This window comes from Paenibacillus sp. FSL M7-1414, assembly GCF_038003195.1.
Classification (GTDB): Bacteria; Bacillota; Bacilli; order Paenibacillales; family Paenibacillaceae; genus Paenibacillus; species Paenibacillus amylolyticus.
Genome location: NZ_JBBOOS010000001.1, coordinates 6,228,518 through 6,286,188 on the forward strand (window position 1 = coordinate 6,228,518; position 57,671 = coordinate 6,286,188).

General features: G+C 45.2%; 41 protein-coding genes (2 of these 41 running past the window's edge). 1 reads left to right on the plus strand and 40 read right to left on the minus strand.

The features are described 5' to 3' along the window. From MHH92_RS27300 to MHH92_RS27430, 27 genes are all read right to left on the minus strand, one after another. Positions 1-854 carry the 5' portion of a flagellin N-terminal helical domain-containing protein gene (locus MHH92_RS27300; protein WP_445744722.1) on the minus strand. The gene continues 814 nt to the left of window position 1, outside the view, so only the first 854 of its 1,668 coding nucleotides appear in the window; its start codon is at positions 852-854; its stop codon lies off the left edge, out of view. A gap of 145 nt (positions 855-999) precedes the next feature. Then, positions 1,000-1,245 carry a carbon storage regulator CsrA gene (csrA, locus tag MHH92_RS27305; protein ID WP_340907207.1) on the minus strand — a complete coding sequence of 82 codons (246 nt, stop codon included), beginning with the start codon at positions 1,243-1,245 and terminating at the stop codon, positions 1,000-1,002. Between the two features lies 1 nt (position 1,246). After that, on the minus strand, positions 1,247-1,729 hold the full coding sequence (gene fliW / locus MHH92_RS27310) for a flagellar assembly protein FliW (protein WP_340907208.1): 483 nt from the start codon (positions 1,727-1,729) through the stop codon (positions 1,247-1,249). Between the two features lie 51 nt (positions 1,730-1,780). Further along, complete coding sequence (locus MHH92_RS27315; RefSeq protein ID WP_076254060.1) at positions 1,781-2,350, minus strand: DUF6470 family protein; 570 nt, start codon at positions 2,348-2,350, stop codon at positions 1,781-1,783. A gap of 19 nt (positions 2,351-2,369) precedes the next feature. Continuing rightward, positions 2,370-3,290 carry a flagellar hook-associated protein FlgL gene (gene flgL, locus MHH92_RS27320; protein ID WP_340028259.1) on the minus strand — a complete coding sequence of 307 codons (921 nt, stop codon included), beginning with the start codon at positions 3,288-3,290 and terminating at the stop codon, positions 2,370-2,372. A gap of 22 nt (positions 3,291-3,312) precedes the next feature. Then, positions 3,313-4,866 carry a flagellar hook-associated protein FlgK gene (flgK, locus tag MHH92_RS27325; protein ID WP_340907209.1) on the minus strand — a complete coding sequence of 518 codons (1,554 nt, stop codon included), beginning with the start codon at positions 4,864-4,866 and terminating at the stop codon, positions 3,313-3,315. 19 nt (positions 4,867-4,885) lie between these two features. Further along, the gene (locus tag MHH92_RS27330) at positions 4,886-5,389 is read right to left on the minus strand and encodes a flagellar protein FlgN (RefSeq protein ID WP_340907210.1); all 504 of its coding nucleotides are present in this window, start codon (positions 5,387-5,389) and stop codon (positions 4,886-4,888) included. A gap of 11 nt (positions 5,390-5,400) precedes the next feature. Continuing rightward, a complete protein-coding gene (flgM, locus tag MHH92_RS27335) occupies positions 5,401-5,685 on the minus strand; it encodes a flagellar biosynthesis anti-sigma factor FlgM (protein WP_047840678.1) in 285 nt (94 codons plus the stop codon). Between the two features lie 175 nt (positions 5,686-5,860). Beyond that, on the minus strand, positions 5,861-6,268 hold the full coding sequence (locus MHH92_RS27340) for a TIGR03826 family flagellar region protein (RefSeq protein ID WP_017691972.1): 408 nt from the start codon (positions 6,266-6,268) through the stop codon (positions 5,861-5,863). Positions 6,269-6,417: 149 nt separating this feature from the next. Next, the gene (locus MHH92_RS27345) at positions 6,418-11,895 is read right to left on the minus strand and encodes a fibronectin type III domain-containing protein (protein ID WP_340907212.1); all 5,478 of its coding nucleotides are present in this window, start codon (positions 11,893-11,895) and stop codon (positions 6,418-6,420) included. Between the two features lie 316 nt (positions 11,896-12,211). Next, a complete protein-coding gene (locus tag MHH92_RS27350; protein ID WP_340907213.1) occupies positions 12,212-13,108 on the minus strand; it encodes a ComF family protein in 897 nt (298 codons plus the stop codon). A gap of 63 nt (positions 13,109-13,171) precedes the next feature. Next, positions 13,172-15,052, minus strand: a complete 1,881-nt coding sequence (locus tag MHH92_RS30665) for a helicase-related protein (RefSeq protein WP_445744689.1) — start codon at positions 15,050-15,052, stop codon at positions 13,172-13,174. A 319-nt stretch (positions 15,053-15,371) separates the two neighbouring features. Continuing rightward, positions 15,372-15,548: an aspartyl-phosphate phosphatase Spo0E family protein gene (locus MHH92_RS27360; protein ID WP_340907215.1), complete on the minus strand. Its 177-nt coding sequence runs from the start codon at positions 15,546-15,548 to the stop codon at positions 15,372-15,374. A 160-nt stretch (positions 15,549-15,708) separates the two neighbouring features. Beyond that, complete coding sequence (locus MHH92_RS27365) at positions 15,709-17,022, minus strand: helix-turn-helix domain-containing protein (RefSeq protein ID WP_340907216.1); 1,314 nt, start codon at positions 17,020-17,022, stop codon at positions 15,709-15,711. Between the two features lie 424 nt (positions 17,023-17,446). Further along, the gene (locus MHH92_RS27370) at positions 17,447-17,824 is read right to left on the minus strand and encodes a hypothetical protein (RefSeq protein ID WP_340907217.1); all 378 of its coding nucleotides are present in this window, start codon (positions 17,822-17,824) and stop codon (positions 17,447-17,449) included. Between the two features lie 357 nt (positions 17,825-18,181). After that, a complete protein-coding gene (locus MHH92_RS27375; protein WP_026081439.1) occupies positions 18,182-18,904 on the minus strand; it encodes a response regulator transcription factor in 723 nt (240 codons plus the stop codon). 7 nt (positions 18,905-18,911) lie between these two features. Then, positions 18,912-20,072, minus strand: coding sequence for a sensor histidine kinase (locus MHH92_RS27380; protein WP_074092506.1), 1,161 nt, complete (start codon positions 20,070-20,072; stop codon positions 18,912-18,914). 47 nt (positions 20,073-20,119) lie between these two features. After that, positions 20,120-22,843: a stalk domain-containing protein gene (locus MHH92_RS27385; protein WP_340907218.1), complete on the minus strand. Its 2,724-nt coding sequence runs from the start codon at positions 22,841-22,843 to the stop codon at positions 20,120-20,122. Between the two features lie 231 nt (positions 22,844-23,074). Beyond that, on the minus strand, positions 23,075-24,301 hold the full coding sequence (locus MHH92_RS27390) for a stalk domain-containing protein (RefSeq protein WP_340907219.1): 1,227 nt from the start codon (positions 24,299-24,301) through the stop codon (positions 23,075-23,077). Positions 24,302-24,417: 116 nt separating this feature from the next. After that, the gene (locus tag MHH92_RS27395; RefSeq protein ID WP_340907220.1) at positions 24,418-28,206 is read right to left on the minus strand and encodes an S-layer homology domain-containing protein; all 3,789 of its coding nucleotides are present in this window, start codon (positions 28,204-28,206) and stop codon (positions 24,418-24,420) included. A gap of 208 nt (positions 28,207-28,414) precedes the next feature. Next, the gene (gene metK, locus MHH92_RS27400; protein WP_105600112.1) at positions 28,415-29,617 is read right to left on the minus strand and encodes a methionine adenosyltransferase; all 1,203 of its coding nucleotides are present in this window, start codon (positions 29,615-29,617) and stop codon (positions 28,415-28,417) included. A gap of 255 nt (positions 29,618-29,872) precedes the next feature. Further along, a complete protein-coding gene (locus MHH92_RS27405; protein WP_091036337.1) occupies positions 29,873-30,145 on the minus strand; it encodes an alpha/beta-type small acid-soluble spore protein in 273 nt (90 codons plus the stop codon). 148 nt (positions 30,146-30,293) lie between these two features. Then, positions 30,294-30,887, minus strand: a complete 594-nt coding sequence (locus MHH92_RS27410) for a hypothetical protein (RefSeq protein WP_340907223.1) — start codon at positions 30,885-30,887, stop codon at positions 30,294-30,296. Positions 30,888-31,022: 135 nt separating this feature from the next. Next, on the minus strand, positions 31,023-33,671 hold the full coding sequence (locus MHH92_RS27415; protein ID WP_340907224.1) for a hypothetical protein: 2,649 nt from the start codon (positions 33,669-33,671) through the stop codon (positions 31,023-31,025). A 138-nt stretch (positions 33,672-33,809) separates the two neighbouring features. Beyond that, the gene (locus MHH92_RS27420) at positions 33,810-37,352 is read right to left on the minus strand and encodes an S-layer homology domain-containing protein (protein ID WP_340907225.1); all 3,543 of its coding nucleotides are present in this window, start codon (positions 37,350-37,352) and stop codon (positions 33,810-33,812) included. A 519-nt stretch (positions 37,353-37,871) separates the two neighbouring features. Next, positions 37,872-38,213, minus strand: a complete 342-nt coding sequence (locus tag MHH92_RS27425) for a hypothetical protein (RefSeq protein WP_036612519.1) — start codon at positions 38,211-38,213, stop codon at positions 37,872-37,874. 206 nt (positions 38,214-38,419) lie between these two features. Continuing rightward, on the minus strand, positions 38,420-42,133 hold the full coding sequence (locus tag MHH92_RS27430; protein WP_340907226.1) for an S-layer homology domain-containing protein: 3,714 nt from the start codon (positions 42,131-42,133) through the stop codon (positions 38,420-38,422). 16 nt (positions 42,134-42,149) lie between these two features. On the opposite strand from MHH92_RS27430, the gene MHH92_RS27435 reads away from it, so the two are divergent. After that, positions 42,150-42,398: a hypothetical protein gene (locus MHH92_RS27435; protein ID WP_340907227.1), complete on the plus strand. Its 249-nt coding sequence runs from the start codon at positions 42,150-42,152 to the stop codon at positions 42,396-42,398. 140 nt (positions 42,399-42,538) lie between these two features. Here the strand turns inward: MHH92_RS27435 and MHH92_RS27440 are convergent, their stop codons facing one another. The 13 genes from MHH92_RS27440 to spoIID all read right to left on the minus strand — a co-directional run. Next, positions 42,539-43,666, minus strand: a complete 1,128-nt coding sequence (locus tag MHH92_RS27440) for a glycosyltransferase family 4 protein (RefSeq protein WP_036667762.1) — start codon at positions 43,664-43,666, stop codon at positions 42,539-42,541. 370 nt (positions 43,667-44,036) lie between these two features. Continuing rightward, positions 44,037-44,798, minus strand: coding sequence for a WecB/TagA/CpsF family glycosyltransferase (locus MHH92_RS27445; RefSeq protein WP_076254027.1), 762 nt, complete (start codon positions 44,796-44,798; stop codon positions 44,037-44,039). Between the two features lie 7 nt (positions 44,799-44,805). After that, on the minus strand, positions 44,806-45,987 hold the full coding sequence (gene csaB, locus MHH92_RS27450; RefSeq protein WP_340907229.1) for a polysaccharide pyruvyl transferase CsaB: 1,182 nt from the start codon (positions 45,985-45,987) through the stop codon (positions 44,806-44,808). After that, entirely contained in the window at positions 45,963-47,984 is a 2,022-nt protein-coding gene (locus MHH92_RS27455; RefSeq protein WP_340907230.1) for a DUF5693 family protein, read from the minus strand. Before MHH92_RS27455 ends, csaB begins: the two co-directional genes overlap by 25 nt. 217 nt (positions 47,985-48,201) lie before the next feature. Beyond that, complete coding sequence (locus MHH92_RS27460; RefSeq protein WP_340907231.1) at positions 48,202-49,923, minus strand: phospho-sugar mutase; 1,722 nt, start codon at positions 49,921-49,923, stop codon at positions 48,202-48,204. Positions 49,924-50,034: 111 nt separating this feature from the next. After that, positions 50,035-50,466: a 3-hydroxyacyl-ACP dehydratase FabZ gene (gene fabZ, locus MHH92_RS27465; protein WP_036613058.1), complete on the minus strand. Its 432-nt coding sequence runs from the start codon at positions 50,464-50,466 to the stop codon at positions 50,035-50,037. A gap of 487 nt (positions 50,467-50,953) precedes the next feature. After that, positions 50,954-51,178, minus strand: a complete 225-nt coding sequence (locus tag MHH92_RS27470; RefSeq protein WP_017691949.1) for a DNA-directed RNA polymerase subunit beta — start codon at positions 51,176-51,178, stop codon at positions 50,954-50,956. Between the two features lie 12 nt (positions 51,179-51,190). Next, positions 51,191-52,030 carry a flagellar hook-basal body protein gene (locus tag MHH92_RS27475; protein ID WP_076319216.1) on the minus strand — a complete coding sequence of 280 codons (840 nt, stop codon included), beginning with the start codon at positions 52,028-52,030 and terminating at the stop codon, positions 51,191-51,193. 644 nt (positions 52,031-52,674) lie between these two features. Beyond that, positions 52,675-53,559 (minus strand): flagellar hook-basal body protein, encoded by an 885-nt coding sequence (locus MHH92_RS27480; RefSeq protein WP_105600129.1) that lies wholly within the window; start codon positions 53,557-53,559, stop codon positions 52,675-52,677. 102 nt (positions 53,560-53,661) lie between these two features. After that, positions 53,662-54,660, minus strand: a complete 999-nt coding sequence (locus MHH92_RS27485; RefSeq protein WP_036612542.1) for a rod shape-determining protein — start codon at positions 54,658-54,660, stop codon at positions 53,662-53,664. Between the two features lie 219 nt (positions 54,661-54,879). After that, positions 54,880-55,167: a sporulation transcriptional regulator SpoIIID gene (gene spoIIID / locus MHH92_RS27490; protein ID WP_024632710.1), complete on the minus strand. Its 288-nt coding sequence runs from the start codon at positions 55,165-55,167 to the stop codon at positions 54,880-54,882. A 170-nt stretch (positions 55,168-55,337) separates the two neighbouring features. Then, positions 55,338-56,078 carry a M23 family metallopeptidase gene (locus MHH92_RS27495; RefSeq protein ID WP_340907236.1) on the minus strand — a complete coding sequence of 247 codons (741 nt, stop codon included), beginning with the start codon at positions 56,076-56,078 and terminating at the stop codon, positions 55,338-55,340. A 1,014-nt stretch (positions 56,079-57,092) separates the two neighbouring features. Beyond that, positions 57,093-57,671, minus strand: partial view of a stage II sporulation protein D gene (gene spoIID, locus MHH92_RS27500; protein WP_340907237.1) — the end only. 762 nt of this gene lie beyond the right edge of the window; 579 of the gene's 1,341 nt are visible here — the last part of the coding sequence; the start codon falls outside the window, past its right edge — the gene reads right to left on this strand; the stop codon is at positions 57,093-57,095.

Below are 57,671 nucleotides of genomic sequence, written 5' to 3' on the forward strand. Positions count from 1 at the left end.
GCAAAGTTTGCTGCTCCTGCTGTAAGTGAATTACCACCCTCAATTCCAGCACGCTCTACCGTTGATGGATCACCTGTATCAGTAGCAGCCGCAGCTACACCAAGAGCTGCTGCACCAGCAAACTCTATTTTACTTGTGGAACCTGAAGACTTAGCAGTAAATTCAAGTACATTGCCCGTCCCTACTTTGATGTCTACCAATTCAGACAATTTAACTCCACCAGAAGTCACATCATCCAAAGCTGTTTTCAAAGCTTTAGCATTGTCTCCTGCTGCAGCACCTGCAGAACCAACGGCTACATCTGAAAGATCAAATGTAATGTCGTCAACAGTAATCTTTGCTCCGGTAAGAGTAATCGCACCCCCGGCATTTGCTACAGAAGCTGTAATTTTAGCGCTTGTGGCTTGTGTCAACTTACCACTGTCTCCAGAACCAATACCACCGTTAAGCAATTTTTGAGTATTGAACTCAGTAGTGTTACCGATACGGTTGATCTCGGAAGTCAGTTGGTTCATTTCGTCTTGCAGAGCTTGACGATCGGAATCTGTGTTTGTTCCGTTCGCGGATTGGTTAGCAATCTCGCGTTGACGTTGCAGAATGGAGTGAGTTTCGTTCAAAGCACCCTCAGCTGTTTGGATCAAAGAGATACCATCTTGAGCGTTACGGGAAGCTTGGTCCAAACCACGGATTTGACCGCGCATTTTTTCGGAAATTGCCAGACCTGCAGCATCGTCACCTGCACGGTTGATACGAAGACCGGAAGACAATTTTTCGATGTTTTTATTAGTGTTACCTGTGTTGATGGACAATTGGCGGTGAGTGTTCAACGCTGGTACGTTATGGTTGATAATCATTAGAGTATTTCCTCCCTGAAAATAAATTAGTTCCACATCCATGTGGTAAACGCCGCGACATTAAGGTCGGCCGCCCTGCCGAAGCAGCGTCTAAATTATATATCGACGGAAGGTGAGCAACTGTTTATAGCAAAATGGAATATTTTTAATCTTTTTTATTTTCTGTTTTTCTTAAACGTTCCATAAACGCTTCAATATTGGCTGCGAGAGGTGTGGCAGACTCCCGATTCGCTTCCTGAATGGATGCGTAGATCTCCTGCCGAAAGATATCAATATGCTTAGGAGCAGAAATACCGATTCGTACGGTATCCCCTTCAACTGCTAGTACCGTTACTTCGATGTGATCCTGAATGATAATAGACTCGCCCTTTTTTCGCGATAATACCAGCATCTCACACCCCACCCTTCACAGATTTAGCTTCTTCGTCTTCTGACCAGATCAGATGGCGCGTCTCGTAGATCGACTGATGGAGTATAACTTGCTTACCTAGACGCTTTTCGGGATTGAGCACAACAGGTGCAAGAAGGTTCATTGTGGACTTATTCGTCTGAGAATGAATTGTGACCAGAGAGTATACAGATACTTGCTCTGCAATCTCCAATTCTTCTTTATCCACTTCGCTTAACTCAAAACTATATTCCGTAACAAACGTAAATGGACTTACCAATAAGAAAGACAAATCCTTTTCTCGAACAGATTGTAAATAACTAAAAGGCGTGTCTTCCCATGGGATTAGCGCGAACTCAGTCTCCTCTTCAAATCCAGGTAACCCTTTTGGAAATTGGTATATATCTTTCTCCTGAACCTCTACTTCTCCCCACATGCTTGTCTGAATATGAATAATAAACGCCTCCTTGGCGATGAATTTATACAAAAAGAGCCATAGAGGGCTGCGTCCGAGACCGTCTATAGCTCACATTATAACTTATAACTCCATATCTATGGCTGGTGGAGTGTATTGCACTGATGCGTACTGTTTTACATAAATGTCCAGCTTGCCTCTCTGATACTCAATCTCTGGCTTATTCACGATAACGTTCATCTCAGAGACCGCGGGATCATAGCTGATATCTGGAGGTCTTGTGTTGATACGAATATCCACGTTATCAAAAGAAGCAGGGGTTCTCGTCTCCGGAAAAGGTTGCGGCTTCCAGTCGGTACCCACAATATTAGCAATCGTATTTCCCGGTTTATGAATAGCCGCTAACTGATTACCCTGCTCCACACGCGAAGCTATGTTTTGCAGAAATTTCTGTTGGATCCCCGAATAAATACGAGCGTTCATATCAATCATGTTGCCACCAGTATATGCAGAGAATGCCCTGCTTTGATCAACATTCAGCTCAATTGGATGGCTTTGTACAGTCAGTTTTGCAGGTTTGGTATGAAGTTGAACCTCTGCCTTAGGCTGACGAATGGAGTACTGCCCAGGGTCAGCATCCATGTTTAATATAGACGGTGTAGTTCGAATCTGAACAACAGGAAGAGTGTTCATAACATAACTCCTCCTTATATTATCTCAGGAAGTCCACCAGAGATGGCGAGATGATTTTGGCACCTGCTGAAAGAGAAGCATTATAGATATTTTCTTGAATTTTAGATTGCAAGGATAGTTCTGCGTAATCCGCATCTTCCACCTTGGATTGCAGATCTGTCAGGTTAATACCGAGATCCTCCAAACGACCCATCATCAGGTCAACACGGTTAGTCTTTGCGCCGATTTCAGATCGAATCGACAACATTTTACCCATTCGACTATCGATGTTGTCCAGCTGATCAGATAGCTCTTTCTGATCACCTTCCGTCAAAGCTTGCATGATCGTATTCATGATGACAAAAAGATTATCTTCTTCCGTCTCTGTTCCAAATACTTCATTACCACTCACATTAATAGGCAATTGAACACTTTCACCTACAATGAAGTTAATTTTTCCTTTATCAGTAACAACAGAAGCAGCATTCGTTGTATCCAAAGTACCATCTGGATTTGCAGGGAAATCATATGGCTTCACATCATAGGTCTCACCATTGAATACATATTTGCCGTTAAGCTTACTATTGGAAATATCAATCAACTGTTCATTAAGCTGTTTTACCTCTTCATTGATACTGTCCAGCGCGGACTGAGGATTCGTTCCTGTCGAAGCTTGTACCGTCAACTCACGTAGACGCTGCACGACATTCCCCGCCTGATTCATAACAGTATCGTTAAACTCAAGCCAGGAAACTGCACTATCTACGTTTTTCTGATACTGCTCATTGGATGAAAGTTCTGCCCGATAACGAAGGGAGTATGTGATCCCTACCGGATCATCGGAAGGTTTGTTAATTTTACGACCTGTTGCCAGTTGAGTCTGAGTATTGTTCATCTGCTGTGCATTCCGGTTCAAGTTCAAAAGCAACTGTGAACTAAGCATGTTATTTGTTATTCTCATGGTTGTTAGTCACTCCCTTCTATTATCTGCCTACCATGCCGGTAGAGTTAATCAATTTATCCAGAAGTTGATCATATGTGGTCATGAAACGCGCCGATGCACTGTATGCATGTTGAAACTTGATCATGTTCGCCATTTCTTCATCCAGTGATACACCACTCACAGATTGACGACGGGTATCCACTTGCTCCACCAAGAACTCCGAGTTGGATGTCTGACGAGCTGCCTCCTGGGACTGCACCCCCAGTTGTCCCACAATCGCACTGAATTGCGCACCAATCGTGGCATTACGTAAACCGTCCGCTGATTTCATCGGCGTATCTTTCAGATTCGCAAGTAAAATGGCAAGTGTATTGTTACCTTTTATTACAGTTTCAGTGCCAGAAGCATCCGTTGTGCGGAGCGAAGTAGCAATCTTATTTGGATCAGCCAAAATCTCTGCGTTTAATGAGATATTGCCAGCTGTAATAGCTGTCCCGCCATCCGCTGCTGTAAAGAACGGTAATCCTCCCGTATTTGTCCCATCCATGCTGTATCCAAGCTGATGTAGTCCGTTCAGACCTTTGACCGTAACCTTGAGATCTGTAGCTAGTGTCCGTGCTGCACCCGTGTATGTAACACCATCCAGGATAGTATTATCCGGCAAGACAGAACCCGCAGGAAGAGTAATCTCAATATCACCGTTGGCAAGCGTATTAGCTAAGTCATCCATTTGTTTCTGGTAATCACTTACCAACGTGTCTCTGGACTTAATCATGCCGTGGACTTCACCATTAGTGAGCGTGCCTGCTGTATACGCGGCATTCAGAAAAGCAGGATCTACTGCAACCTGCACTGCTCCGCCTGTAACAAGTGCTTGTCCATTCATTTGAATCTGATATCCTTGTGGAGAATCCGTAACAGTAACATTCATGATTTTAGACAGCTTGTCCGTCATCAGATCACGTTGGTCACGCAAATCGTTGGCATTGTCGCCAAGAGACTCTACTTTCACAATAGCACTGTTAAGGTTCGCAATGTTACCCAGGTAACCTTGGATCTCATTACCTTTGACCGCGATGTTGCTATCCAAATCCTGACTAAGCGAACCCAGTTGGCGGCTAATCTGGTTCATCGCATCTGTCAGCGCCAGAGTCGTTTCTTTCACGATCCGACGTGCTGTAACATCCTCAGGATTCTTACTCAGATCTGACCATGATTTGTAGAAGTTATCCATAACGGTCCGAAATCCGGTGTTTGATGGTTCATTCACAATAGCTTCAAGTTTCTCAAGCGTGTCTCGTTGAATGGACCAACTCCCGAAGTTGGTGTTTTCATTACGATATTGGTCATCCAGAAATTTCTCACGCACACGTGTAATGGAGTCGAACTCTACCCCTGTACCGAGCTGTCCTGGTGTTGTACTATGCAGAAATGCAAATGGCTCCATTGGAATGGAGGCCTGCATGTTTACCTTTTGGCGTGAGTACCCTTCCGTGTTGGCATTGGCTACGTTATGACCTGTTGTGCTAAGAGCCGTCGTCTGTGTGAACAAACTGCGTTTAGCCGTTTCGATTGAATGAAATGTAGATGTCACCTGGTTTCCCCCTAATTAATCAGGCACGCGTGTCAAACAGACCGATTCGCCCTGGATTACCGTTCTTATCAGCAGGATGCTGATATGTGGCATCCTGTTCTGGTCGAGAAGCAAAGATGTCCATGGATAAGTCAATAAACATCAGCGATTGCTCGATCAGCTTTTGATTCAGTTGATTGATTTCCTTTAATTCATGCAGTGTTCCCGCCAGCTTCTTCTGGACTTCAAGCAATCGCAGTTTGTCAGCCGGATCAAAAACCAGCTTCGAGATCTCGGTGATATTCAGGTTCAGCATGGACTTGATGCCCCGCTCCTGAAGCAATTCGTGAACTGCGCTCTGCCGTTCAATCTCCAATGGCTCCTGTTGTTTCATGAAACGGGATTCTTTGTTCAGAACGGCAATGAGTTCATCCACATCGTTTTTGACAATGACCTGTCTCTTGACCTCGCTGAGTGCCAGCATATCGCGGTGACTTTGTTCCATTTGCTGCAAAACTGCAATTAATCTGTCCAGTGCTGCCATTACGTGATCACCTATTCCTTATCAAAAGACTTAAAATACGGCAGCAGCTTGTCAGCAAGCTTGCTGCTGTCTACCTGATACGTTCCCGAACTCACCTGTTCTTTCAGTTCCTGTATCCGTTGTATGCGTCCTGCATCCTGTGTACGACTTTGTTCCTCAAGCATCTTCATCGCCTCCGGAGAAATGGATACTTCGTCCTTACGGCGGCTCTTCTTGGCATCAGCCTGCTGATTGGATTCAACGTTCCTTTGATATGAATTGATTGCTCCAATTCTACTCGGTTCATTGATTTTCATTTAAAATGCACTTCCTTCCATGATTAGGAATTTATGTTGATATACGTTTTTCTCACTTCAATCTTTATGTTTTCAAAATGATTAGGATAATAAAAAAAACCGATAATCTTTAATAAGTTTATCGGTACGTTTCAAAACATTTGTTATAGCAAAACATGTATTTGAGCCCTCGCTCCTATGAATCGCGTAGTTTGTCGACAGCATTGTAGGTTCGTCCGCCTAAATTGTTGTTATCCTTCTGACCTACTTCACGAGCAGCTCCTGCCAGGTCTTTCGTTAAACGATTACGGCAAGAGTCGCACATATGACCTTCACGAATCAATGTTCCGCATACTTCACAAGGATACATCATATTCGGGGCATTCTCGATGGAAATTCGTCCCTCACGGATGAACTTGGTAATGTTTTTTATTGAAACTTCCGTTGCATCGGATAGCTCCTGTATGTTGGTGCCCTTGTTTTCGCGTAAATAATCTACACAGATCTGATATTCCTTCTCTATTTCCTTAATACAGTTTGAACATACATCTCGAAAATTCAACGCATATAATTTACCACAGCGAGGACAATTACCTAGATTCATCGCTAAAACGCCCCTCTCAAACTTCCATTTCCGAATAGATAATAACTATACATTACCTTATTTTCTCTGATGAAGCCATAGTCTATTTGCAAAACAAAAGAGGGGAACAGGATGCACATATACGCAATCCTGCTCCCCATTATATATCACTAATTCAATGTTCTAATACTTAGTACAGAAGACCATGCACTTGTGTTCTGATCGTTGAATGCCCGAATACGATATTTATGCGAACTGGACGGTAACAGATCAGACTGAATAAACGTTGTGTCATTGACAGTCGCCACAATTTGCCCATCTGCTTCAATTTCGTAAGACGAAGCACCCATAGCCGCCTCCCATGTCAGAATAACATTTGTTTTGTCCGAAGTTCCCTTCAGCACAGGTGTAGTTAATTGAGTCATTCCCGTTATGATCTCACTCCAAGCTCCCGCACCAGAAGCATTTTTGGCACGAATCCGGAAAGTATGCTCCGTATTTGGTGCAAGTCCGCTCTTCGTATAAGCTACTCCACTCACGGCAACCACCGTACCATCAATCTCCAGATCATACCCGGTAGCTCCAGTTACAGCACTCCATCTCAGCGCAATAGCCGCTGTGGTTGCAGAGTTAATACTTAAACCGGAGACACTGGCAGGTAACGTAGTTTGCGACAATATTGCTGTCCATGCACTCACATTGGTGTCGGTCAGGGCACGAATACGATATTTATGAATGGTTCCACCAAGTACTCCATTATGGACATACAAGAGATCACTTACAGTAGCAACCACTATGCCATCTGCCTCAATCTCATATTTTGTTGCACCAACAACTTCATTCCATGTCAGCGTAACTGCGGTTTCTTCAGGTACAGCTTTCAGCGTTGTTGGTACATTTAATTGGGTCGAGGCGGTTACAATCTCACTCCAGCTACCAATGCCAGCAGCATTTTTGGCACGAATGCGGAAGGTATGCTCTGTATTGGCTAGAAGTGCTGTTTTGGTATAAGCCAAAGCGGTTACTGCGACTATTTTACCGTCAATTTCCAGATCATATCCTGTTGCTCCCGTAACTGCATTCCACTTCATAGCAATGGCTACTGTTGTTGCAGAATTCATACTCAATCCGGTCACACTGCCTGGTATAGTGCTTTGAGTCAAGACCGTAGACCAAGCGCTGCTGTTCTTATCCGTTAATGCACGCACACGATAGGTGTGCGATGTTCCTGCAAGCAAATCACTATGAACATATGAGGGATCGGTTACTTTAGAAACAATTGCTCCATCTGCCTCAATTTCATAACTGGTTGCATCTTTGATATCAAGCCAATTCAAAGTAATAGCTGTTTCCTCTGATGTTGCTTTCAGAGCAGGTGTGTTTAACTGGGTTGTAACATCTGTTACATCTCCCCAAGCCCCAGCCCCAGCAGTATTCTTGGAACGAATACGGAATGTATGATCCGTATTGGCGATAAGTCCCGTTTTGGTGTAAACCACTCCACTAACAGGTACCACCGTGCCATCAATTTCAAGGTCATATCCCGTCGCTCCTGAGACTGCGTTCCACTTCAGAGCAACAGCTGTGTTCGTTACACTTGTTACCGTTAGCCCGGTCACAGAACCAGGCAACGTATTTTGTGTCAAGACCGCAGTCCAAGCTCCAACATTGGTTTCGGTCAGAGCGCGTACGCGGTATTTATGTGCTGTTCCAGCTATCAGATTATTGTGAGTATAAGTAGGCACCTTAACAGTACCCACTAAGACTCCATCCGCTTCAATCTCATATTTGGTTGCATCTTTAACTTCAGGCCATGTCAAGGTGACCGCTTGTTCCTCAGAAGAAGCCTTTAGCACAGGTGTGTTAAGTAAAGTTGTGCCATCTACAATCTCACTCCATATACTTGCACCTGCTGTATTTTTAGAACGAATACGGAACGTGTGATCCGTATTTGTCACAAGCCCACTCTTCGTATAAGCTACTCCCGTTACTGGTACAACTGTACCATCGATCTCAAGATCATATCCTGTTGCTCCCGTTACTGCCGTCCATTTCAATGCAATGGCTACGTTCGTAGCCGAGCTAATACTTAAACCAGTAACTGAAGCAGGTATCGTACTTTGCGTCACCACTGCAGTCCAGGCACCTGTGTTAGAGTCCGTCAGTGCACGTACACGATATTTATGCGCCGTTCCTGGAAGCAAACTAGTGTGCACATATTTCGGTTCGCTAATTGTACCAGTAACGACTCCATCTGCTTCAATCTCATACTTGGTTGCATCTGTTACATCTGCCCATGTCAATGTAATCGCAGTGTCTTCCGAGGAAGCTTTTAGAACAGGGGTATTTAATAATGTTGTACCACTTACCTCATCACTCCATGCTCCGGCACCTGCCGCATTTTTGGAGCGAACGCGAAACGTATGATCCGTATTAGCCGCAAGTCCGGTCTTGTTGTAGCTTAATCCAGTAGCAGCTACAACTGTGCCATCAATTTCAAGTTCATAACCTGTTGCTCCGGTTACAGCATTCCATTTCAAAGCCATTGTTGTGTTCGTTACAGAGGTAATGCCCAATCCAGTAACTGAACCTGGTAGTGTATTTTGATTTAAGACAGCAGTCCAAGCCCCGTTGTTTGTATCTGCCAGTGCTCGTACACGATACTTATGCGCTGTTCCTGGCTGAAGACTTGAATGCACATATTTCGGCTCATTAACTGTTGCAACAATTGAGCCATCTGCTTCAATCTCATACTTGATCGCATCTGATACATCTGCCCATGTTACTGTAATAGCAGTCTCTTCCGAGGAAGCTTTTAAAACAGGGGTATTCAACAATGTCGTACCGTCAATGATATCACTCCATACTCCGGCACCTGCCGTATTTTTGGAGCGAACCCGGAACGTATGATTCGTATTGGCTGCAAGACCTGTCTTGTTGTATGTTAATCCACTTACAGCTACTACCGTGCCATCAATCTCCAAGTCGTAACCCGTTGCTCCAATTACGGCATTCCACTTAAGCGCGATAGCGACATTGGTTGCAGAGGTTACACTCAATCCTGTGACTGAACCCGGTAAAGTATTCTGAGTGAGAAGTGCAGTCCAAGGGCTAACGTTCATCTCCGTCAGGGCTCGTACACGATACTTATGCGTTGTTCCTGGAGTCAAACTCTCGTGCGTATAGACTGGCGCCGTAACCGTAGCTACAACAATACCATCTGCCTCCACTTCATATTTGGTTGCATCAGTAACATCTGCCCAAGTTACTGTAATTGCATCTTCTTGGGAAGATGCTTTCAGAACAGGCGTATTGAGTTGAGTCATGCCACTTACTACGTCACTCCACACACCCACACCTGCAGTATTCTTGGAACGGATACGGAACGTATGGTCCGTATTCGCTGTAAGACCACTCTTCGTATATGTTAAACCAGTAACTGGAACTACCACTCCATCAATCTCCAAGTCATATCCAGAGCTACCGGTCACTGCACTCCATTTCAAGGCAATTGTGGTGTTTGTTGTGGATGTTAAACTGAGACCTGATACTATTGCAGGCAATGTACTCTGCGTCAGGATTGCTGTCCATGCACTTGTATTGGTATCCGTCAACGCACGAATGCGATACTTATGGGCTGTTCCTGGCAGCAATGCTGTATGGCTATAACTAGGTTCTTCTACTGTTGACACTACTGCTCCATCAGCCTCAATTTCATATTTCGTTGCGTCCGCTACATCATCCCATGTCAGATTGATTGCATTTTCTTCTGATGTTGCTTTCAAGATAGGTGTGTTCAACTGCGTTATTCCGCTGATCAGATCACTCCATGCCCCTGCACCAGCGGCATTCTTTGAGCGAATACGGAAGGTATGATCTGTATTTGCTGCGAGACCATTCTTCGTGTAGGTTACTCCTGTTACAGGGACAACTGTTCCATCGATCTCGAGATCATAACCTGTGGCTCCGGTTACTGCTGTCCATTTCACAGTTACAGCTGCATTGGTCGCTGCACTGACCACCAATCCATTAACGGAATCAGGCAACGTATTCTGTGATTTTACTGCCGACCATGCGCTAACGTTATTGTCACTTATAGCTCGTACACGATACTTATGGGCCGTTCCAGATTTGAGCCCTGTGTGCGTATAGATTGAATCTGATATATCTCCAACGACAACGCCATCTGCCTCAACTTCATATGACGTTGCACCATCAACTGGTGACCAGATGAGAACAACTTCTTCTTGTGAAGGGTTGGACTGAATAACGGGTGTACTCATCTGGGTGATTCCTGTAGTTACATCACTCCAGCTTCCTGCACCACCAGCATTTTTAGGTCTGATTCTAAAAGTGTACTCTGTATTAGCTACAAGGCCAGTTTTACTATAAGTGGTGCCTGTTACAGCAACATTAGTGCCATCAATCTCCAAATCATATCCTGTAGCACCCTTTACCGCAGTCCAAGCTACCGTTAATTTATTGAATGTGGCATCAGTAACCGTCAGCCCGTTGGTACGATCAGGTACTGTTAACTGACTCACCATTTTACTCCACGCACTCTCATTGTTAGCCGAGAAGGCTTTTAGCACATAGGTATGCGTTGAATTAGCTTCAAGCCCTTCATGTACATAGGAAGTTACGTTTCCTAATTCAAATGGTGTACCACCATCAATCTGCAACTGGTAGCGATCTGCAGACTCAACCGCCATCCACTGAATCGTATTCTTGCCTTCCTCTGGCGTTACGGCCAAAACAGGTTTCTCAAGCAAGGTTGTTATTGCAACCGGCTCACTCCACTCACTAGCTCCTAGTCTGTTAATTCCACGTACTCTATAGGTGTATGTAGTATTGGGTGTAAGTGAAGAACGTGTATAATTGATTCCGTAAAAAGGCCCTTTGACTACGCCATTCTCTTCAATCTCATATTGAACAGCTTGTGGAGCAGCAGACCAATTGAGATTAATAGCTACATCACTGGCATCAGCCGCCAAATTAGCTGGAACAGCAGGATTTGTAGTAATAGGCTGTGTTGTCCCCGGCTCTTTTACAAAACTGAATGATTCTGCTTTCCGTATGTAATACGGATTCAGGTTAGATACAAAATCTACTACCGCTCCTGTATCGGCATTAATCACAAGACTTAACTGTGTAGCCTCATAGCTTTGCACATATCTTGGCGTAGTCATTCCAAATTCATCAACGGAGGAATTATTCCATACTCCAACATTGGTTCCGGATTGTCTGTATTCCATAGTCGTGTAATACTCCCATACCTCAGCAAAGTCGATGATAAAGGCATTGGTAACTTTACCGGCATAAGTAGATGTATAGGAGCCAAATGAAATCTTGGTTATGTCCTCAACTGCTCCATTAATCGCTTGGCTTCTCCTAAAAGAATATCCTGATGTTGAAATCTCATATGATCTCACCCAACCCAGCTTAACTGATTTTTGGTTCACCTCTAATTGGCCGTTGTTGTTGGTCATTACATATTGGTAATCATTACTTGATGAGACTATCCCGCTTCCTACTGCTGCATATGCCCGGTTCCCCCCGTACACGCCAAACTGTCCGAATACCAGCATGAATACTAGTAGACGGACAGTCCATAAGTAAAATCCATTTTTTCTTTTTCCTGCGACCACTTTTGTTCTCCCCTTCAACAGATATGTTGTGCCACTCCCTATGCTGTCACCTGTGGTGAACGGCAAAACTATCTATTCTGCGCGAGAAAACCAATTCCTCTTTTTTACATGTAAAAAATTTCTTATTACGCTTTCATTTATAATTTCATCAAACAACTATATTTCAAACGGAATAAATGGAATGGAGACACGCATTAACGTACCAATGATTAATAAAGGAACATATTTTCCTGTCTACTATTAATTATACAGTATAGATCACCCACCTAAAGTGGCTGAAGAATGCTGCACGTCATTTATTACTTGGATTTACTTTCTAGGATCTTGCCAGTGTCAGCGTGTAAATCTCGACCGGAATCTCCATGTGGAAGCCAGCATTTAGAATAACCCGGCCACAAGCGTCCAAGGTGCTACCTGTTGTGTATATATCATCAACCAGCAGTAACTGTATGGGTTTGGCATGCGATATGCCCATATGTGTTGGCAGATGAGATCCCTTGTATAGCTCTTCAATTAACTTCGTGCCATCCGGGTTGATGGAAAAAGCATTTTTCATCGTTTCAATACGCTCACCGCGTGATTTGAAGCTTTGTTTGGTGGTGTTGATCTGGCGCTGCAACAGATCAACGATAGGTAGGCGGCAGGCGGTGGCGAGCCCAGCAGCCAGCCGCTCCGCCTGATTGAAGCCACGCTCGGCCAGACGCTCGCTGCTCACCGGGACATAGGTGACCGCGTCAGGCCGCCATTGTGGCTTCATTTGTTGAGCATGTGTGGCGGAATGAGCCACGGGGGCTGGGGGTTCTTTTGCCAAAGTAGAATTTCGTTCTTCGCTCATCGCTTGAAAGGCTTGAATCAACAGCGCGGTTAAGAGCGGCGCGTATCTTTCATGGCCTCGAAATTTGTACATGCCTATCCATTCTTTCATAAGAGGGTTGTATTGTACGGCGCTGCGGTTGGAGATAAAAGAACGGTTTTGCATATGTGGACGAGCACAGTCCGGGCATCCAACACCCCGACCACAACGCAGGCAACGGATGGAACGGATCCATGGAATCTGCTTCACACAACGTGGGCATATGCCTGGATAGGTAGAAGACAGAATCGCTCGAGTCCCACATGTCAGACAAGTCGCTCCCGGCGGGGCGAGCAAGTGATGAAGACGCTGGGTCAGGTGCTGAGCATGATCGGTTATGTTGCTGAGCCAGTTGAGCATAGGGGCATACCTCCAGTCTCGGAATGTATTGTGATATGTGGATACGAACTGGGCAGATGACAATTATGTCTGGGATGGTGGATGCAGGTAGCCTTTGCGACGAGCGATGGTGTTCATTTTCCGAATCTGGGCAACGGCCTTCACCTGTGAACGTGTCCGACGAGATGATGCAAAAACCACTCTACCCGTCGGGTCATCCATGGAACGCCCTGCTCTACCCGCCATCTGGACCAGCGACGCTTCATCAAAGAGACCATTGTCTGCATCCAATATAAAGACGTCGCTACGCGGAATGGTAACGCCACGCTCCAAAATTGTGGTGGTTACGAGCAGACGAATTTTGCGTTCACGAAAGGCTATAACTTTGCTAGCGCGATCAGGGTCCTGAGATGAAGTTCCTTCGATATGGATTCCGGGAAAAGTACGACGCATTAGATTCACAAACGCCTCAATCTGGGCAATGCGTGTTACAAAGACAAATACCTGAGCGTCACGCTTCAATGAAATTTGGATGTTAGTCCTCAAGGCAGAAGGAAAATTTCGTTTCTTAATACATTCAGCAACGGTAACCATTTTGATCAATCTTGGCACGGGCAAAGGATGGCGGTGGAAACGTACTGGAACTTTGGCATGGGTTAGTTTCCCCTGTGCCGCTTCCCTCTGGAGCCGAGCAGGCGGTGTAGCAGACAGATAGACGAAATTCCCCTCCGGTTTACAGGAAGATGCCGCCGCGTGAGCGAGCATGGGATCGTTGTGATAAGGGAAAGCATCTAGTTCGTCGATAATGACGAGATCGAATCCCTGGTAAAAACGCATCAGTTGATGTGTGGTGGCAAGCGTGAGCTGAGCGTCTTTCCAGCGTTCGTCACTGCCTCCGTAAAGGGTAGCGAGCGAGGTGTCCGGAAAAGCTTTGGCCAGACGCGGGGCTAGCTCCAGCACCACATCCCTGCGCGGCGTAGCGACCAGTGCTCGTCCACCGCGGTCCAATGTATGTTGGAGCAGGGGGAAAATCATCTCGGTCTTGCCGGCCCCGGTCACGGCCCACAGCAAGAACCGCCCCGGCCCATCCCCTGCGGGTGGCCGGGCCAAAAACGCAAGCGCCGCGGCTGCTGCCGCGCTCTGCGCTGCGCTAAGCCCCCACCGGGCGAGCCCGCCGCCGGTGGGGGCCAAGGCCGTGCCACGTGGTGCTTCGCCGCGTCGTGGCACGGCCCCTTGCGCTGCACTGCGTAGCAGCAGCGCACAGGCACGGCTGCGCCCCAGCGCGAGGCAAGCCTCGCAGTAGGCGCACGCCGCCAGGCCGCAGGCAGCGCAGGGCACGCGCTGCCTGGCTTCGCTGCCACAACGGTGGCAGCGGGGCGCGCTCCGCGCGCGTCCAAGCCACGCGTGTCGACGGCGCGTGGCAGGCCCTTCGAGGGCGGCTGTGATGCTCAGCCGCCCGTGCAAGCGCGCGAGCTGCGTAGCCGCGCGCCACTCCCTTGGCGGCTGGGCGGTATCCGCCAGCAAGGCCTCCGCCTCGGCCGCCAGTAATTGGCGGCCGCTGATACGCTCAGCCAGCAGGGCCGCGTCCCGCTCGAGCTGAGCCCACTGCCCGGCGGGATACGGCTCGGGCATCCCGCCTACCAAAGCACCACGCGCAGCGACACCCCCCGCTATGCCTTTTCTGGCCTCTGTTTCCCCCGAGGCCAATTCATACACATCCAGCTTCCGTGCAAGATAACTCTGCCAATCGCGCTGGCCCCACTGATCCATACTTCGCTCCATCTCAAAATGTTCAACCAACCAGGATGCCTGACTTAACGGTAACGCTTTGTCTAACAGCAGCCAGCGCAGCACATGTCGCCCACTTCCTTCCTCTAGCCACCAAACCACATCCACTCGAATATCGAGTGATAACACCATACTCCACCCTTCCCCTACACGGCACACATATAAGGCAACCTTCATTTACTCTCCCCCCCCATCGTACTTTCTCCTGAACGCAAAAAAAGCACATGCCAATCCGGCTGTTCGCCGGAGCATGTGCTTCATGTCCATATTCCATCTTCGTATGATGAATCTTACTTATCACTATACCAATTGAATCTCTAATCTACAAATTCAGCCATTCAAAAAGTTTATTTCCCAACTCGAATAAGAAGTTGCTGATCAAGTGCTGAACAACTCCTAACCAGACTATTATATATATCATTTAGATGAATCTTATTCTACGATGTACGTTTACTTCAATCATATTGGTCTGAAATGTCCAAGAACCGGTTATGTATTACTTAGTATGGAGATGCCTGATAAACATTCGATTATACCGATTAATCAACTCATCCAAAATCTCGGACTGTTTAATTACAATTGGATGTTGTAAACCATAAATCGCTGTCAATGTGTACAAGCTTTCCCTTTCACGTTCCAGTTCAATTTCTTGCTCACTCGCAACATGTTTCATAGCATCTTCACCTCTATAAAACATTGTAACCTCTTATGTAAAAACATAGATTTCCATTAGATATACAAAAAATATACGAGAATAACCACCTTCTCTTCACCATGTATATTAGTCGCCATTAATTTGATGTAAAAATGAATATGGACAACATCATTTCCTTTTATAACAGAAGACGTTTCAATTGGACTCGTAACAACCGGCTCATCACGTTAGCATCATTGTTTATTCGATCAATAATTGACAAGCTATCCAAGACAAATTGAACTCCAATATGAACACGATTGGAGCTTAGATAATAATCACCTACATCCATTAGAAATATCGCAAACCGATCATCAATAATCTGGTCAGTATAAGAGCCCACGTTCTCCTGAGTGAACATTTGAGATGATATATTTATTTTAAAACGCTCCAACACATGGTCAATATTCATATTATACGTATTGGCTGCTTTAATAAGCTTGAACATTCCACGCAAAATCTCGTTTTCTCTTACTGATAAATACTCCACATACTCATCCAAAACATCTATTTTACCTGCAAGAATCTGATAGAGATATCTATTGGCTACTGCCCACTCCCGAAACTGTTTTTTCGTTAGCTCCGCTTCAAGATCATTCTCCATAATCCAATCCTGATTCTCGTAAAATGAGACATAGTGTAGGGCCTGATTATAATCATTCTGCTCTTCTGCAATGGACCCTTTAATCAAATCCGAGTATAAAATATAACCAAACAAAGGTTTGGAAGGCTCCTGATAACTCTTCCCCCTTCTAATCCGTTGATGTTTGATTTTGTACTGCACCCTCGCCAGTTTGCCCATTCGTGTTGCCAGTTGTTCCGCTTTGTCCCAACGACGCAATGAGAGGTATAGATTCATCAGATCTTTCAGCGCATCCAGTTGATCCAACTCATTAAGGCGCACGACATACGGATCAAATTGCACAGCACATTCCAGATTATTCTGCTGATCATCATTAATCGAGAGCGTGAATATTCGATACTGACAGATCGCCAATCGTTCGGCATGCTGGTACCGTTCCCCTTCACACACTTTACGATATATAATTAGTGCAGCTTCCGCGCTCCCTTCGGCATTAAATGATTCGGCACAATCAAACAAAGGTTTGATATACGAAGGATTTTCCATCATTAGATCTACTGTTCTTTCAATACAATCGTTTTTCCCAAGCTCTGCACAGCGAGTGATAAACGGACGCAGTCGTCTCCAGTTCATTGTAGAATCATCAAACAACTCACTCACATACTGTTCATAAAAATATCCTTCTTCCAAACCCATATATTCTGTCATAATATCCAGGATTTTTACCGATACAGGCTGTGAACCATTAATCACTCTACTTAGCGTTCCAGAGTTAATGCCTGATTTCTCTGCAAAATGATAAAGAAGGATTTTGTTTTCCTCTATGTAATGTAAAAATTCTGTTCGGATCGTCTTATCTATTATACTCAAGAAGATACCCCCTTCCAGAAACACACTATTCCCACGCTCGACATCCATTTTAAGTAATTATATGGTTTAATATACCATTGGTCAATATAGTGGAAGAGTCTGCTGTTCATTTTATGGGCTGATCTATCCCCTCTAGTACACTCACACCAATTCTGCTAATAACCAGAATCTTTCTTTTAAAGAGCGAAACTTTTTCCAATCTGTATCGTCTATACTTTTAAATTAAGAGTTCTGACTTCAAAAATCTTATTTCTGTGATCAAGAACTCCTCATACCCAGGCAATAACCATAGATTGCATAAAAACCCATTTTTAATTTAAAAGCAGACTTGGCTACAATTACAAAAAAAGACTACAGCTTCTGCTGTAATCTTTTCACTGTAAATCTGCGAAATGATAATCCCATTTCCCGTTCACATGATGATTTATTGCTCTGACTCACGCAAATCAATCAGGCGAAACGTGTGATCGGTCTGTGCTACCCGTTCAATATCAGCAGGGACAGCAGGCAGATAAGATGTCTCCATGCCTTGCCTTTGCATAAGCTTTTCAATAATCGTAATCGTTTCCGCTTCTGTACGATCTGCGACAACGGTTAATCTGAAGCTCTTACCACGGTATAACAATTCCCGGCAAAGTTCTCTTACAATGCCTTCGATCCGCCCTGCCTGATTGGAAGGGATGAGCAGGATCTGCTCGAAACCTTCAGGTTCCGGACGGGAAAGATGGCGCTGGTGCATGGCATGAACGGCCATTGCCGCCAGGAAGTATATGAGCAGAATCATAGTCAGATGAGCAACCATGGCAACTGCACCTCCTCGGAAGGTCATGCTCACCCATGGCGAACATCCCTGTATACAACAAGTATATGCCGTACTTCCTGAAGGGTTACACTTGCATTTCCTATCACTCATATTCCACGCTGATCGACACTGGACGAAGAAAGACAGGCCAGGTCATTCATTCACGCCTAAGCTTGCACATATGTTCCGCACACCCTTACACTTTGCTCATTTGCAGTGATAAAGTCCATTAACCCGCAGACCAATCCAACATTCTGGAAAGGGCGCGAGTGAACACCAATCTATACTTCGTCTAGGTTGAATCAACCAATGGACTGACTTACCGTAAGAATACTGCTTTACGAAAAACATAAGGTATTAGAGCGTAACCCAACCATATTTGATCGAATTGATAACGGCTTGTGTACGGTCGTCTACTTCCATCTTCTGCAGAATACTGCTGACATGGTTTTTTACTGTTTTTTCACTGATGAACAGGAATTCACCAATCATTTTATTGCTCTTACCTTCTGCCATCAAGCGAAGCACTTCAGCCTCACGACGTGTAAGCGGGTTATTGTCGCCAGCGACAAATTTAACACCTGCTTCCTTCGAAGCTCCTTCACTCATTGCCCCTGTTTCATTAAGATACGTCATACGACGCAGCTGCATGATCAGTTTGCCTGTTACTTTCGGATGTATGAACGCATGTCCTTCATGCACGGAACGAATCGCATTGATCAGAGACTCGGCCTCCATATCCTTCAGCAAGTATCCGTTAGCCCCTTTACGAAGCGTTTCAAACACATAACTTTCATCATCATGAATGGACAAGATAATCACTTTGACATCAGGGAACAGCTCACGCAATTTCTCCGTTGCTTCAACCCCGTTTTCGATTGGCATGTTGATATCCATCAATACGATATCAGGTTTATCCTGATTGCAGAATTCGAGCACTTGAATTCCATCGCCGCATTCGCCGATGACCTCAATGTCGTCCTCCATATTTAAAATGCGTTTCAGTCCCTCACGGAACAGCTGATGATCATCAGCCAAAAGAACTTTAATCGATGCTTTACCAGTATCACGGTTTTCCATCATCCTGCTACTCCTTTCCCTTATCCACGTTTGTCGGGATATGAATCACTATTTTGGTTCCTTGATTTTCTCCGGATTCAATCTCTATTCTTCCTTCTAACAGTTCAACCCGTTCTCTCATCCCAATCAGACCGAAGTGGGTATGATCCTTGCTTTTCTTCGCAAGAAGCTCCGGTTTGAACCCAAGCCCATTGTCCTGAACGACAATTTTGACGAGCTGAGCCTGGTATGTAATTTCCACTACAACATAAGTGGGATAAGCATGCTTTGCAGCATTCGACAGACCTTCCTGAACGAGGCGGTAGATCGCTGCCTCCATCGCGGAAGATAAACGGTGTTCTTTACCTCTTGTTTCAAAAAGCGACCGGATTTTCGTTTTTACCTCAAAATCCTGCACATACTTCCGAAGCGTTGGAATCAGTCCCAGATCATCCAGTGCCATAGGACGCAGATTGAAAATAACTTTTCTCATCTCTTCAAGACTGGAACGAACCTGGCCTTTCAAATCTACTATTTCGGCCTGGACCATCTTAAAATCCTGCTTAATGAGCATTCTTTCTACAATTTCCGTCCTAAGCACTAGATTGGCGAGCATCTGCGCAGGCCCGTCATGAATCTCACGAGCAATACGTTTCCGTTCTTCTTCCTGGGCCAAAATTATTTTCAAACCAATCATTTGTCGATTTTTGGCAGATTCGATGATCCGGGTCACTTGACCCAGTTCACCTGACAGGTATTCGAGTACAACACCCATCTGCGAACCGATGGTCTCGGCACGCTCCACAGAAGCTTCCACATTTTTGGCACGCTTCTGTAGGTCATCCCGACGGGCCTTCAGATACATTTCCTTCTCACGATAAATCATCAGATCCAGCTGCAGCTGTGTTGCTTTCTCATACGCCTGCTTGATATCATGCTCGGAATAACGGACAAAATCGCGGCTAACCTCAGTCAGCCGGATCCGGGAACGGCGGTAGTTCAGCTCCAATTGATCTACTTTCTCGATCGTTTCCGCCGTCTCCTTCAACACCGACTTTAACTCTTCGTTAAGTGTTTTCAGCTCATCGCGAGTCGCGTCCATGATCTCGAACATTTGATATTTGCTGTTTTCCATGACTTGTATGGCGTTTTTAATGACGCGGTCTATGGCATCGGCTTGTAAATCCACGTTTGTTCGACTCCATTTCTATCGTTTCCGGTATATATCATACCATATCACGATGAGATGGTAACGGTCTTCGTTTTCTGTTCCCATTTTACAGTCAGACCAAGTTGCTCGGAAACGAGTCTTAACGGGACTAAAGTCCTACCACCCGTTACGTATGGTGCAACAGTTGCGCTCTGTCTTTTACCATTCAGAATGAATTCTTTCTGCCCTACAACCAGATCAATCAGCTTGCCACCACGCATTACCGTGATTCGCTGATTTTTGCTATCCCAGCTTGCTTGGCCACCAAAAGCGTCCAAAACATGTTTGATTGGCACATACGTTGTACCATTTTTCAGGACCGGTGCTGCATCAATGGCTTTTTTCGTTCCGTTCACCGTCATCGATTTCTGTCCAAGCACAAGCGAAGCTATTCCCGTAGGCAATCCGACTTCACTGGACTTGGAAGGCATCGTGAATGCGATATTGTCAAAAGCAACCGTACCTGATTTCGCACGCTCATCCTGACCTTCCTCCACGTTCACCACATAGACCCGCTTCAGCTTCGCCGGATAGGCGATGTTCAGTCCGTTCAGGTCCACACTCAGCTTCTTCCACCCGTTCCAGTCAATCGCCTTGGCGAGATCGGCATATACCGTTTTGCCATTGGCATCTGTGAATTCGGCACGTAACCAGTTCAGACTTTTATCTCCCATAACATCCATCGACATCGATGTAGCTGCAGCAGATACCTCTCTACCGGTAGAGCCATTCAGTTGTGCATAAGCGTACATTTTGCCTGTTCCAGCAGTCATATCATAACCGAGTTGCAGTACATTGGAGCCGGCTTTTTCACCAGTTCCTGCTGTAACGGTTGCTGTACCAGTTACACCCGCTGCGTTCGTTGTGAAGTTAATCGGATAATTCACGTTCTCGAAGTTCTCCCAGATCGTTTCGCTGGCAGAAGCCGAGAGTACAATGACCGTGCTGTAACCATCATAACGACCAATCGCATATCCTACTTGTGCACCGGAATTGACGGAAGATACGGTTAATTGGTCAGCAGTAACTTTACCTTGGAATCCGATAAATTCCCATGTCAGCGAGTCTGCCGGAACCGTCACACTTTGTCCGCTCTTCGTTGTTGCCGTTACCGGAATGGACATCGTTGTGCCCGCTTTGAGCGAACCCAGACCTGATCCTGCTGTCAGTGAAGCCAATTCACTTCCACCCAATACCGATACTTTAATGGAAGATGAAGCTCCATTGCTCGTTGCCGTCAGCGTTGCTGTGCCTGGCTTCACGCCTTTGATTGTGCCGTTGCTGACACTCACGATGCCATTGTTGCTGGACTTCCAGGACATGCTGATATCGCCTGTTGCAATCGGGTTGTAGTAGGTGTCATATCCTTTGGCTGTGTACTTGCCCTCTTGCCCCACCAGCAACGTTTGGCTACCACTCACGGCAAAGCCCTTCAGTTTACCTACAGGAGCCGTAGAGAACACACCCAGCGTGTTTACAACCTGACGTTGCTCGGTGCCATACTCTGTGTTGAACGTCAGACCGGCGGTTTGCTCACCCAACGGACGGGTTACCATTGTTGTGGAGCCGCCTCCGTCCAGATTCATGCCTTTCCAGACACCCACACTGGTCATAAAGGATTGCAGTTCCGTCAGCGACATCCCGCTACTGTTACTGTTTTTCTCCGCTGCAATGATATAGACATACCGACCATCCTGGGAGTATCCTACTGCCGTTCTTGCACGAATGCCACCGATGCCGGAAGAGGCGATATCACGGGAAAATGAAGCTGCCTTGCCACCGTTTACCAAAATGGTGTGACCGCCAATCATCATCTCCAGGTTACTTGGATCAACCGATTGTCCGGTTGTTTTGGCTTTTAGCTTGTAATCCGCATCCAAGGTTTGCCCAACGGATAGATGGCTCATGATCCATGTTGCTGCTGTTCCATGCGCACGCAAAATGTACCCATCCTTCGGCACCGTCATGTTTAGCGCTTTTTTATCCGAGATTTGGGTAATTACTCCGTTCTGCACGAGAACCTCTGTCGGCGTTGTGGAAGGATCATTTGGACGTTTGGAGGAGGTCCATGCCGGTGTATAAATATACATCGAGTTGGCATGACTATATTTCACCGCGCCCGACTCTACCGTATAATCCTCTTTATTTATCCCACGCAAAGCAAAAGTTGAACCATCCTGCGCCTTCACTGTTCCGTCAAAAGAATACTCGTCGATCATCGGTTTGCCATCCTTGGTCACCGTGAGGGCATACATGCCCGACAGTTCGGATGGTGTGGAGACCAGAACGCCATCGGAGACCTGTCCACCAATTGGCGAGAGTTCCCCGGATACATTGAAGTAATCGCCATTTACAGCAGCTACTGCACCATTTTCCTTGGCCATGGCACCTGTGCTCTGTTTACTGTTCAGATTACCGCCCTTGCCTGTCATTACATCCAGCTTCACATACGGGTTCTGCAGATCCACCTGGACTACATCCGCCAGTACGTTGACCTTGGAACCGGAACGTGTTGTTGTATATCTGTATTTCATGAGCTTCGCACCCGAAGTCAGAATTTCTTCACTCAACTTGCTTGTATTGGTAGATGCTGCAGCGGCCACCGATTGCCACGAAGTGCCTGACCACATCTGCCCACCTGCGCTCATCACCGGTGCAATCCAGATCACACCCGCCAGCGTCACAATCGCCCATTTCTTCACCTTACTGCCCTTAACGTCTTCCAGCTGTTTCTCATGTTTCCCCAGCATGTCTGAAACGTCTCTCCCATCTTGTATATCAATCTTAGACATCACGAACACTGCCAAGTAGGCAGCCGATAGCGAGATCTCTAGTATACTCTTCTATTAATAGACTACTTTTTGTGAAAAAAGTTACGCCCCCAGCTAACTTTGAGGGGATTCTTGGCAAAAAGAAACCCATGTATGCAATTAGCTACTCATACATGGGAATTTATCTGTATACTGATATTCGTTATATTTTCAATTTAACTCTGGGAAATGAATTTCGGGTAACATTCGATTGGGGTCCTCTTCGTTCTCACTAATGTCATGATCATAACTATAATTCCAGTGCCCATTGGCGTAATCGAGGTAGATCAGCGCCTCATATATAGAATGGTTCTGCTCTATGTTCTCTGAGATGTAGCTCCATTCCAAGGTTGCATGAACAACAGCTTGGTTCTCCCCAAGAAACACGACTCGTTCATTAGACATATGATACGTAGTGTCTCCATACTCAAAGGAAGCTCTTGTAATGTGCTCCCATGTTCTCCATTCATCAACTGCATTTGCGTTCATTCGTCCAATATCAAATGGCGAAGTGTATTTATACGTTAAATCAAAGTCTTTCTGATTAAACGCTCTATAATATTGCCTGAGGTCAGATAGGACATTTTGTTGCTTCTCATTAAAATTCTCTTTTATCGTATGTACAGATTTATCGATATCTTCTGGAAGCGTAGTATTACTGGAAAGATATCGATCCTGAAGTATTTTCCACATATTATTTTCTTTCTTAATTCTGAATACGATCTCATGCTGGTCGTCCATTACCTGATTATTATGAATATAAGTAACGTACAATAATGCCTGGTTCGCAGATTCATATGTAATGCTTGTGATATCGACATTGTAGATTCGATCAGGGATTTCGCTCACTTGGGGTGCTATCTTACTATCCGTCAAATAAGATCTCTGCATATGATCTGAAGCTAGTAGTTCTACAGTGAAAGCTCTATCATATGTTGTTATCAAATCAAGTATCTCTTTCTCTTGACCATACCCATACTGCACCATCCACGCCGTATTCGACTTTTTATCATACTTAACCGCATGCTTGGTTAACCAGGCGGCATAACGGATAGGTAAAAAGAATTTTCCATCAATCTGAATACCTGGCCTTTGTAATTCGTAGTAATCTCCCGATCCACTAATGTAACCATCGTCCGGTAGAAAGATAAATTTTGATTTCCCGATCTTAACTGAGATCTCTCGATCTACCACTGAGTAATCCGCTTGGTACCCCATTAGTTGAATAAACTCTCGAAACGGAACATACACCGTTCCTGATTTTGTCATCAGTTTAATATTTGTTGGCTTTTCATTTACGTACAGTTGTATGGATTCTTTATTATCTTGAGCATACGCCAGTGATGGTATAGATATTAACCCCAGAACGAGGACAAAAACTAGCATTTTTTTAAGCAAATTTACACCCTCTATCCATGAAATTTATGACTTTATAATATAAAGAAGCGAAACCAACCAGTTGAACTTATTCCCCTGATCGATTTCGCTTCACTAAGATAAAGAGCTAATTACTATTACAGATATCCTAATTTGTCCAAAACCCGTTTCAACATGACTGCTGCCTGTGCACGAGTTGCATTTCCCTGAGGTTCAAATGTTCTGGCTGTCATGCCTTGAATGATTCCCTCCTGCACCGCTTTGGCAACAGAATCCTTAGACTGGATTTTGTTGCTGTCCTTGAACTTGGATAGAGTGGTGGCAGCCGAAGATTGAAGAGAAACTGTTTTCCCACCGTAGTTCATCGCACGTACCATCATAAGTGCCATCTGCTCACGCGTAATGGGGCGATCCGGCTTAAAGGTACCATCGGTATTTCCTGTAATGATTCCCGCTTCAGCAGCAGCACCGATATAGGCACTTGTCACACTACCGCTACGAACGTCCTGGAAACGACTTGCTGCAGTAGGTTCTCCATTCAGTCCTAGACCTCTAGCGACCAATTCAGCAAATTCCGCACGTGTAATGTTCTCATTCGGTCGGTAGAAGGAACCACCCGGTGTGTTAATTATCCATTTGGCAGAGAGCTCCTTAATGACCTCACTAGCCCAGTGTGACGCCGTATCCGGATAACTAACGATGTTGTTAACAGGGACTACCGACTGATTGCCATTCAGCTGTCCTCGAACAACTACACCACCTGTCGTATTTTTAAAGGAACTAGGTACATTGGATAACCTAAATGTAACTGGATCAATATACGTAAATCCAGATGTTACACTCGGGGTATTGGCAGCCAATTGCATGGCCAGTTGGCTTTTGACATTCTGATCTACACGTTGATCGCTTGTTCCATTACCGGCATACAAATATACGTCCGTATAGTTGCCAAGCTTCTGTGCTCCTGCACCTGCAATCAAGCCTTCCATCGTCCCCGATGAAGACACAGGTACCGTCTCTAACTGAACGTATAAGGATGGAACCGCTGCTCCTGTCGTTGTACTTGTGTTTGACGTTCCTACACTCCGACTCATAGCCGCCATATCTAAATTAGACAGTGGCACCGTCCAGAGAAGATCGCCATATTTCACACCAATAGTGCCTGTGCGATAACTTGCAGCAATCTGAGTCAGTGCATTTAATGGGAATCCAACATACGCAGCCGATTCACTGTCCGGAATCTCAAATACCACCGGCTGAGTCAATTTCCCGTTTGCTCCAGCGTATTCAAAGGACTGAATCAACTTGGTTGCATCCACGTTGAATTGACGAGTCGGGCGATTATAGTGGGACATCGCAGATACAGCAGAAGCCGTAGTATTATTCATCACAAGTAAAGACTGACCATAGCTCGTTGCATCCAATTCCGCCAACCAGGAAGGACGGTTTCCCGACTGATTATTGTTCGAACTATTATTCGTCTGTTGTAACGTAAGTGGACCAAATGCTGTTATCGTGACATTCGACGCATCCCGCAACGGCACTGCCCCAGGTACATAACTCACCGTTCCTGTCTGAGTAGCTGTCGATGTTACTGCTGAAGTATCCACTTTCAACGTCACCACAGAGCCAGAAGCTGAAGCAGACAATACAGTTGTGGTTGAATTACCAATCACTACACTGAACTGAGATGCTGTTAGTGCAGCCTGGGACTGGATTGAATCACGGAAATTAATCTGAACCGTGTCTCCCTGAAGCGTAGCCGAAAGGATTTTGCCATTTCCATATGTGTACGTTACTGGAGTCAGATTGAGATATCCTGCTGGGTTATTGTTCAGATCCGTTAATCGCAATGCTCCAGGTACATAAGATAGCGATATATTTTGTGTATCCTTCACCGCTGAAGCCAGCGTTAATGTGACCAGATCATTTTCGATCTCTGAATCATTAACGAAGACTGGCTTGCCATCGACCAGAACAGAATATTGGCTGTTGAGCGGTTTATTCGTCGTGTTCAGTGGTTCATTGTAACGCACCCATACCTTGTTACCACTCACCTCAGCACTCTTAAACTCAGGTGGTTTGGTATCAATTGAATTGCGGACATAAAAGCCGCTGAATCCAGCAAGAGCCTGTCCACGTGTATCTTTTACAGGCCATGAACCTGGCGTGTATGCAACCTGAACGACTTCACCATCCGTAATGGATCGACTAAGATTCAACGTCACCACAGAGCTGCCATTGATCGATATGCTATTGATGCCTACAGCCGACTGATCCGCAGTTACACTGAATTGTCTTGCTGCATCACTTGAAGTGATATATACCGTCTCAGGGTAGTACAACGTCATTGTACTGTAATACACGTTACCTTCTCGCGGCTTGGACATGACAGAATCTAAACCGTTCTCCACATCTCGTGCGCCAAAAGCAGCCGCAGCATTGGAAGACTGATCTGTAAGACGATTACCTGTAGTACCGGGTGCATATGCGATCCGCACAACCTGTCCTACCGCTACACCCGTATCCAAGACAACATATACACTGTCACCTGAGATATAAGTGGAGCTGACATTCCTCTTTTCACCATTTACAGTTACAGCATAAGTACTACTCAGCGAATTAGTGCTGTACAGCCACTCATCATACGTCAGGCGAATGGTGTTATTGCTATGCATCTTAGCATTTTTCAACACAGGTGCAGTTGTATCTGCACTTAATGTTTTAAAGGCCCATGATGTAGACCCATTAAGACCTGTAAATGTATTTCCTGCTTTATCACGAAACGTATTGGCTGGAATGTCTACCACATAATTTGTGTTGCTATCCAATGCGCTCGCAGGTGTAATCAGCAATTGTCTATTGTTTGCACTATTAATGGCTGTCTTGGATGCAACGGTTGCTCCATTTGATTTTTTGAGCGTTACATTCTGAATGTAATTCGGATCAAGATCTTTGTTGAACGTAACTGTTAAATTTCCCGTTAATGGTGCATTGGTAGTACCGTTTGCGGGAGATACAGTAGATACCATAAGGGACGTCGGATCAGATATGACATTGAATCCCCAAACATTCCCACTAATTGCACTGATATCATTCTCATTTCTATCCCTCAAAAAACCTTCTGGCATTACGATGTAATATGTAGTGTTGTTGTTCCAGTTATTCGTGGGAACGATCGTAATCGTATTGGTTCCAAAACCTGTAATTCGAGTTGTTCCTGCATTTACTGGAATCTGCTCAAATACAGTACCACCAACTCTTCCCTGATAAATAATGAGATTCCCTCTACCTGCGGTTACCGGCTTATCGAAAGTCATCACTACCTTAGTTGAAGGAGATACCATTGCTGCGTTATCAGGAATTCTACTCACAAGGGATGTTGAGCCTAGTCCCAGAGTGCTGAAGGTCCACTCTTTGTTAGTCAGTCCCGGAAATGGAGTATTGTCCGCGTAAACAAATGATTTATTATCTATCTCTACGTAGTATGTTGCTCCCGGTAGAACCTTGTCCTTGCCTAGTGTAATAGTCACTCGTAGGCCACTATCTAGCGCAGGCGTACTGTCTCCCGCATCCGGTGTCGTAGGATCTGTAATCGGTGGTGTGGGATCAATCACAACTTGGTAACTGGATACCAGCACCGAACCCATCGTTGTATTGTCATCCAAACGCTTAATCAAGATTGAACTTTGTGTACCAGGTGCCTTCTGAACAGGTTTATCAAAATCAATAACGAATGGTACTGAACTATCCACATTCGTTCCTTTCACGGCAGGAACAGTATTCGTTATTCCATTTGCACTTAATTCATTGGCCGCATATGCTCCCTGCTCGACTCCACTCCAACCCGTAAGCCAACCTTGAGCCGTCAGCATAACAATTAAGATTCCGAGCATGCCTTTTCTTGCAATTCTCTTCAAATCCACTGATCTTCCCCCTTATCTGCATTTCTTCCCCTGTCTGATGTACAGACCTCATTATGTATTTCGGTTAGAGAAGGGATTTCATTTAGTTATTTGGGGATATATTCCATAATTTTTCCTTTGACCATGACAAGCAGTGAAATCGATGGAAGCACAAAAAAGCCCTTAATTCCTTAACGGAATCAAGGGCTTCATTACTACTGCACCTAACTTACAGACCTGCTTGAGTTTTCAAAAGGTCTACTTTGTCCACTTGCTCCCAAGGTACATCCAAGTCTGTACGGCCGAAGTGACCGTATGCAGCGGTTTGTTTGTAGATTGGGCGACGCAGATCCAGCATACGAATGATGCCAGCCGGACGAAGATCGAAGTTGTTACGCACAAGCTCAACCAATTTCTCTTCGCTGACTTTACCAGTTCCGTATGTATCCACGTTAATCGATACCGGGTTGGCTACACCAATCGCGTAAGCGAGCTGGATTTCCACTTTGTCTGCAAGTCCTGCAGCTACAAGGTTTTTCGCTACGTAACGAGCCGCATATGCTGCGGAGCGGTCTACTTTTGTTGGATCTTTACCAGAGAACGCACCACCACCATGACGTGCATAACCGCCGTAGGTATCTACGATGATTTTACGTCCAGTAAGGCCTGCATCTCCCTGAGGTCCGCCAATAACGAAACGTCCTGTTGGGTTGATGAAATATTTAGTCTGCTCATCCAGTAATTCAGCTGGAACGACAGGCAAGATTACATGTTCTTTGATGTCTTTTTGGATCTGCTCCAGTGTAGTCTCTTCAGCGTGCTGAGTAGACACCACAATTGTATCCACACGTACCGGCTTGTCACCGTCGTATTCAATCGTTACTTGCGTTTTACCATCCGGACGAAGATATTCCAATGTACCGTTCTTACGCACTTCCGCCAGACGGCGTGCGATACGGTGGGACAGAGCGATTGGCAAAGGCATGAGTTCTGGTGTTTCGTTCGTTGCAAAACCGAACATCAGACCTTGGTCACCTGCACCAATGTTTTCTGTTTCACGAGCGACTTGTTCCGGGTCACGGTTCTCAAGCGCTGCGTTAACGCCTTGGGCAATATCAGCGGACTGCTCATTCAGAGAAGTCAGAACTGCACAAGTGTTATAATCAAAACCGAACTTGGCACGTGTGTAGCCAATATCCTTAATTGTATTACGAACGATGGACGGAATGTCCACGTATTCAGAAGCTGAACTGATTTCACCGATGACAAGCACTAAGCCTGTGGCTACGGAAACTTCGCAAGCTACGCGAGCATTGGGGTCGTTTGCAAGAAATGCGTCTAATACGGCGTCTGAGATCTGATCGCAGATTTTATCCGGATGTCCTTCGGTTACAGACTCCGAAGTAAATAGATGTCGGCCTTTAACAGACATGAAGTTTCAACCTCCCATAACTAGTAGTATGGCGATTGCCCGAACAAAACATGACAGCGATTCGTTCACTGTACCCTCGAAGCTTTCCAAAATGGAATAAGGACGCAGGGTCCGCAGTACCGAAGATAAGGATTTTTCAGGTAATTGCCTCAAACGAAAATCAACCTTTCCCTAGTGGAAAAGGTTGCATACCTCAAGTGCCATCTTAACGTATTTGTCAAGACGTGTCAAACGAAATGGGGTAAGGAAAATGCCCTATAAGTGCTGTTCTGCCTGGCGAATTAGCCTTTTGGTGATCTCTCCACCAACCGATCCATTCTCGCGGGAAGTCAGATGTCCCCACCCTTTGTATTGCCCATAGGAGTGATCACTTACTTCACCCAGTTCAGATCCAAATTCTGTATCTGAACCAGCCAAACCTCTGCCACCATAACCCACATTAAGACCAAACTCTGCAGCAATCTCATACTTCATCTGATCCAGCATTTGACGACTTTCGGGTACCACTTTGCGATTGCTTCTAGCCATGGTTCCTGCACCTCCATTAATTAATTGTCAACAGTTATAGAGTGAACAGGAACAAGGTTGGCTAGCCGTATTAATGTTTGTTAGAACTGGGTAATCTGAGCAAATGAAATGTATGACTAATGAATAATTCCTTTAACAGCTACAAATCCTATTTCAGAGTATATCCACCACGAACCATTACAGTCAGGCTATATTTGTTTCCTTCCAAAACCGTGATCCCCCGTCCATCCCTTGGAAAAGAGAGCAGGTGATTGGTCGGCGCTGCCTGTCCATTCGTCAGGTCAATCCCGTCCGTCAGATCCGCTACACCATTCGTACCTTCACTGACGATCACAGCTTTGCCGCTACGTACAATGAACTCCGCGCCAGACTTGCCGATCAGCTGTTGACCTGGCTTCACGGTTACGATCTCAACGGCATCAGAAGCGCCCGAGACCAGTGGAGGAAGTGATGTATCTCCACCTGTGCTACCGGAGTTCCCGGTTCCTGTAGAGCCGGTGTTGTTACCATTTCCTGCATTGCTGTCTGTTCCCGTATTGGTACTACCGTTTCCAGTCGGGACCTTACCGCCCAAAGCCTGTTGGATCTGCTGATCTACATAACTCTTTGTTACAACCGGATCATCTGCTGTTCCTGGCTGGCTTGTACCTGCACCGATGGCTGTATTGCTGTATACCGACCCAACCCACACGCCAACACCAATGGCGAGCGCAGCGAGGGATACTTTCATATAAGGTTTCATGTGAATCATTTTCCTCCTCTGGTAATCTATTAACTTTAACTATAGAGAAAAAAACGTCATGCGACAAGCAAAACCTCACTTCCGTAGATGTGGAAGCGAGGTCTTAGCTTTAAAATATCTTAATTTTCGTACAAATTACCGATTATTATTGGGATTATTAGAACCCTCTTCCGGGAACTCCGGGATGATCGGTTCTTCTTTAGGCAGTTTGGATACATCGTAGCTATAACCTTGTTCTGCAAGGCGTATACGTTGACCTTCAAACACATCATACAGGGCAACGCGATACGATCCACCTCGGATCTTATCAAATACCGTATCATCAATACTCCAGTTCAGAGTTTGGTTAATGCCTGTCTTCAGATCAGTTCCAGGTGTGATCTCTTTATCAAACACTTTACCTGACCCATCAGTTAGAGATAGAATCAGCTTGTGTCCGTACTCTCCACTATCCACAGCTTCCTCCTGTGTTAAGGAGTAGATCATTTCAATCTGTACTGCCGTTCCACCTGTAAGGTAAGCTTTAATATTGCTGCCCGAGAATTTGAACGGATACAAGTCTATATCATTCAGAGAAGATAGAACAGATAATGATTTCGGTTGTACTTCAAATGACATGGCATTAACATAAGCCGTTGCATCACCTTCACCGGTGACAAACTTGTTATCAGCAACTCCTTCACCTACAATCAGACGCATATCAGATAATGTTTTTACACTCTTCGGCACTTTGGCCCAGAACGTAACGATACTCTTCTGACCTGGTCCCGGTACACGGTTTGCCTGCTTAGCTGTTGCTTTGTAATATTGACCATCTGCTGTTTTGTAGTATCCTACCAACTTCGCAAGGCCACTCTGACGCAGAGACTTATTCGTCATCTCGAATTCGGTGTATACAATATCGGACGAAGATCCCGGATATACATATGTTCTGCGTATGCCCAGCTCTGTTTCTTTATCTGCAGTTCCTTGAGTATAGGTTTTCCCTTCGCCTACATAAGAGAGGGGCTGAATTAAACCGGACGTACTAAGGGTAATCCAATCGTTCTTTTCTTCCTCACTTACTTTCTCCTGCAAAGTTAATTCCAGACGGCTCATATTGAGTTCAGATGGAATTTTCGTCAAGAGATAAGCTTCGGTGACCATGCCAGAACCAAGCAACTTGCCCCCTTGCGCGCTAATCAGCTTCGTATCTCCATCAATGCGTGCGGAATCAATCGTGAACATCGCTTCCAGCTCAGGCAATTGGACCGTTTTGGCCGATGCATTACGAATGGTGACCTTGGCAGCAATAATATCACTGTCTGTCCATGGGAGACGTTGCAAGGAGCCTACAGATACACCGAATGTACCTTTACTATTCTTAATTACCGTTTCTGTCGTAAGTCCATCTCCACTTGTTACGGATTCAGGAATAGCATAGATGCCAACCGGATAGGAGAACTCAAAGCCACTCGTGCCTCCGCCAGACGTCTCCCCTTCTTTGCTCTCATCTTTGGTTGTAGGTGTCATCGCATATAATTTGATTTTGCTGGTATCCCCATTCCCTTGGATCGTAGAGTTCAGTTTGATCGTTTTAGTCGCACCTGGCTTCAACTTCAGATCATCCAGTGCCTTTGTCTCGATCGGATAGGCAGTACCATCTTCTGTACGGATCTCTAATGCGTATTTGGGAACCTTAACTTCTTTTTTCCCTTGGTTCTTAATGACCCACTGCATCGTTAGATCAAACTCTTCGTCCTCACCACGGACACGAGCAGATTCCAAAAGAGTCGATACAGGTTGTCCATCAATCGAGATGATATTCGGTTGATTGGTTGCTACGTTTACATTAGTTTGGCTAGCTTCGGGCAGCTGTAGTGCAGCAACTGGCAGAGCTGTCTTCTCTTCACCTTGTTCTTCCACTAGCAGTAATTCGGACTTTTCCAGTTTCAACGCTGTAGGCAATGAAGCCATTAAATTTAATGTTTTGTTGGCCTGTGCCTGAATACTGACACCTGTACTATCCTTATCCGGGGTCAACGGATAATTCGTACCACCTGGTGTACGTAGAATCCACTTGATGTTTGGATTATCCAATAGCTTATAGCTAATATTGTTCAAGTTCACGCCAACTTTGACATATTGCTTCTTATTTTCACCTGGATACACTTTAATACCCGAGACTTTAACCTTGACGGCTGAATCACTCAGACGAACCGTCTTTGTTTTACCTACAGGTGTAGTGATGCTATATGAGGTGGGAACATTGAATTTCCCCAGCGTGCTTTCATAATTCGGTTTACTGAAATCCCATTTTACAATCAGGAAGTTCAGATCACTCAATTTCACTTCACGTCCAACCTTCATAACGTATGTGAGATCTACCGTGGAACCCGGTGATACCGTCTTTTTCTCCTGATCCTTAGCGATCAGCTTTGGAGAGAAGCTTGTTCCACCTTTTGTTTTTACTTTGCTCCAATAATCGAGCATCATCATCGGTGTACTGTCATTATTTTTATACGTCAGTGTATACGTCACCGTATTCCCGTCGTCTTGAGACAAAATATTGACGTCGGTTAATTTCACGGTACTCCGTGCGGTCACTTTGACCGCAGGTACCTTAGCCAGTGTATGTACGACTTTGTTCGTGGTTGTTGTCTGTTGCTTCTTTGTTGTTGCGCTGTTATTTGTAGCAGGTTTACCTGAGTTAGCTGGTGTACTTGCGGCACCTACTAAGCCGCCACTTGAACTGATGAATAACATACTAGTTATCAAAGTCGTTATGACCTTTTTATGATCCACTTCCAAACCTCCCATAAGTTGCTTGTTGCTTTATAGTATAAACGTTTGGGATGGGGAGAAAGTTACGATGTTGTTGGATTTAAAATAGAAAAGACCGGAGAGGATAATCTCTCCGGTCTTTCTTACTTTATTAAAGTATTAGTTAGAAGAAATAGTAGTTGCAACTGCAACTTGTTTAGTTCCATCCAATACAGTAGCTTTGAATTGCTCACCTACTACATCTTTACTACCCAAAGTTACTTGAATAGCATCTTTTGCAGCATTCAATGTAGCATCATAAGTGTCATTACCAATAGTTACTTTAGAGTTGTTAGCCAAATCGGTAGCGGCTTTACTCAATTTAACTGTCAGCACACCAGCTTTAGCAGTTACTCCACCACTAAATGTGTGTGTAGCATCTACAGTAGCAATGCTATCATCTGCTACAGTAGCAACTGCTGTGAAGTCAGCAAATTGATTAGCGTTGATGTAAGCAACCAAAGTTTTAACAGTTACATCATCTGCAACAGTATAGACTTTTGTTCCAGCATCGTAACTGATGCTTCCTGGTGTAATTGCTCCAGCAACTGGTTCAGCATTTACAACTACTGCTTGAGTATTGATTGCATCAGTTGCATTAGTAGCTGTCAAAGTGATTTGAGTACCAACAGCTGTTGCTTTTTTACCAACAACTTCTGCAGAGATACTAGTACCAACTGCAGTTGGATTCGTTACACTTGCAGATGGAGCTGTAACAGTGTAAACACTGGAATCAGTAGCCTTAGTAGTTGTGCCATTAGCCACAAGATACTTAGCATCTTTAACTTGAACAGAAATTGGCTTGTCAAGTGAAGATGTTTTTGTCAACAATACTTTTACTGTGTTACCAGTAACATCTGTAACTTTATAATCAGCAACTGGAGTCAATGCTGGAGTATTTGTTACAGACAAATCTTTAACAATGATATCATTTGCAATAGCATCTTGTGAAGTGTTAGTAATAAATCCTACGCTATTTGTAAATGTAATTGTAAACTCTTGTCCTCCAGCAACTGCTTCTCTAGTAGAAACTTCAGTTACACGAGGAGATACAGCATTGTTAACTGTCATTGAAGCATTAGAAGACAAGTTAAGTTTGTTGTTCGAGTATGTCTCAACAGAGTTATTAGCAAACAGAGTTACAAGAGTTTGACCCGCTACTTCATCAACAGTTTTCAGTGTAACTTTGTTCTCATCAATGCTAACGGAAGCTGGATACTTACCAGCGATTTGGAAATCGCTAACGTTTGCAGATGCAACTACTTGGTTGAAAGTCAACTCAAATGTTTTAGCATCTTTTTGTACAGCGTTAGTCCATTTCAATTGGTTAGCAGCAGCATCTTTCAAGCTAGAAGCATCCAAGGATACTACTTGACCTGTTTTGGATTTCAATCCAGTTGCTACTACACCTTTAACGGATCCGTTCGGTCCGAATGTAACTTTAGTTCCATCGATGAACTCAGGGAACTGAAGTACTACGGATTTACCACCGTTAACTGCGTTTACGCTAACTTCAGTTGGAAGAGCGATGTTTTGAGCATTAGCACCGTTTTTCTCGAAGTTAATGTAGTAGTTACCTTTAGTATTAACAGTTGCCAGGTCCATTTCGCGACCGAAGTTCAATGTTACTTTGCGAGCAGACTCATTGTAATCTGTAGAAGAGATGGAAGGATTCGCAGTATCGTTAGCTACGAATGTACCATTGAATTCTACCAATGTGTTTCTCAACGCTGTAGTGTCTTGAACATCAGCAACTTTCAAGTTATAAGTGCCAGTTGCAAGTGTGTTAAAGAAAGTAACGTAGAAGATCTTGTTGGAAGAGTCAGCTGCTACTACACTGTTTACTGGGATGACATCGTCACCTTTTTTAATAGTGAAGTATTTTTTATCAGCTGCACTTACAGCTTTGTCAAAACGAACTGTCAATGTGTTAGTACGATCTCCAAATGTAGTTTCAACTACTTGTGGACGAACCAAGTCAACAGTTGCATTGATTTTGTGTTCTTTCACAGCATTAACGTTACCGGAGTAGTCTTTAACTTCTACAAACAAAGTGGACTCATATCCTGGCAGACGGTTAGCTTGTGTGAATTGAACTTCATATACGTTAGAAGCAACTTGAGTTACTGTACCAGTTTTCTTAGTATCGCCAGACTTCCAGTAGAAGCTGTCGTTAGTTACAGAAGCTGGATCGATTTCTTCATCGAAAGTAACAGTTACTTTTTCAAGAGTAGCGGAGATTTCAGTCACTTTAGGACCTTCAGTATCAACAGCTACTGTGAAGTCAGTTGTTGCAGCCAAAGATTTCAAACCAGCGAAGTCTTCAACCAAAGAAGTTGTCAACTTGTGAGCACCTTCAGAGATCGAACCAGTGTAATCACGAAGGATTACTTCACGTTGGTTAGCACCTTGAGTTACAGAACCAACAAAAGCTTTGTCATCCAATTGGAAGTTGCTGCTTGTTGGAGCTACAACTGGCTCAGAGAAAGTTACTTTGATAACTTTAGTTCCCAGAGCTTTAACTTCTGCTACTGTAGGCAGAACATTGTCAGCAGATGTGAAGGAAACTTCACCTTGTGGCAATACTGTACCAGTAGAAGATTTCACGTTTTTAGCAACAACTTTGTAAGTTGTTCCTTGTACGAATTTGCTGGATTCATTCAGCAAGAGACGCGCTGTTTTACCGTCTTCCAACAAAGTGATCGATTTGATCCCTTTAGAGTTGGAATCGATGCTGTAGTTGTTTTTGTCAGTTGCAGTAGCTTTGTCTACTTTACCGTCAAAAGCAACGTCAACTTCTTTCAAGTTAACAGAAGAAGCGGATTGTACTTTAGTTGCAGCTTCTACAACATAAGTAACTTTTTCAGTGAAAGATTTTTCTTTGTAAGTAAATTTCACTTCAGTTTCTTTGTTAGCTTCAAGAGCTTTATCCAAAGTAACTTTTACAGTTTCGCCGTCGCTGATTTTGAATTCAACAACTTTTCCACCTTCAGTTACTGTGTAAGAAGTTACTTTCAAGCTTTGTGCTTCGTCAATTGCGTAAGCAGCGCCTACAAGCAATTCACGGGAAGCGTTAGCTGTGAAGTTAGTGTTTGCATCAACCAAACCAGCGTTGATTGCTGCTTGAACATAACCTTTAGCCCAAGCTGGAGCAGTGTTGTTTGTTTCAGCTGGGATTTCAAGATCCAATGCACGAGTCAGGATTGTAGCCATCTCGGACACAGTCACTTTACCGTTGAAGTCGAAGATTTTCTTCTCAACGTTTTTACCTTCCATGATACCAGCAGCAGTTACTGCTTCGATGTAAGGTACAGCCCAGTTTTTAGCTGTGTAGTTTTTGTCAGTGTAAGAAAGAGTTCCAGTGATCTCTTTCAGACCCAGCAATTTAGTGATAACTTTTGCAAACTCAGCGCGAGTCATGTCTTTGTCAAGACCTGCTGTACCATCCGGATAACCGTTGAAAATACCTTTTGCTTTCAATGCATCAAACTGTTGTTGCGGGGAAACTGCTGTGTCACCGAATGCTACAGATGCAAACATTGAGAATGCCATTGCTGTAGACAATGCTACGGATAAAATTTTCTTCATAACCTTTTTTTCTCCTCCTTGGGCGTTCATAACATTTGAATTTTCTTTTTTAATAGGGTCGCTCGTATTCCTCATATATTGTTGCACCCCCTTTCCAGAGTTGTGAGCAAGTTAATATAAATGATGTCTGTGAGCATATCACAGAAACTTGTAAACTAGGTTAGTAAAGCAGAATCACACGTAAATAGAGTAGTTTCCTAATCCTACCTTACGTATTATACAATGGGTCTCTCGTGCCGTAAAGCAATTTTTTCTAAAAAATAGACAAGATTCTTCACGAGGTCATTCTTGGTAACAGGCCCAATGTTTTCGACTCTACACTTTAAACGCAGTAGATTTCAAAAAGTTGCGGATTGCACAAAAAAAGTTTTGATTTTTTTTATGTATAGGTACAGTGCGGGTATTGAAGCCATTCAAAACCTTTTCAAACCGTTGATACAGCAGTGAATCTGGAATTGTGATCTCTGGTTTGTCTGTGCTACCAACGTTTATTTATACCCGCAACTTCAACCTATGAAGCGACAAAATTCACAAATAATAAAATAAAAAAGCACCCCTATTGGGATGCCTTTTGTGCAGTTCTGGAAATATAAGTTATTTAATCTTCATCGCGAGTTCAATAATTTGAGCACGCATATTTGGATCACTGTTCAATCTCAGATACATATCGTCAATTGGTTGTCTGTTCTCACGGTACGTTTTCTCATGCTTCATCGTTGTGTGAGACCATTCAATCAACTCATTCTCAGCCAGAACCAGATTGTTATACGCATCATGGAAGCCAGTGGACTGTACAAGCCCTTCCATAACTTCCTGAGAGATCTCCTGAGTCTTGCGTGTATCTTCCAACTTTTTCTCCAGAATGACTGCCTGCTTCTCAAACTGTGTCTTTGCCTTCATGTAGCCCAGCTGGGCTTTCGAATAAATCGGTTTCATTAGCTAACTTCACCCTCTAGATCATTGTGTATTTACCGTTATTGTATCTTAAACTCTAGCAAATTACAAAAATAGTTATTGGTAAAAATTCTGTTTCTTCTATTATAAAAGTACTCTATGTCAATTCATTGACAGCCATGAAAAGGACCTGCCCCTTTAGAGTAAGGGACAGGTCCTTCCTAAATTGATTCCATGTATCAAATGAATTAACTCAAGGTTTTAGGGAATAGACCTGTACTTTTCTTAAGCAGCTCTACAGCAATTTTAGCAGCTTCAGCACGAGTCATATTGCCTTTTGGATTGAATTGGAATTGTGCTTTCTTAGATCCAGCTACTGTAACCGGACTTCCATCCATAATTTTGGCTTTGGTTACGGCTTGTATAGCTGGTCGTGCATAATATTCGATTGAACCAGAATCCATAAATGACTTACCTAATGCTTGCGACAGTTTGTCGTCATTAGCAGCCAGTTTAGCATTCATGGCGCGGGCAATCATTACCGCCGCATCTTCTCTTGATATTGGTAACTGCGGCTGGAAGAAGCCGTCACTGCGTCCCGTAATGATACCTACACGTGCTGCAGTTTCAATAGCTTCATAGTTCCAAATCTCCGCTCCCGTACCTTTTCCTACATCACTGAAGGTCTGCTGTGTTGGCGTTGTAATTGGAATATTCATGCCTTTTACCAGCAACGTTGCGAACTCACCACGAGTTATACGATCATCTGCACCAAACGAATTACTCTTCAATGGCTTCATCAGACCTTTGGCATACATGGCATTAAGGTAGTTTCTTGCCCAAGGGTGATTAGTAATGTCCGCATAGCTTTTGCTCTGTTTCATTACTTTGTAATATCCAAATTCATCGAATGGGACTGTAATGGTATGTTTCTTCGTATCCACCTTGCCGCCAATTGGAACCCATGTCCCTGTTTTGGTTTTATCGGAAAGACGGAATACCGTAATTGTAGCACCAACATCATCCACAATAGACGGATCATAGTTCAAAATTAATGATCCTCGACTAGACGGTGTGAGAATACGCTCAGAAGCGAATGTAGAGAAGATCCCTTCCATACTGTAAGGAGTGAGACCATCCGTACCTGGTTTATAGCTGCTATCACTTTTGCTACCCAGTTCACCGACTCCACCATTAATCCAGTAAATATCTGAGATTAAGGTGAAGTCACCTGTGTCCAATGAAGATGCGAAATTCCCTGAGACAGCAAGCGGTATTTCAATTTTCGGCTTATTCTCTCCACCAATCTCGGTGTCATAACCATAATCATTGATCTTCTCTACAATCCCTTTTTTCGGTTCCGCAATACCAAACAACAGTTTGTTATTTGGATAAAACTTTGTTACACCGATTGAGTTTTGAGATTGTAACACAGTTCCTTTCGGGAAAGACAACTGCAAGTTTTTATTAAACGCCGTATATTTATTGGCAACCTTCGGAGCCATATACTCCGAATTTGTCGTTACTGCACTTGTATAGTAAATAGAGATCGTATCATTAATTTTCCCGCCTGGACGGGTAATTTCAATCTTCACTTTATTCTCTTTATCCGCCTTAAGATCTACATAATCAAGCACAAAACGATTGTTTAAGTCTGTACGTTTCTCAGCGATGTCTTTACCAATCTTCACTTGAGTTGCGCCTTCTGCTTCAATATCGAAGCGGACAAAGTTTTTATTAACAACGATCTGATCACCCACTGTAGGCTGTGGAGCTAATATCCGATAAGATGCTGGCTCACGTACAATCTCGATTCTTTGAGTAGAACGAGCCCCTGTGCTGTTAATTAACTCAAGTGTATACACTTGTGTTCCAGGCGCATCAAATTTCAAGCCGCGAATCCGGCCAATAAATGCATCTTGATTACCCGCAAAGTCTGACCCGGTATAATCAGCCGTATCGCCAGTATCTTTACTCTGAAGCACATTATCATTATTCAATGTTTGGCTGAAAATGACTTTTGATCCAAAGCTCAGATTTACATTCTGGGCCCCAGCACCTCTGAATACCAAGTCAAACTCTTTTTCACTCGTTACATATTTTTCATCTTTAAAGATAAAATCAGGAGTCACCGCAAAAATTCTGCTTAGCTTCTCTTGTGTGTAATTGCTAATTACCGAATTATCAAAAGACTCTCTGCTTGTTGGAATACGCGTTGGCATAAATGTAGATATGGTTGAATGATAAGTATCGATCACATTGATTTTCAGCAAGGTTGTAATTGTTTTGGGCCTTCCGCCCCCATCATCAACTACGGCACGAAGTTCAATCGTATTTTCTCCATAGTATATTGGACCATTCCGCTTGATCGGTAAGCTGAATTTGAATTTCTGAGTTTTTGGAAATTCGATTACAGGAATAGGTGTTGGAGGCTCAACATCTAAAGTAGGCCCCGTCACCAGTCCTGTGGCAGTCGTTGCAGTCAATTGACCATTCACAATCATCTCTGCTTTCAAAGCAGTCAGATCTTTGAAGCCAAGCAATTCTCCCTCTACATTAACGTATTGCTTCCCTGCAGAGGAGTCAAACTCATAAGTTTCTCCTGTTTGCAAGCTTCCAACATAGATCGAACTGATCGTTGCATAGGTAACTTCAACGAATTTAGACAGCTCAGGCTCTGGTGTATCACTGAAGGAGAAGCGAAGTTGCTGCTTACCACTTGCAAGACCATTAATTTCATATACTTGTTGTTTATCAGTTAATCCTAAGACAGTCGTAACTTTTGTCATATCCACCGTCTTAAGCCCTGATGGCAGATAAGCCCCTTTGAGAACAGGCTCTGGCGTCTTATCAAGTGAGCTACTCGATTCTACGAGAATATACAGTTTATCCTCTTGTAATGTCGCGCCGTTAAGCGGTACTTTGGACGTAATTGCAGTTCCTGGTTTGAAGTTAGGCAGGTAGTACAGGTTCGTGATGTCTTGTGAACCAGGCGAGTATAAATAACTGGTTGTATATTCTGCACTGAATTCACCCTGAGCTACCTTTACAGTAAGAGATTGATTCTTGCCTGCAGTCAAATCGTATACATCATTAGACGTAAATGATACTATTCGATATTTTACAGTTCTTCCGTCAGGCCCTGTAATCAACTTTTCATCATTAGCATTAATAATAACGTTGTAGGTTTGTCCTTGAACGGTCACTACACCTTCATCAGCGAATTTACCACTGCCTTCGGCATAAGGAATTAACACTTGTCCAGACAACTTTGCTGTGGTTTGGTTCGCTTCCGTAAATGTCACCTTTTCGTTTCTACTCAGTACTGATTTTTTTTCAGTACCAATCTCTACCTGAAGATCTATAAATGGTTTTGTTTTATCAAAGTAATAAACGATCCGTTCTGTTTCAATGCCGTTAGGCTGACCTTCAATTTTAAACTTCAGGATGTTTTTGCCCGGCAGCAACTTAATTTGTGATGCAAAAAAACTGCCATCTGAAGTAACTGGTGGATCAACAGGCTCTGCACCATTCACTGAAAGCGAAACCTGTGTTGCATTTTTAACCGTTCCTTGGAAATCGACACGTTCGGTATCAACTACCGTCTCAGTTCCCTCATTCAAGTTGTAGCTTACACCACCACCTGGAACAGTTCGATCTGTATATAGCACAAAATTCTCAATATAAGGAGCTGGATCATACATCACATAGAAGCTATCGGAGCTTTCTACAGAACTGTTACCCTGTGTTCCAATAAACGTAATCTTGTTAAAACCTGAAAATAGCGCAACATTATCTGCAGTAAAGCGATTACTTCCACTATCAGTAATAGCCGTTATGACAGAACGTGTCTCGTCTGGAATCCACTTTTTAAGAGTTCCTACTTCGACTAATTTCAGCTGTTCGACCTTTACCTTGAGACTAGAGCCACTGACCATTGCAAATGTACCTGTAATTGTCAACGATGAGGTAGGACTCTTGTACACCAAATCTCGGGACAGGAAATTGGAATTATCCTTCGATGGATCAAAAGTTAGCGAGAGTCTGGAGCTCTCCCGAATGGTTTGGTCCGAAGGTGTGAAGTATGTGGAAAATGCGTCAGCTGCCGAAGCAACGGAACCACCGAATAGACCTTGTGGGAACAATGAGAACACCATGGTGACCAACATGATCCAGACCAACGGCCGTTTCTTTTGTTGCATTAAATATCATCTCTCCTCTTTTTAAGTCAGTTACCTTTATATATCGGCAAAAGGTTCCAATTATTTAGTAAAAATCTCAAAATAAACAAAAAACCTTATCCACAAGGGATAAGGTTGGGTCTGGAATAATATTCAAAAATAGCTGTAACCATTACATTTATCTATTTATGATTTCGAACGGGTCTCCGGATTCAGCTTGACGCGCATGCGCATCAGGAAGTTGATAACCGGTCTTCTCGTCTTGCTAACAAGCCCGATAACTTCTGCCCCCACCTGGAGGAAGAACATCATGATACAGATGACCACAAACGTTACCCAGTTCGCTTCGAACATGGCAGCGGAAGATTGGATAATGGCCAGAACTCCGAAGAATGCGGCAATTCCATAAATGATCAGTACCGTCTGACGGTGACTGAATCCAAGTTCACGCAAGCAGTGATGCAGGTGACCTTTGTCCGGTGCGAAAATCGGTTTCCGTTGTACCGCACGACGGATAATCGCGAAGAAGGTATCCGAGAGCGGCACACCGATAATGATCAGCGGTGTAATAAAGGACACGATAGCAATTTGTTTGAATCCCAGCATGGACAGCATCGCCAGAGAGAAACCAAGGAATAGTGATCCGGTATCCCCCATGAAGATCTTAGCCGGGTGGAAGTTGAAGAAGAGGAATCCGATAATACTACCCAGCAACACAAGGCACATCAAGGCAATCATCATGTTACCCATCAGGAAGGACATCACGGCAATGGTACCAATTGCAATACCAGATACACCGGCTGCCAGACCATCCAGACCATCAATCAGGTTAATCGCATTCGTTACACCAACAATCCAGAAGATCGTCAGCGGAATGGATACCCAGGCTTCCAGTGAAGAGTAGGAATCCTGAAACGGAATGTTAACGAAATCTACCCGGATATTAAATCCGAATACAACGACAGAAGCAGCAACGATCTGACCAAGCAACTTCACTTTGGCTGACAGTTCAAACCGATCATCGAGTGCTCCGATCAGCACGATAATTGTTCCACCAATCAGAAACGCGCTGACAAAACTCATATCCCGAGTCGTGAACCATGCCGATACAAACGGAAGCAATGCAGCAACTGTAATAATAAAGGCCAGGAATATCCCCAGACCACCAAGACGAGGCATGATCCGTGTGTGTACTTTACGTGCATTCGGCGTATCCATTGCGCCAATGCGGACTGCGAACTTTTTGACAAGTGGTGTCAGGGCAAGAGCCAGTCCCATTGACACGATAAATCCAATGATAAAGATCGCTACCATTTGAACATTCGACCCCCAATTATAATACCTGTACGAAATTATAAATCCCCTGATCTCTTTTTATATATAAAATTATTTGTTAGTCACTTTTGATGAAAAATTTTGTTACACGATAACGGAGAGTGCAAGGAAAACTAGAGAAGTGTAACGTTCGCATTTATCACCGGATTTCATCCTTTGGAAAAGGATAAAAAGAAATCTGGGGATAACGGCGATCGACAGGTGCCTTGCAATCGTAGTGCCAAGTGTAACGCTTCTGTTTTCATGAGTGGCACACATGTAATCCGGAATGAATTATACGCTCATCACACCCGAAAAGCCATCCTCAATTTCTAGCAAAAACACGCATTTATCTCGCAATTACCTGTTTTTAACGGACTTTCGTCACGTTTTCTTTGTCACGCATCACCTTAACAGCGAATTTCGGAAGCGCAAGCATCCGGCCAGCCCGGCTTGGTTCACGCAATAAGCGATAGAACCACTCCAGTCTTAACTTTTGGAACAGGACAGGCGCACGTTTGGTTTTACCCGAAATCACATCAAAGCTTCCGCCAACGCCCATGGTTACGGGAACCTGCAGTGCATCTTTGTGCTTGTGAATCCACGGTTCTTGTGTGTCCGCCCCACGTGCTACAAACAACAGATCAGGTGCCGCTTCCCGAATGGAAGCGATGACCTGTTCATCCTCAGCCGGACCAAAATAACCGTCGCGATAACCCACAATTCGAATCGCCGGATATTGCTGTTGTAACCGAACTGCCGTTTCTTGAATCACCTCAGGGGTGGAACCAAGCAGATATACGCCCCATCGATAGTTTTCTCCAACACGCAGCAATTCATGTAAAAGCTCAAAACCCGGCACTCGCTCAGCTACAGGATCTCCACAATAGTTTGCAGCCCATACGACACCTGTTCCATCAGGAACAATCAATTCCGCAGCTTGCATAACTTCCATAATTGCGGGATTTTCCAATGCGGCCATAACCATAATGGGATTGGCTGTAATGACCTGATGTGGTGTCTGCTTGGACAGCACAGCTTCCTGGAGAACCTTTACCGTTTCTTTCATCGTCAGTTTGGAAAAAGGAATGCCGTAGATCGAAACGGTAGGTATTGATCCGGTCTGACTCATCTTTATCTCATCCTTTGCGGCCTAAATAGTTAATAATCTGCTGTGCAGGCACTCTGGCTTCCTGCTTCAGTTGGGTGATGCCTTCTTCATGTTCCTTCAACCACTGTGAACGTTGATCCAGCAGTCCAACAACAGTCTTGGCGAGTTTATCTCCATCGAGTGTATCCGTATTTCCTGCTGGTTCACTGTCCAGACGAAGCAGGAATTGATCAATTTTCGGATCATACGAGATACCCACCGGAGGCACATATTGCGAAGCTGCATAGATCAGACTGTGCAGACGCATACCGATGACGAGATCACACTTGCTGACTTCCTCCAGCATAAGCTGAGGGTCGGTCAGATCTTCTGTGATACTAATCTCGCTGCCTTTGCTGGTCACATCACCGAGCATTTCCATAAGGAATCGTGATGCCTGTTCATCCACTGGCAGATGAAATGGCAGAAAACGCAGGTGCACCGCTCTTTTGGAGCACAGCTTTTTCAATCCGGCGGCAATAGCCGTAAGTTCCTTCCGGTCTGACTCCCAGAAACGTACCGATACGCCGATCACAGGAAGCTTGGTATGTCCTCCAGTTGAAGGTTCCACTCGATTAGCTTGAGTAGCAGCATTTGCTGAGACAGCACCTACGCCCCTCTCAACTTTTGTTTCAGGTAATGGCAAACCCATTACGGGGTCGGGTACAACATGGATCTGATTCCACTGTAACCCGAGCCCACGCAGGTAATCTGCAGATTGTTCATCCCGAACGGATACATAGGTACAGGCCTTGAAGACCGATTTGATCATCGGATTGAAAATTTTACGATTCACTGGGCCAATCCCCTGTGCATAGATAAACGTTGGTTTTTTCAGCCACTGGGCCAGCTTGATTACACCCAGATAATAAGGAATGGATTTCAGTCCAGTTGCATCCTGCAATAGGCTTCCTCCGCCACTAATTAACCCGTCGCTCTCCTTGAGTGCTTCACGGACTTCCTTCAATTTCATACGATGCACGGAACGCACACCGTACATGGCAGTTGTCGACTCGGGATCACCCGAGAGAACAATAGGTTCAATCGTTATGTTCGACCTTTGGCTTTCCTCTTCCAGCGCTGTCAAAATCGACTTTAGCACCGCTTCGTCTCCGCTATTGCGGAATCCGTAATACCCCGAGATGACTAACTTTTGAGAAGTGGTGACCATTTTTTCCAACATCCTTCCGCTACTTGCCACACACCCACAGCAATGATACCGAAGATTAAGCCAAGTCCCAATCCCATCACTCCACGAATGAGTGACAATACAGCCGGCGTATGGATATGCGCGAACGTATCCACCATGGACAACTGTCCAATCGCTGCAATAATGAGCACAAAGATGACTTTACGATATTTTAAAGCGGCGAACACGCCAACGATAAATAGCGGGTGTCCCAGCATAAATTCTTTGAATCTCGGACGTACACCGAACGTATCTTCCAACGTGGTACGAAGGAACATCTCTAATGGTGTTACTGAACCCGAGTTGCCTGTACGGCTCAAATAATAGTATCCAACAACGGCAGCAACAAGTGCCAAAACAACCATTAACACATTAATTGGCATACGAAGCATTTCTTTAATTTTCTTAATAGAGAACGAACCCGAACCACGATAAAACACAATATAGATCGCTACCAGTGCCATCGGTGCAAAGTGCAACAGACTCACGCCGCGGAACTGGTTAATCACCAGACTGTACGTAATGCTGTTAAGCAATGCGATGACAAAAGGTACCGCCAGGAACGACAGAATTGACGTTCTTACATATAAAACTAATGTCTGTTTCAAACGACGACCCGCGGATGCGTCTGGTTGACGCTGTTGCTGATAGTTCACTGTACGAACGGCCAGCACCATCGCTATGGTCGGCGCGGCGATTGCCACAAGCAAGGCAATTCCTTGTTCCAGCAGCGTTGGTTTCAAAAGGAACAATCCTGCACTGCCCACCAAAGTAACCACAAATGCGATCAAGGTCAGTAGTGGGATAAAATAAGAAACCATAAGTGCAATCATGGCAATTGCACCAACAAGAGCAACCAGCTTGGCATAACGCTGAATCGAAGAATCCTTAACTGTAAATGCTTCAGCTTGTCCTAGCTCGAATCCATGCTTCGCCATGCGTTCTACGGCATGACCCGGCTCACCGAGGCTGTTGATCAGATTCTCAATTGGATCTGTAATCATGGCCTTTGCTGTATTCCGGCTTGGTGATGCATTCATATAGAGCATACGAATGTTGCGATCCTTGGTTGCGAGAACAAAACGGTCAGCAATCGTATCTACGTCCAGATTGGCATCTCCATCACTAAGCGAGTACAGACGCGTAACGTTGTAATCCGTTTTATACGCAAGAGTCTGGAAACCAGACTGTGGTTTCTTCAAGTTCTCGATGGCTGCAAGACCAATATTGTGCTTGTTCAGCAACTGTGCGAATTGGTCGAGACTTTTCATCTCTTCATTATCATTGTACCCTTTCACAGCATCACCATCAAACAAGATGCGCTTTACGCCATTCTCTTCGAAGAAGGTAAGCAAGCGCTCCATCGATTCCTGGCTGTATGGCACACTGTCCGAGATCCGCGGCAAAATGTAGAAACCTTTATCACGCAGCATCTTCACGGCAACCGGATCGGGCTGCAAAGGCTGCATGTTGGCATTCTCCGGAGGAGTCTGCAATATTAAGCCGCTACGACCTTCATATTCCCATGGTACTACCGGAATCTGCCGATCAGCGAACGTTTGTTCAATAATAGGGGTATACGTCTGTGCGTTTTCCTCCGATGTAAATAACACATACGTGTAATTTGCATTAGAAGGGATCACATCTTTGGTCAGGTTCGCGAGATCCTGGCCGTTATATACCATTAGTCGGCGTGTCTTTCTCAGCTCGTCCAATGTACTTTCGAACACAGCCATCGTTGTTACGCCTGCGTCTTTTAGACGAGTCAATTGTTCATTCATGAAATCTTGCGGATGTGCCTGATACGCTGAGATATCCAGCAGTCCTCGATAGTTGAAAACAAGTTCCACCTTTTTGGCAGAAGATTCTGTCTGCACCCGATCACTGATTACAGGGATGGACGCGACCAGACCGATGATAACGACGAGCCACAACCACTTCCGAGAAGCGTTATTCCAATAAAGCCATTTTTGACGCACTACATGTACCTCCTCAAGTGTTGGAACCAAATGCACGTTCAGCTCAAGTAATTCGTTCATTTAACATTTATACAATAGGTTACAAACAGCTTGTGTCAACAAGCCCTCTTATATGCTAGAACCATCTACACTTTTATTTCAAAGAAAAACCCCTCCGCCAACCAACCTTACGGTGCGGAGAGGCCTTCTCATGTTCTTGCTCATTGTTGCATTCGTATTATTGTGCGTCTACACGCGACATCACTGTAGTCACCAGACGCTCGATCCAGCTTTCCGCATCTTCCAAATTCTCTCCACGCACGGCGAAGTATACTTTGATCTTCGGTTCTGTTCCTGAAGGGCGCAAGCAGAACCATGAACCGTCTGCCAAAATGAACTTCAGTACGTCCGCCTTCGGAAGACCGTCCAGACCAAGGGAGTAGTCCAGTACATCTTGTACAGCAATTCCCGCTACTTCTTGTGGCGGATTGGAACGCCAGTCCGTCATTTTGGCTTGAATCTGAGCCACGCCGTCTTTGCCTTTCAGCGTACGGGACTCCAGCTTCTCCAAGAAATATCCGAATTGGTTGTACAGCTCTTGCAAGACATCATACAACGTCTTGCCTTGGCTCTTATAATACGCAGCTGCTTCAGCAATCAGCATCGAGGCAAGGACAGCATCCTTGTCACGGGCATAGTTACCGGAAAGGTAGCCATAACTCTCTTCATATCCGAACAAGAATGTATGACTGCCTGTTGCTTCGAACTGGTTCATTTTTTCACCAATATATTTGAAGCCCGTCAGTGTGTTCATCACTTCTGCACCGTAATGTTCGGCAATAACAGCACCCATCTCACTTGTTACGATTGTTTTGACAACCGCACCGTTGCTTGGCAATGTACCCGTCTCTTGCAGGCGACTGAGCAGGTAATGTACCATAATGGCACCAGACTGGTTACCGGACAAGACGAAATATTTGCCATCATTGTCTTTCACGACAGCACCCATACGGTCTGCATCCGGATCTGTTCCGATCAGAATGTCAGCGCCTACGGATTCTCCCAGCTTCATTGCAAGCGTAAACGCTTCGCGTTCTTCCGGGTTAGGGGATTTCACGGTAGAGAACTCAGCATCCGGCTGTTCTTGTTCAGCTACAATGTGCACTTGCTCGAATCCGATCTGCTCCAGCACGCGACGTACAGGGATGTTACCTGTTCCGTGAAGCGGTGTATAAACGATCTTGAAATCACGGCCTATGCCGGATTGAATCAGTTCGCGGCTCAGACTGCGGCTCGCTACGGTATCCACAAACGCTTGGTCTTGGTCTTCACCCAACCAGATCAGGAGTCCTTGAGCTTCTGCTTCTTCTTGCGTCAGCTTTTTCACGTCAGCAAGGGAAGGCACTTCCTGGATGTACTGAATGACTTTTTCCGCTTCATCCGGTACCAATTGACCGCCCTCATGATTGTATACTTTGTAGCCGTTATATTCCGGTGGGTTATGGCTCGCTGTTACAACGATCCCTCCAGTTGCCTTCTGATGACGCACTGCGAATGACAGCTCAGGAGTTGAACGCAGGGATGGGAACAGCTTGGCTACAATGCCGTTTCCAGCCAGTACAAGCGCAGCATCCAGTGTGAATTCAGGTGAAAAATGGCGGGAATCATGAGCAATGACAACAGAAGGTTTGCCTTCTTCGTCACCATGTTGCTCAAGCAAATAACGCGCAAATCCTTGCGTTGCCCGACCTACGGTGTAACGGTTCATCCGGTTGCTTCCGGCACCAATGACTCCGCGCAATCCCCCTGTACCAAACTCCAGGTTTCTGTAAAAACGTTCCTCCAGCTCTTTCGGCTGATCCTGCAAGTCACGAAGCTCCTGTTTCGTTGCTTCATCAATCGAAGCATCCTCCAACCATTGCTGCAACGTCTCTGCTGCTGCTGTGCTTAACTGTTCCATTCCGATAAACCCCTTCCGTCTATATAAATTCAGGTGTGCTGAGTTACTTCAGCATCTTGCATCATTCGGTCCGTCTACGTTCCTACATGATGTAAATGCTCACGTATGTAATCAGCTTGGGTCAGACAGTGCAAACATGATCTCGCCTTCAGCGACCACTTTGTCGTTCACTCGGGCAGTTGCTTTACCTTTACCAATAGAACCCTTCAGACGTGTAATCTCCACTTCCAGAATCAACGTATCTCCGGGCACAACTTGTCCACGGAATCGGAAGTTGTCCAGTCCCGCCAAAAAGCCGATTTTTCCTTTGTTGCCTTCCAAATTCAGAATGGCTACTGCACCAACTTGCGCCAGCGCTTCTGTAATCAGTACACCCGGCATTACCGGATACTCTGGGAAATGACCAATGAAGAAAGGTTCGTTAATGGTTACGTTTTTCAAACCAACGGCACGTTTGCCATCCTCAATCTCTAGAATCTTGTCCACCAGCAGAAACGGGGGGCGGTGCGGGATGATTTCTTGAATCTGTTTGATATCGAGCACAGTGTAATCTCCTCTCGGGATGTTTATATGAGCGTTCTTCATCATGGATTTTTCATATGCGCATAGGTGACCGTTACGGTTACGGATCGTTCTTTCGATCGCTGTTGTTTCCTAATGTTTCTGAACTATTTTTCAGATGGATAACATTAGGAAACAAAGGCGAGCGCTTCACTTCTTTCGAACGATTCCGTTCCCTTCACTGACTTTAGTGCGGACATGAAAAACCTGATTATGATCAAGTCGAAGCTCATATAAAAGGTTTTTAATTTTAAATTTTGTATGGAAAGCATATTTTCGGTTAACACTAGTTATATCCTTCATGACTGCAGTAGTGAAGGTTAAGATAAGGGGTCTCTCTTCGCGATGACGAATGTCTTTCGCAGGGGAGGCCTCTTTTGTGACGTCAAACGTCATCCATCATTATACTGTTTTCAACGTCAAAAAGAAAACTCCTGCCTGCGCAGGAGTTTTCGCTTAACTCGTTACATTATGGAGCGAATACCAGATTATATACATGTTCCCATGTACTCCATTGCCATACGGAACCGATATCCTGTTTGCCCAGTACCACATATCCAGCTACCATTCCGCCAGCGAGGGCAAGAACAAGCAGGACCGGAACCAGGAACCATCTTGCGATGCGCCATCCACTCTTCTTCTTCTTGACTTCCTTTTTCTCCGGCTTACTGTTTTGCTGCTGTGTTTCTGTCATCACATTCACCTTTTACGCTCTCATATTGTTGGCAAGACCCAACATGGAATCACTTGAAGTTAGCGCCTTCGCCGCCAGCTGATATGTCCGCTGTCCTTGCATAAGCAAAGACATCTCCTGTGTTAGATCAACATTAGATTGCTCCAGGAATCCTGGACGGATCAAGGCAGCTGCTTGACGTGTAGCTGCATTAGCGCCAAATACATCATCTTCGGTTAATCCCGCATCCAGACCAAACAGGTTATCCGCAAACTGCACCAGCCCCTCAGGACGTTCAATGTCTACCACTTGCAGCTGTGCTCCAATGGTTGCGTTGGCCGCATTACCACGTCGGATTAACAGGTTGCCATTTTCATCAAAAGCAACTTTGCTATTATTCGGTGCCGTAATACGATTGCCTTGACGATCCAGGGCAAAGTGGCCTTCGCCATTGACCATCACCATCATATCAGGTGAATTCGGAGTAGGCTTAGGTCTTGTATCAGGTACAAAATGAAATGCACCCTGACGTGTCCACATTTTCTCCCCATTCGCTTCAACTGCAAACATCGCATTTCCTTCAATGGCCAGATCGGTCGGAAGACCAGTCTCGTTCAAGGGGCCTTGAGACATATCCTTCGTTACATCTGCCAAACGAGCACCAAAACCGAGGTTATATCCCATCGGTGTGGAACGTCCATCCAGTTTGTACTTGTCCGGTTGTTGTTGAACCCGGGTCAGCACATCCTCGAATGCCGCCTGCTTGCTCTTATAGCCTGCCGTATTCACGTTGGCAATATTATCGGAAATGACATCCAGACGCTGCTGTATGGCAGTCATGGAAACCTTGGCACTAATCATGGAATTATTCATTGGTGGTATACCCTCCCTTGTGTCCTGTCCACCCTCCCAAACCCTCCCTAGTAGGGAGGGCCCCAGATGGCGCTGCCCTCTGGACTCCCGAAACAGGCGGATTAGGTAAGTGGGGTACGATCTTGCTAAGTGACAGTGGTGTGTGTTCGCCGCGACTGCCGTGCTATGATTCCCGCCATAGTTTCACATGGCTGAATCATAGCACGGCACGCTCTTTATGCTGCGTGTAGCTCCGCGTGGTCTCTTCCCTGCTTTGCTCCGCAAAGGACTGTCGAGACCGTCGCTACGCTCAGGTACTGCCACGCATTCCTCGCATAGGCTCGGCTGCGTCTAGGCTCTTGCGCTTCGCGTGAGCCTCTCTGCTTTGCTACGCAAAGGGCTGTCGAGACCATCGCTGCGCTCAGGTACTGCTACGCATTCCTCGCGTAGGCTCGGATGCGTTTAGGTTCTAGCGCTCCGCGTGGTCTCTTCCTTGCTTTGCTTCGCAAAGGGCTGTCGAGACCGTCGCTGCGCTCAGGTACTGCTGCGCAATCCTCGCATAGGCTCGGCTACGTCTAGGCTCTTGCGCTTCGCGTGAGCCTCTCTGCTTTGCTACGCAAAGGGCGTTTGGCTCTCCGCTGCGCGGTTATATTTAAACGTCGGCGTTATACACGCCCGACTTCATTGACGGCTTTATCCAGACTGCGGTCGTAGAATTGTACGATCTTCTGGTTTGCTTCATACGCCCGGAATGCGGCGTTCATATCAACCGTTGCCTGTGAGGCATCCACATTGGAACCTTCCAGGTATCCCTGACGGATCTGCACATTATCACCAGCAGCCATCATCCGGGACGTTGCCCCGTTTGCATCGCTGAGACTGAAATTGCCATTACCTTGACGAACCAGTTGATTCGGTTGGTCAATGACACTAATGCCAAGAGTAACCCCTGTCGGTGCACCCGTTGCTGCATCTACCAAACGGCCTTGCTCATCCACTTTAAATTGCTCTACGGAACCTGTCAACACTACAGGTTGTCCATTATTATCCAACACTTGTGAACCTGTTGAACTCAGCAATTGTCCCGTTCCAGTGATCTCGAAGTGACCATCGCGTGTATATCCGGTGTTACCTTCTGCATCCTGAACTGTAAAATACGCCTGGGGCTGGTAAGTCACCGTGCCGTCGGCCCGTACAAATTTGCCTGATGCGTCAAACGGGACAGGTTGTCCAGTCTGCGGATCATTGACAGTCATATTGGATGAAATGGAAAAATCGTTTTTCTGCCCAGTCTCCATAATGGTCCCCTGCAAATTCATGGACAAACTCTCTTCCGCGAACACCCCCGTGTTCAGCTTGCCCAGCCGCTTTGTTGGAAGATTTGCATCTCCGCCTACCAAAGTAATGAGCATTTCCGGGAAGGAACGGCTTACGCTGTTCACCTGTTTATATCCCGTGGTGTTCATATTTACGATATTCTGTGTTGCTGTGTCATGGCGGCGTTGTTGCGTAATCATTCCCGCAGTAGCGGTGTACAGACCTCTTAACATGAATTAACCCCTCTCCTCAAGCGCTTGACCTGCATCACAGGTTGGCTGCTTGTCCGTTCTGCTTTCCGAGCGTGGCGAACCTTTGCTATTTATATCGGCAGATTAGAACTTTTTCTTAACCACCTGATCCAAATTATTAAGCATTATGCCTGTCCCCTTCACGACACAGTGCATCGGATCTTCCGCAACCCATACCGGTACATGCAATTCATTGGACAAAAGCTCGTCCAGTCCGTTCAGCAACGCACCTCCGCCAGTCAATACAACACCACGGTCGATAATGTCCGCTGACAATTCAGGCGGTGTACGTTCCAATACCGATTTGGCTGCCACGATGATGGATTGCACGGAATCCCAAAGTGCTTCCTGTACTTCATTTCCCGATATCGTTACGGTAACAGGAAGGCCGGATACCATATCGCGTCCGCGAATGTCCATCTCTGTTTGATGTCCACCCGGATGTACGGTACCAATCGCAATTTTGATATCTTCAGCGGTCCGTTCACCGATCATGAGCTTGTACTTGGCTTTGATAAACTTGATAATGGCTTCGTCGAACTTGTCCCCTGCGACTTTAATAGAAGAGGCGGTGACCACGTCGCCCATAGAAAGGACTGCAACGTCAGTCGTACCGCCGCCGATATCCACGACCATATTGCCGCTCGGCTGAAAAATATCCATTCCCGCACCGATCGCTGCCGCTTTCGGCTCTTCTTCCAGAAACACTTCTTTGGCACCGCTGCGTTCTGCCGCCTCACGGATGGCCTTCTGCTCCACGGAAGTAATGTTCGTTGGTGCACAGATCAGAATTCGAGGGTGGCTGTACCAGCTTCTTGCACCCACACGATTAATGAAATGTCTGAGCATCGCTTCTGTAATCTCGAAGTCCGCAATAACGCCGTCACGCAGCGGTCTAATGGCAACAATGTTACCTGGAGTACGCCCCACCATACGACGCGCTTCTTCCCCAACAGCAAGGACACGCTTCGTATCTCTTTCAATGGTCACGACGGAAGGTTCATCGAGGACAACCCCACTTCCTTTCACGTGAATAAGCACGTTGGCCGTGCCAAGATCAATACCGATATCCTTGCTAAACATAAAAGAGCCCCCAAAGTGATATTATTTGGTCAGCGTATCCTGTGAAAAAGAGTCCCTTATCACGTCACCGCTCGTTCGACAAAGTGCAACATATATATGTAAAAATCGGGCTGATAAGATGTCATAATTCGATCCTGTACCAGCATTTAACATATCATACTTCAGGGGAGGGATTCAATGCATGTGTGAGCTTTTTGGCCTACGTCTTTGTGAAGATGCTTACGATTTGGCGGAAGCCAACACCTCACGTTTCTTGCCACTCGTTTTTTTGTATTTAATTTTGGTCGCTTCACCGCCCCGCAAATGGCGGATCGACTTGTGATACTCCAAAATGTGTTTCACCTGGTCAGCAAGATCAGGGTTGATTTCCGGCAGACGCTCCGTCAGATCCTTATGCACAGTACTCTTTGACACGCCGAATTCTTTGGCTATGGTACGGACCGTATTCCTCGTCTCAACAATGCAGCGACCAATTTTGATGGTCCGTTCCTTGATGTAATCGTGCACGCTCCCGCCTCCCTACTGTGTGGATAGTTTGGTACATTATATGAGGAGCATGCCTATATATTCGCGGTTTAGAGGTGTGACAAGCTTCGAAGGTCCCATTATTTTCTGAAAAGCACAAAAAGAGCAGAGGTTTAACCCCCTGCCCGTCATGTTGCTGCGGTAAAATTCATTTATTTTTCCGGAAGATATCCTTGCGGGTTAACTGGCTGTCCGTCTTCGTACACTTCAAAGTGAAGATGGTTGCCAAGCGTTTTACCCAATTCATTGACGCCAGCGGATGCAATCGCATCTCCCTGTTTCACTTCGTCGTCCTGTTTCACTTTGACGTCTGCCAAGCTTTGGTACACCGTCTTCAGGTTATCGCTATGTGTGATTTCCACAACTTGACCTGTGAGCGGATTTTGCTCAACCCGGGTAACTTTACCGGCGAGTGCTGCTTTGACTTCAAACGTTTTGTTATCCCCACGTGCCAGATCCACACCCGTGTTCGGGATGAATGTATCATTGTACTGCACCATTGCCGCTTCATGTTCCTCGGTTGAAGCTTCGCTATCATAGAAAGGTTTCACTACCGAAATTTCGGACGGTACCGCTACCGGCCATACAAAATCCTCCGACTTTGCAACAACTTCCACACTTTCTTCTTCTCCACCTACTGCTGTTCCTTCTGTACCCGCCGATGCGCCTGTTTCTACTACCCCGCTAGCAGGGTCCGAGTTTAGCGTTTTGTCGCCTGTGCCCTGATAGACCCACACTAAGGTTAGTATAATGCCTGCTGCTGCGATGTAGGCTGCCGGGAAGACCCAGCGTTTGGACATTGCTCTTTTCCATGAAGAGGGCTGACTAGCCGGTACTCCTTGAGTTGTTTTAGGAGTTTCTTCTTGGTTTGTTTTTTTGTTTTGTTCATTCATGTTAATCACCTCAGTAACAAGTGTTACCGGGTGCAACTCTTTTATACACGCGCGACTCTAATTATTTTCACGGAGGTTTCAGAGAGTGCTATATATGTGGGGGGTGAGTGGTTAGTGCGTGCGCCGCTTCGGGGCCAGAAAACCTTTCGACCAGCTGTTATCCCCGGATTTCCTGATTATTTCTCCCAAAGGAGAAATCCGGTGATAAAGGCGGCCGCTTCGCTTCTACAGGTCTTTTCTGTCCCCTGCGCTCCCCATACGGCTAGCACTCTCCGCATATATAGCCAAATCTCGAAAGCTCCGGAATGGGTGTTGGTAGACTGGTCCGGATTGGCTGTAGAGGCCAATCCTTCTATGAAGTGCATTTATCGGTGAGAGCGAAATGATATAGGATGTGACTGGATAATACAGATGTAAGGTGCTCTAGGTTCGTTAAAGTGAGATTAGAGATTGGCGATGCCACATCAATAATAACTGTTCAATACAACATTTAGATTTAAAAGAAGCTGAATCATGATTGGTTACAGTATAGTTAGAAGTTGCTCGGTAGACAGGGAACATAAATCAATTTTTTAACCTTAGGGTTTGGAAACTTGATTTCAACGTTCTGATTTTATTTTTGGCTCGGCTACTTATTGCGAATGAGCATGTAGTGAATGGCAGTACCCTCAATTTTGCTAATGATTAGATAATAAAATATTTCTAACGAACTCAGACGGCCTTATTGGCGGGGAAATCGTGGCTTAGGAATTCTAACGAACCCTAGACACGCTAATTACTCTCATGGGCGCTATTATGGCTCAAATTCGGTGGTATATCGTGATATAACGCGTCTGAGATTCGTTAGATTTTCAATTCGTTGTGATAACGCCTGATAAGTTCTCTCAGATTCGTTAGCACGACTGGTATATGGGAAGTCTGATGAGTTCCAAACCTAAACCGCTCTCATTCCCATACTTTTGCACACATTCCCTACCCAATCGAATTATTTTTCTTTATCCGTGTTCATCTCTCCTACTTCGATGCGAGCATCTTGGATGCCTGTCCGAATGAAATGCCGGTATAGTAGTGTTTGAGAATTTGGGTGGCCGTGTGTCCCTCCTGCGCCATGCCGTTTGCTCCCCATTGGCTCATGCCAACCCCATGACCGTAACCGTACGTTGTAATCTGGATTTCGTCACCTGTGGTCTTCCAACTGAACTGGCTGGATCTTAATCCAAGCAGTTTACGAACCTCGGGTCCGCTGAATGTCTCACCCGCGATCTGCATTTCCTTAATCCGATGTCCTTTGGTTGTAGACAATACTTCCATCCACGATCCACCCTTCTGGGCGGTAACCGGAATGGCATCCAAGTTTAACTTTTGCAGAATCTCGTTACGCTTCATGGTGACGGTCTGCTTGAATCCTGGTGCCAGGTTTTTGTCCCACGGACTGTCTACACTTTGCAGATACGGCACAGCGTTTCCCCATACATCCTCCGCATTCTCGGTATATCCATTACTTGTGGAAAAAAAGGATGCGGTGATTGCCTTGCCCTGATATGTCATCACCGTATCTCGACTTTCGCGTACAGCCTGTTGCAGCTTCTCCCA

Coding starts and splice junctions, on each gene's coding strand:
- MHH92_RS27330 (WP_340907210.1), bottom strand. CDS start 5,389: ATGGCAGCACTGGACAGATTAATTGCAGTTTTGCAGCAAATGGAACAA.
- MHH92_RS27485 (WP_036612542.1), bottom strand. CDS start 54,660: ATGTTTAGCAAGGATATCGGTATTGATCTTGGCACGGCCAACGTGCTT.
- flgL (WP_340028259.1), bottom strand. CDS start 3,290: ATGAGAATAACAAATAACATGCTTAGTTCACAGTTGCTTTTGAACTTG.
- MHH92_RS27315 (WP_076254060.1), bottom strand. CDS start 2,350: ATGAACACTCTTCCTGTTGTTCAGATTCGAACTACACCGTCTATATTA.
- MHH92_RS27420 (WP_340907225.1), bottom strand. CDS start 37,352: ATGAGGAATACGAGCGACCCTATTAAAAAAGAAAATTCAAATGTTATG.
- csaB (WP_340907229.1), bottom strand. CDS start 45,987: ATGGTCACCACTTCTCAAAAGTTAGTCATCTCGGGGTATTACGGATTC.
- metK (WP_105600112.1), bottom strand. CDS start 29,617: ATGTCTGTTAAAGGCCGACATCTATTTACTTCGGAGTCTGTAACCGAA.
- MHH92_RS27350 (WP_340907213.1), bottom strand. CDS start 13,108: ATGCTCAACTGGCTCAGCAACATAACCGATCATGCTCAGCACCTGACC.
- MHH92_RS27475 (WP_076319216.1), bottom strand. CDS start 52,030: ATGAATAATTCCATGATTAGTGCCAAGGTTTCCATGACTGCCATACAG.
- MHH92_RS27425 (WP_036612519.1), bottom strand. CDS start 38,213: ATGAAACCGATTTATTCGAAAGCCCAGCTGGGCTACATGAAGGCAAAG.
- MHH92_RS27445 (WP_076254027.1), bottom strand. CDS start 44,798: ATGAGTCAGACCGGATCAATACCTACCGTTTCGATCTACGGCATTCCT.
- MHH92_RS27495 (WP_340907236.1), bottom strand. CDS start 56,078: ATGAATGAACAAAACAAAAAAACAAACCAAGAAGAAACTCCTAAAACA.
- MHH92_RS27410 (WP_340907223.1), bottom strand. CDS start 30,887: ATGAAACCTTATATGAAAGTATCCCTCGCTGCGCTCGCCATTGGTGTT.
- MHH92_RS27480 (WP_105600129.1), bottom strand. CDS start 53,559: ATGTTAAGAGGTCTGTACACCGCTACTGCGGGAATGATTACGCAACAA.
- MHH92_RS30665 (WP_445744689.1), bottom strand. CDS start 15,052: ATGAAGGTTGCCTTATATGTGTGCCGTGTAGGGGAAGGGTGGAGTATG.
- MHH92_RS27385 (WP_340907218.1), bottom strand. CDS start 22,843: ATGCTGGGGAAACATGAGAAACAGCTGGAAGACGTTAAGGGCAGTAAG.
- MHH92_RS27460 (WP_340907231.1), bottom strand. CDS start 49,923: ATGGAACAGTTAAGCACAGCAGCAGCAGAGACGTTGCAGCAATGGTTG.
- flgM (WP_047840678.1), bottom strand. CDS start 5,685: ATGAAAATCAATGAACCGAGTAGAATTGGAGCAATCAATTCATATCAA.
- csrA (WP_340907207.1), bottom strand. CDS start 1,245: ATGCTGGTATTATCGCGAAAAAAGGGCGAGTCTATTATCATTCAGGAT.
- MHH92_RS27470 (WP_017691949.1), bottom strand. CDS start 51,178: ATGACAGAAACACAGCAGCAAAACAGTAAGCCGGAGAAAAAGGAAGTC.
- MHH92_RS27405 (WP_091036337.1), bottom strand. CDS start 30,145: ATGGCTAGAAGCAATCGCAAAGTGGTACCCGAAAGTCGTCAAATGCTG.
- MHH92_RS27340 (WP_017691972.1), bottom strand. CDS start 6,268: ATGAATCTAGGTAATTGTCCTCGCTGTGGTAAATTATATGCGTTGAAT.
- MHH92_RS27360 (WP_340907215.1), bottom strand. CDS start 15,548: ATGAAACATGTTGCGAGTGAGCAAGAAATTGAACTGGAACGTGAAAGG.
- MHH92_RS27375 (WP_026081439.1), bottom strand. CDS start 18,904: ATGGAAAACCGTGATACTGGTAAAGCATCGATTAAAGTTCTTTTGGCT.
- MHH92_RS27440 (WP_036667762.1), bottom strand. CDS start 43,666: ATGGTAGCGATCTTTATCATTGGATTTATCGTGTCAATGGGACTGGCT.
- MHH92_RS27370 (WP_340907217.1), bottom strand. CDS start 17,824: ATGGTTGCTCATCTGACTATGATTCTGCTCATATACTTCCTGGCGGCA.